Raw genomic sequence first — 57671 nt, 5'->3', positions numbered from 1 at the left:
CCATCCTTCCGACCCAAGGGCTTACCGTTATCCTCGGGAACTTCACTTTAGAGCCAGAAATGTCGAAATGGCACTGCTTGCTGAGTACCACTGGAAACCTGTTAAGTTAAATAACATCACCCGCCACTTCCTAAATTGGTATGTCTTTGCCGGGGTGGGTGCTACCACCAACACCCCAAAGGCCCAATTGGATGGAGAAGAATGGCATAACCTACGACCACTGGCACTGGAAAACAATGAATATTCCGCTGTGGCCATGGTCTTCCCCATGGGACTAGGCATGAAATACAAACTCAATGTCTATACCGACCTCTTTATTGAAGGAAATTACCGTTTCACCCTCACCGATTACCTGGACGACATCAGTGCATACAATATCCGGGATTCCTATTTAAGCCTCTTGGCCAGTTATGGCGAATACGGAGAAGGCCCCATGCCTGAGCGGCTTAGGCTTGCGGTAAAGAACCCACGCTACCTGGATGATAATGGCATGCCAGATGTAAAAAAAATCCGTGAAGCAGTCTACATTGACAAAAACGGTGAATTCCAACATAAAATTCGCCGTGGAAGTGGCCTAGAGCACCGTTACGATGGTTATTTTACCCTCAATATTGGAGTGGAGATATACTTCTCCCAAGATATTTGGGAAAACTGGCTTAGACGAGGCCGCACCAAGCAGCGTGGCTGGCGATTCTGGTAAGGGTTAATTAGTGGGGGTTGAGTCATGAGTATTGAGTATTGAGACTTGGAACGGGCCGTTTCTCCCCTTTTAGGGAAGGTTAGGCAGGGTATTTTGGAGTATAAGGTTGTGCGTGGACTTTGCCTCTGCACAATTTCTTTAATTCTTTGTTCTTTCCGCTGGGCGCTTTACGCTAATCTTGCTACCTGTTTTGTTTTGGCGCTTCCACTGATACTTCGCCAATCGATCGGCATATCCCATTTATTTTTTTATTTTTGCAACCAATCCTATACCAAGCAACAATTTTGTTAAAAAATGGCTGATTACAATTTTCAAGAGATCGAAAAGAAATGGCAGGAAAGATGGGAAACCTCCCAAGTCTTTAACGCCAAAATAGACCCACAACGACCTAAGTTTTACAGTTTGGACATGTTCCCCTACCCTTCTGGCGCGGGACTGCACGTGGGACACCCACTGGGGTACATTGCTTCGGACATTGTCACGCGCTTCAAGCGACTGCAGGGCTACAATGTCCTACACCCCATGGGCTACGATTCCTTTGGGTTGCCAGCGGAGCAATATGCCATCCAGACTGGTCAGCACCCAGCCATCACTACCGAACAAAACATCGCGCGCTATACCGAACAGTTGAAAAATATCGGCTTTGCGTTTGACTGGGACAAGGAGGTCAGGACTTCTGACCCTTCTTACTACAAATGGACCCAGTGGATATTTATGCAGCTGTTTGACAGCTATTATGATAAGAACGAAGACAAGGCCAAGGACATCAAAGACCTGATCCGCATCTTCGAACAAGAGGGCAATGCCAATGTGAATGCCGTTTGCGATGAGGACACCAAAACCTTTACCGCCAACGAATGGAAAGCCTTTTCCGAAAAGGAGCAGCAGCAGACCCTGTTACAATATCGCCTGACCTACTTGGCCGAAACCACCGTCAACTGGTGTGCTGCGCTGGGCACGGTTCTTTCCAATGACGAAGTGAAGGACGGCTTCTCCGAAAGAGGCGGCCATCCCGTAGAGCGGAAAAAAATGATGCAATGGAGCATGCGCATCACCGCCTATGCTGAAAGGCTCCTGAACGACCTGGAAAAAGTCGATTGGCCGGAGCCCATTAAGGAAATGCAACGTAACTGGATCGGAAGGTCCGTCGGTGCCGAAATGATCTTCCAAGTCAAAGATCGGCCTCAGCAAATTAAGGTATTCACCACCCGAATCGACACCATTTACGGGGTCACCTATTTAGCGCTAGCTCCCGAAAGCGATTTGGCTGCTGAGTTGATCACCGATGACCAGCGTGAAGAAGCGGAAGCCTATATCCAAGTAGCTAAAAACCGCTCAGAGCGCGACCGTATGAGCGATGTCAAAACCATCTCAGGAGCCTTTACCGGCAGCTACGCCATCAATCCTTTCAATGGCGAGGAAATCCCCGTATGGATAGCCGATTACGTTTTGGCAGGATATGGAACAGGTGCCGTCATGGCTGTCCCTGCCCATGATGAGCGGGATTATAACTTCGCCAATCATTTTGGACTGGAAGTCCGACAAGTACTGGAGGGCAGCATGGAAAACGGTTCTTTCCCAGGCCGGGACGGGATTGCCATGAACTCAGGCTTCCTTGACGGTTTGGTCATGAAAGATGCCATGGAAAAGGCCATTGCCTTTTTGGAGGAGAAAAATATTGGCAAAGGAAAAATCCAATACAGAATGCGCGACGCCATCTTTACCCGTCAGCGGTATTGGGGAGAGCCTCTTCCGGTATACTTTGACGATGGCATTCCATACTTGGTGGATGAAAAGGACCTTCCCATAGTGCTTCCTGAGGTAGACAAATACCTTCCTACGGAAGATGGAGAACCGCCATTGGGCCGTGCCACGGACTGGACCTATCAAGTGAACGGCAAAGATTACCCGCTGGAGCTGAGCACCATGCCGGGCTGGGCAGGGTCATCTTGGTATTTCCTACGGTACATGGATCCGCAAAACAACACGGAACTTGTCAGCAAGGATGCCCAGCAATACTGGGAAGCCGTGGACCTCTATATTGGCGGAGCAGAACATGCTACTGGCCACCTGCTCTACAGCCGTTTCTGGACCAAGTTCCTTTACGATAAAGGGCTGATCAATATCGTAGAACCCTTCAAAAAAATGATCAACCAAGGCATGATCCAAGGGCGATCCAATTTTGTGTACAGAATCAAGGGTACCAATACATTTGTAAGCCATGGACTTCGCAAAGACCATGATACAGCTGCCATGCATGTGGATGTAAATATTGTCCACAATGACCAGCTTGATCTTGATAAATTCAAGGCTTGGCGGCCTGATTTAGCAGATGCGGAGTTTATCCTGGAGGATGGAAAGTACCTGTGTGGTGCCGAAGTCGAAAAAATGTCCAAGTCCAAATACAATGTGGTCAATCCCGATGACATCATCGAACGCTATGGAGCGGACACCCTTCGGCTATATGAAATGTTCTTGGGACCGTTGGAGCAATTTAAACCTTGGAACACCAATGGAATCGACGGGGTTTCCAAATTCCTCAAAAAGCTCTGGAGGCTATTCCATGACAAGAATGGCAACTTCTCCATTTCGAATGCCAACCCCACAAAAGAGGAGCTAAAAACACTCCATAAAACCATCAAAAAGGCGGAAGAGGACATGAACAATTACTCTTTCAACACCTCCGTCTCGAGCTTTATGATCTGTGTGAATGAGCTTTCTGCACTGAAGTGCAATAAGCGTGACATCCTGGAGCCATTGACCATCATCATTTCTCCATATGCGCCGCACATCGCTGAAGAACTGTGGTCGCTGTTGGGCCATGACCGCTCTGTCTTGGAAGCCCGCTTCCCGCAGTTCAACGAAGAATTCCTGACCGAGGACGCACATGAATACCCCATCTCCATCAACGGCAAGATGCGGGTAAAACTTCCGATTTCGCTCAGCCTGAGCAAAGAGGAAATTGAAAAAACGGCCCTTGCAGATGCCAATGTACAAAAATGGCTCGACGGCAAGACTCCTAAAAAGATCATTGTCGTACCAGGGAAGATCGTCAACATTGTGGTTTAAATTTATGACACCAAAAGGGTTGTTTTCAAGTGAAAACAACCCTTTTTAGTTGATATGCCTCCGTCCTTTTGGAGGCCAATATTAAGCGACTATCTTTGTAAAAAAAGTTAACACACACGTATGGAAATATCCAACAATACCGTAGTAGGCCTTACCTATGAATTAAAAGTGAGCAGCGTGGACGAAGAATCCGCTCCTTTCAGTGTAGAGGTAAGGGATAATGAAGATCCTTTTTATTTTATTTTTGGCGGCAGTGATTTGCCCGAGAAATTCGAATCCTACCTGGCCAACAAAAAGCAAGGCGACAGCTTTAACTTCACGCTGGAAGTGGACGAAGCTTACGGACAGGCAGATGACGAACTGATTGTGGATATTCCAAAGGATCAACTCACCGAAGAGAGGGGATTTAGGCCTGAAATGCTCCAGGAAGGCAATTTCCTTCCTCTTGTGGACGAAGAAGGCTACCCCATGCAAGCAAAAGTCTTAAAAGACCTTGGCGACCAGCTACTTTTGGACTTCAACCATCCCTTGGTGAACTTCAGGCTTCATTTTGATGGAGAAGTAAAGGAAGTTCGTGAAGCCACAGCGGAAGAGCTTAGCCATGGTCATGTACATGGCCTAAACGGCCACCAGCATTGAGAAAACATTGCCCGTTAAGGGATGAGGCACGATAGAACAAAGGTGTAAGAAATGTTTACCGCCATTGTGATGGTCGGCGGGAATGAGCCTGTCTACAGCAAGCAGGCAATCTTATGTAGTAAAAATGAGATTGCTTCGCCGTTCCTCCTCGCAATGACGTTAGAGATTCCATTATGGAAAAAGGGGGATGCATTTAAAATTGCTTTGCTCGGTAAGCCACTTGTTGCAAACGAGGGCTTGCTGAATGGACCTCTATAGCATGCTATGACATGTGCTGAGAGGATTTTAGCGTCCACAGAAAGATGGCTTGCCCCAAGAATATTTGCCCTGTAGGAACAATCCTCTCCCAAATACCTGTACACCTATTTGGGGCCTTTTTAAAACCTAGTTCTCATTCCCCATCTGAGCCAATACATCCTTAAAATTGGATAAGCTGTTCTTTTTGATAGTCCAAAAAAACTTCGTCTCCAACGTTTACGGATCTACTGGGATCGTCGACCTTCCAGAAAAGTTCAGAGTCCTCCAACTTAACGGTAAGGAGATTATAATGAATCAGAAATTGCTGTTTGACCACCTCCGCTTTAATGCTGGTTTTGGAGGTTATTTTCACCTCTGATGGACGCACATAAGCCTCTTCTGCTCCCGGGATCAAGTTCAAATAGCCAAACAACCGTGCCACATACGCACTCGCCGGCTTTCTAAACACTTCCCGCACATTTCCCTGCTGCAGCAATTTCCCTTTTTGGATGATCAAGAGCTCCTCGCTCATCAACAATGCATCGTCGACATCATGGGTCACAAAAATCACAGTCACTTCCAACGCATCAAAAATTTCCTTTAACTCCTCGATCAGGTCCCGCTTTTGGATGGCATCAAGGCTACTGAATGGCTCATCCAATAACAGCACCTCGGGCTCGATACTCAACGCCCTTCCTATAGCCACCTTCTGCTGCTGCCCACCGGAAAGTTGTCGCGGCTTTTTATCCTTAAAGGCTCGCAGTGAAAGCAACTCCAAAATTTCAGCTGTGCGCTCCTTTTGATAGGCCTTATCATACAGCAGTAACGGCCGGGCAATGTTTTCCTCCACGGTAGAATTGGGGTATAACTTGTATTCCTGATGGATGAGTTGGATTTCATCATACCCTGGCACCAGCTTTTGGGCGGGATTGAGGATCTTTTGGTCTCCCAAGTGAACTACCCCTGCACTCTGCACTTCCAAGCCCGCAATGATGCGTAACAGCGAGCTTTTTCCAGAACCACTTTCCCCTACCATGGACACCACCCCTCCACGCTTTACCTGAAGGCTAAAGTCCTCCAATGCCAAGCTACCAGCATCGTAGCGCTTGCTTACCTCACTCACTTTTAGATAACTCATCCTATTATGTCGTTTTGCTGCTTCTTGGGCAAACTGTTGAACACCAGTTCATAGGAATGGTCTACCAGCTCCAAGATCAATGGATCCTGGACAGCTCCGCCAAAGGAAACGGTATTCCAGTGCTTCTTGTTCATATGATAACCGGGGACAATGCCTTCATACTGTTCCCGCAGCTCCACCGCTCGCTCTGGATCACACTTTAAATTGACACTTTCAAATTTCTCAATATCGATCAAGGCAAACAATTTTCCGCCCACCTTAAAAACAAGGGTGTCCGGACCAAAGGGCGTATCCTCAGCCACTCCGGGCTTTTGGAGGCAATAATCTCGGAAAAATACGATATCCATGGTTGACGTTTTGAGATATGAGTATTGAGATATTAGTCTTGTGTAGTGAGTATTGAGTCAGCTTCCTTGGAATCAGGCTAATGGATCATATCCGCTAGAGTCGCAGGCTTCGGGATGAGGAATCGGAAACACACATCCTACATCAACCTGCGCACGATCCAGATGATCAGGGCAGCCAGAAACACCAGGATCGATATCTTGTTGATCCCGTGCATCATGCGAAGGTTGAAATTGGACTTTTGGTTTGGATCAGGTTTTTTGAAAACCCTAATGAAATAGTTGCCTACTTCACCCAACTGAAAGAACTCTTTGAATTTATTATCCGCCATGTTTTTTTGTTTATCGTAATGAGTCGTGAGTACTGAGTTATGGGCAAGGAATCTTGGCGTTTCCGCTCCCATATCCAAGTGCTTGATCCCTGCTACTTGATACTACATACTTGCTTCTTGCTACCAACAACTACTCCACCGCTTCCGGTTCAATCCACTGGCCATCCTCACGGATAATATTGATCAGCTCATCGACGGCCTGTTCTGATGGAACGGCCCTTTTAACCACTTCTTTCCCTTTGTACAGGGTGATTTTTCCCTTTCCTGAGCCCACATAACCATAATCGGCATCCGCCATTTCACCGGGGCCATTCACAATGCAGCCCATGATCCCGATCTTCACCCCTTTCAGGTGATCGGTTCTTTTACGGATCATAGCTGTGGTTTCCTGTAAATCAAAAAGGGTTCGTCCACATGAAGGGCAAGAAATATACTCCGTCTTGGACATCCGCGTCCTGGCCGCTTGCAAAACCCCAAAGCTCACAGAATTGTGCAGTTTAATGGTTTCCATAAGGGCATCACGGTCAGGGGCTGCTTTTTCTTCCAGGCCAAGCATCACCCCATCACCAAGGCCATCAATTAACAAACCTCCTAGATCAGTGGCCGCATATAGCATGGTCTGGTCCGCATCTTGCTCCTTATAGCCTGCCTCAGTCACGACGGGAAGCCGAATTTCCGCATTGATCAGGGCGATATAAGCCCTCCTCAAGGCCGGCATATTGTGCTTATTGTCACTATGCAGGATGATGACCACATCATTACGCCCTTTTAATACCGGAATGGCCTTTTCTACCTCCGTATCCTTCAATTTCAGGAAATTCAAGGCTTGGTGCAGATCCTCGGCCGCTTCCAATTCGGCCAACGTAAAGGCGGGGAATTTATGATGATGGTCTTCCAGGGCAGTCCATTGGGCGACATCAATGATTTCTTTCAGGCCGTTCGGCAACATAAAGGAAATGGGATGTTTCCCCGAATACACAAAATCACAACCCACATCATTCATTTTCCACTTGTCCAGTTCGGGCAAATAGAAATGGCCAACATTTTTCAGTTCTTTTTCGGTAATATTTTCCACACGTGAGATATCGGTAATCACCCGCGGAACATTGGTCCCACCGACGTTATACACCTCCATGCTCTCCCGTTTTTCGTATTCGTAGGGATTTAGCGGATAATCGGAAATCGGAGAAATGGCCTCATGACCCGGACGCAATGCATACCGATCGATCAACGCTTTGGCAACCGGTGCTTCAAACTCCGGATCTTCCGTCAAAGACACCCTCACGGTATCTCCCAAGCCATCTTCCAGCAAGGTCCCGATACCTACCGCAGATTTCACCCGGCCATCTTCACCATCACCGGCCTCGGTCACGCCAAGGTGCAGCGGGTATGGCTGAAAACCACCTTCATCCAGTTTCTGCACCAGCAAACGGTAAGCTTGCACCATTACCTGCGTATTGGAGGATTTCATGGATATGACAATATCATGGTAATGCTCTTCCTCACAAATCCTCAAAAACTCCAAGGCAGATTCAACCATGCCCAAGGGGGTATCCCCGTAGCGGCTCATGATCCGGTCGGACAGCGAACCGTGGTTGGTACCGATCCGCATGGCTGTGCCATGTTCTTTACAGATTTTCACCAGTGGCAAAAACCGCTCACGAATCCGCTCCAATTCTGCCTGATAGCTCTCATCGGTATATTCGATTTCCTCAAATTTCTTTTTGTCCGCATAATTTCCCGGGTTGATCCGGACTTTCTCCACGATCCTCGCCGCGATCTCTGCTGCATTTGGTGTGAAGTGGATGTCTGCCACCAACGGCACATGATATCCTCTCTCGGCCAGTCCCGCTTTGATATGGCGGAGGTTTTCGGCCTCCTTGATGCTTGGCGCGGTGATGCGGATAAGCTCACAGCCACTCTTGATCATCCGGATGCATTCTTCGATGGAACCTTCCGTGTCCATGGTATCCTTGGTGGTCATGGACTGCACGACGATGGGATTGTCCCCGCCGATGACCACATCACCGATCTGTACGGGGATGGTCTTCCGTCGGGAATAGCGGGTCAAGCTATCGCAATATTTGGTCTTGGCAATGGTTTCCTTGATATCCATTTTTACTTATTTTTTACAAGTCTCCCAGCTGGGGCCTGATGACTATCTCTTCAACTACGGATTGGGGTGAAAGGTTATATGCAGACCACACCGACTCTGCTACATCCACGGCCTTCATAAAGCGCTCCTCTGGAATGTCCACTCCTTCCCAACTGGCCGTGAAGGTGGCTCCTGGCATCACAGAGGTCACCTTGATCTGATGGGGCAAAAGCTCTTGGCGCAGGCATTGGGTCATTCCCCGCATGGCCCACTTGGAAATGGCATAACTGCCGCCATTCGCATAAGCCGTCAAACCGGCGATGGATCCCATCGAAAAGATGTGTCCCGACTTGCGGGCGATCATCTCCTGCACAAACTCCCGTACCAGGTAATAGGCACTGTAAAGATTGGTCTGCATCATCTGCTCAAAGTTCCCCTCTGGCTCATCATGGATGGCTCCTGGCAAAAACACCCCGGTATTATTGACCAAGACATCAGGGACAAACTCCTCTTTCACCGCTTCGGCCAATGCCTTGACTTCCTCCTTCAGGGACAAATCCGCCACTTTGTAGCCGAATGACACCATAGGGAAATCCTGTGTCATCTCCTGTTTCAATTGCTCAAGGTCAGCCTGGCTCCTTGCACAGGTAAACACCGCAAAACCTTCTGATGCAAAACGCCGGACGATGGCCTTGCCGATTCCTTTCGTTCCTCCTGTCACTAATATACTTTTTGGCATATGGGTAGTTTTAGGTTCTCCATCCATGAATTGTCATATCCCCACCACCGCACCTTGGCGGCTTACAGGGCTAATTAACAAGCAATTACTCCGTGTTAATTAATTAGTACAACAACTAATTTCTCATCCACAAAGTTATCATTTTTTAGGGGAAACGCTATTAACCTCAGCGTGAATTAGAAATTGTCCCAAGGTGATCACACCAATCATTTCCTACACTAAACAACCAAATAGGTTGTAAACTATAAAAACAACTTTTTTGGTTGTTTTGAAGTACGGTTGTTTGGCCGACTTTATCGTAGGACTACAGAAGTGGAATCTGATTCTGCTATTAACTTATTTGCGTCAGAGACGTAGCGCTACCAAGTGCGGAGAATGAGCCCCCAGGGTTCCATATAGCCAAAAAAAACACCTCACTTTTCATTTACCCATGAAAAAAGGCTAACTTCATGATGCCTATGCTTTTTAAACTATCAAAAACTTTATTTTATGAACTACCTTATTCACTTGGTTTTGGCCGCCGTAATGGTGACCGGTACCGGGCTAGCCCAAGACAATGCTGAACTCCAAAAAATGGCGAACGATGATCAGCAGGCACGATTTTCTCCAAACATCGACTGGAATGAACTGAACAAGCAAGACAGCATCCGCATGGAACGGGTGCGCACCCTCCTAGACCAAGGACAAGTCAAAACCGCCCAAGATCACTTCAATGCCGGCATCATTTTTCAACATGGAGAGGACTCCATCACCTCCAACTTAGCGGTCAAATGCTTTGGAAAAGCCATTTTGATGGACTCCACACTGAACAAACGGAGGTTTGCAGCTGCTGTGGACCGTGACCTGATGCGAAAGGGCAAACCGCAAGTCTATGGCACCCAGTTTATCCAAGATGCCGGCACTGGAAAATTCAAACGCTATATCATCGACACCGCAAAAGTGTCGGACGCGGAACGACTGCATTATGGCGTGGAAACACTCGCCCAGCAGCAGGAAAAAGAACGGCTCATGAACCTAAAATCCATCAGTGCATACTATGCCAAAACCAACTCCACCGAGGAGGCCATCGTACTCACCCGAGCTCAGTCTGAGAAAGGCAAAGGTGCTGATGATGACATCTATGAGAACAAGCTGATCAATATTGGGATCCAATTAAAAAATGCTTCTAAAAACCAAGAAGCATTAGCCATCTTCGACCTCATCATCCGTCTTTATCCAGATTCATATAGGGGATATACGCTGTACACTTCCACGCTAAAAAAATCAGGAAAAATGGATAAAGAGTACAAAACCTATATTAAAAACGCCTCCGATAAAGCAAAAAAAGCAGCCATGTCCGTAGCTGGCATAGATGCAGTAAGAGGCGAAAATTTGATATATTTTATTGATAACCTGAGTTCGATTTTAAAACAGGGCTATTTGGTTAGTTTGGACTGTTTGGTATTTGATTGCGGGCTTTTTAGGGAAAAATGAGTAGGCAATGAGTCCTGAAATCATGTTGGTGATGAAATTTCCAAAAGAGCGGTGCCTGGAATGTTCGATCTGACACATGTTTTTCAATTCATCATTTACCGTTTCAATAACAGATCGTTTTCTGAGCATGATTTTGTCCTTCATTTCCATAAGGACATTCTTCATATTATTCCTAATATTGGCAATTAGGTGAAGCCCGTCTGAAAACAACAATTCGGTCAAATCCTTTGAAACATAGCCTTTGTCCGCATATAATTTCCCCTTTAGGTTATTTACGAAACTTTTGTTCCTAAGCGGCTCCCTGTCATCAACATTGGCCTGGGTGACCACAAAGTTTAACAGCTCCCCTTTGTCATTGATGACCAGGTGGAGCTTGAAGCCGAAGAAATATCCCATGGTGGATTTGCCCACCTGGGCAATATCTTTGAAAACCTTGTTCCTTTTTATCCTTTTGTTTTTGCATACCCTGATCGGAGTTGAGTCGATAAACGCAATACCTGTCCCCTCTCCTAAACAACAGGTTTTCAGGAATATAGTCATCGGAAGGGTGGCGGATTGCATCAGTTCAACAAACCTGTTGTAGGAAACGGTCTGGGGGAAAAGGTGTTTTTTATGGACTTTGATAAAATAGAGATAAAAGTGTTTCATGTTTCGGAATCCCCCGGTATGGAACATCACCATAATGGTAATGACTTCGCTCAGGCTCATTCTGGGCCTTCTCTTGGGCCTGTTTCCAAGAATATGTTTTTCAGTGGATTTTTCAAATTGGATGCAGAATTCATCGATAAGATAGAAAATTTCGGTAATTTTGGAGTCAGTTAAGGTCATGTTTTAGTAGTTAATGTATTGAACTTCAACACTTTAATATAACGAAAAAACATGGCTTTTTCTATGTTTCTAATTATAGTTTTTAATTAAATACATAGAAAATATTATCTATATATGTGAATTTTTTTATAAAATAAATTTTAACATTAATTTTTGTGTTATTCTTGCTTGAACGTTTCTTGGCGGACAATTTATGGGGAATTATTAATCGAACTCAGGTTGATAGATAAATTAGAAAAATGAGACTGATCGTTATTCTATTAATAATTATTTGCTTTTCTTGTCATACAAGCATTGAAGACAGGAAGCCTACATTAGGATTCCATTCGAAAAGTGACATTGGTGAAGCACAGCTCTGGGTCATCACCACGAGTTATGCTTCCACGACTGATTCGACAACTTTCTACTTATCGGAAGACGGTTCTGCCGGCAGCTTCAAGTGGAAACCAAGCTTCAAGGGGAGTAATGGAGAAGGATTTCTCGTGGCAGGGGTAGTAGGCAAAGAGAATTTGACCGACACCATAAACCATTATTATATCTCCTATCCAAGTGGTGTACTGATAGACCCCGAATACTGGATCACAGTCACCGCTGACAGCTTGAATTTTGAAAAATTTTAGCAGACCCACTTCCTTTTTGAATTACAACTTAGCTGACCATCCCGCTGTCCGGCCGATGTTCTCGTAAAATCACAGAAGTGGAGCCCGACACTGCTATTGACTTACTTGAGTCAGAGACTCAAAGCTAACAAAGGCCGGGGCGGAGACCCGGCATATCCAACCCATTTGAACAACAATTTGGCTGACCATCCCGCTCTCCTTCCGACATTGTCGTGGGATCACAGAAGTGGAGTCGCACCGCCATTGACTTACTTGAGCCAGAGACTCAAAGCTACCAAATTCCGGGGCGGAAACCCGGCATAACCAACGGTAGGACTTGGAGGCAGGTGGTGGTCGAAGTCACCGTTACGCTAGAGACTTCGACCACCATAGAGACTTCGACCAGTTTACTTTCTTTGCTCTTGGCCCTTGACTCTTAAATATCTTACTCTGATAATCAATAAATTGCCTTCTCAAGCTCCACCCAATGCTCTTCCGTCATTCTTCCGGGGGTAAAAAGACAAATTCCCGTGGCGCCGTTATCCATGGATTCGCGAATTGCGGCACCCAGCTCGCTAGGCAATAGGCCATGGCCCTCTGGATCTTCGATTTCCGCTTTCTTCTCTGGATTGGGACAGATAAATAAACCGCTAAAAATCGGACGCTCGCCATTGACGCTCGTCACTTCTTCATGGACCACTTCTCCGATCCAGTCGGTACCTTCCAGGTAAAAATCGTTATAGTTCATGGGAAACACTGCATCCAAGTCCCACTTGTTCCATTCCTGTCGCACCAGTTTCATAGCAGTAGAAGGACCTGGGAAGACCGCTGCATTAATTTTTTTGCCATGTTCGTGCACCTTCTCTGAGAGCCTGTTAACGATACTTGTAATTAAGTCATACCGGAATTGCTTCCACTCCTGCACTTGCGTGGGGTCTTCTGCAGCCTTGATATCAATGCCTGTCTTTTCTTTGAAATCTCCCGTACATTGGTCACAGTAACAATAATCAAACTGTGGATGTTCTTTGTCCATGGTCAACCCGTATTTGTCCCATAGTCCTCTCGCCAAGATCACATCAGGAAAACGGATATAATCCAGGTGAATGGCATCGACTTCTTCTACATCGGCCACATTGGTATACATGTTTTCCAGAAACTGATATGTCCCTTCCTTGCTTGGACATAGGAAAGTATAATGTGGCACATAAGCAGGTTTTTCCAAGGCAGATTCACCATTGCGGTTGACGGCATACCACTCCGCCTTCAGCTCATCGGTCTTGTGCTGAACCATCGTCGGAATCCAAGCGTGAAAACCCAGTCCGAGCTCCTTCGCAATCTTTCCTACTTTCTTGTAATCCGCTGGATTATGACCGCCATTGTACATCAAGGCATCGATTCCATGTCCTTTAAACTTGGTAAAGGCCTCTCTGATTTCATCCTCAGTCTTGTCGTTATAGCCGCCCAGCCAAGCATGGACTGGAATTTTCTGCTGGGCCACTTTTTGGGTTTCATTTTCTTGCTGCTGCTTGTTGCCTGAACAACTCACCAACATGCTGACAGCAATCAATAGGGTAAGCATTTTATTCATAATGTTCAAAGTAAAGGGTTATATACAATCATTTGCTTTACAACGCCCCTCCTCACACAAGGAGAAAAAGCACTTGTTAAAATTAAAAAATTTAATCATCAATAGCCATCTTTATGTATTTTTTTAATTATCAGAAAGAAGACTGCTCACTCATTCCTTTCTCTACAATCCAAAGATAATCAAGGATCCTCTGAGCCAACGTCAGTAAACAATGGAAAATGCTACCCGTTTTGCAACACTTGCCTTTAGGAGCATTGACCGAGCAAGGCGAATGAGTATATTTGTGATAATCATTATTATAGTGGTTTTATGCCTTAAAATAAAGATCAATTGAACAATTCCAGCAGCTCTTCGCGAAGACTACTTTTAGCATGCCTAATGGCCATTTGCCTGTTGATGTCACACGGATTTCCGACCGTGATGGGACAGACAGGTAAATGGATGAGCAAAACAATACAGGATTCTATCCGCTATTCCATCCAACAGCCTTCCGTTCTCTTAACAGATCAAGAGGGGCATTTCTTGACGATCGCTTACTTGGTCAATCCAGGCTTTGAAAAAACAGGTCTCAACACCACCAAAGAGGATGTAGATTGGCTGCTAAATCAAGGTTATCGAGTGGTCATATTGGACTATAATCATCATTCCAAGGCCATCAGTCCCCACATCAATCAAGACATCATCGCCCTCAACGACGCGATTGCTTCAGGGGAATTTTGTAGCTTAAAAGACTGCTCTATACTCCAATCTTATGTGCTCTTTGACGGTTATCGGATCAAACGAAATATCCCGTACGTTAAAGACGACCCCACCGTTTACAATTGTCCTGACCAATACACGGTAGGAGATAGTTTACGCATGGACATCATTTATCCTGCCAATCCCAAAACTCCTGTCCCTGTGGTCCTGTCCTTTTCATACAGCAACAGCTACGCCACGTACGATGAAGAAAAAGGCATGCTTACCGCTGCCAACCAAAACAAGCGTACTTTTCTCCCCTACACCTTTGCGGGTTTTGACGACAGTCTACTGGAAGGTGCACCTGCTGCCGGTATGGCCTGGGCCATTGCAGACCATCCCAAATATTGCCCTTGGGGCAGTGGAAAACCATTGGCAGGCAAGAACGACACCTATAAATCCTACCAAACCAATCCCGATGCAGCCAAAAAAGTGAAAGCTGCCATTCGCACTTTAAGAGCCAAGGGGGCCGATTTAGGGCTTTCGGAAAAAATAGGCATTTACGGATTCTCCCGCGGATCCACTGCCGGCGCACTGGCCATAGGTGACCGTCATGTTCCAGCCTTCGAAAATGCAGGGTGGTATCGGGAAATCTCTGATGCGGTACAGGCCGCGGTACTCGGACCGGGTGTTTTTGACTATACCCAAATTTACGGGCATCAAAATGATGGTGACGAGAACCTTGAAAGCCGCTGTCCTTGGGCATGGGGAAATTTGGCAGATAACCGAGAACAATGGGAAACCATGGGGGCTACCTATTTGATAAAATCTTCTGCTACTCCTCCTGTTTTCCTTTTTTACAACACCAGTGATGCCCCCTACTATGCAGATCAAATCACCGTACTAACGCAAAAACTGGACAGTCTACACATCCCACATTTTGTACTGAAAGACTACGGATCCGGACACTCTGTACCCAAAAGAACGCAAGACCTGGGCCTAATATATCGATTCTTAGAAGAAAACCTTAAATGACCTGCAGGTGACTTCAGGTAATAGCCCCTGGTATTTCTGGCCATTTAAAACAAAGCAGAAACCTGCATCCTTCCGGTATGGACCATACGCTCCAATCCTTCAGAATCCCTGCCTTCATAGGACAAGTTCAGTTGGAGCCCTTCTCCTATTTTCTGGATCCAATTGATACTCCAGGAAATGTTGCGGCCCACTGTGAGCGCCTCTAGCATTTCATAGCCCACTGGTGAATTCACCTGTCCATTATAATCGATCTGAGTGTACTTTACCAATGCATTGACGGTGGTCTTGATCGCCTTGGCATAGCGGATTTCCGTGGCCAGCTCATGTAGAGAGGCTATTTCCTGGAATTCATCATTATCGGCATTTTCCTTATGGGTGAATTTATAATGAAAAGTCGTTCTAAAGATGGAGGATGGCTGCCAAGTAAGCTCGGGGCCTGTGGCCAAATGATCCACATGGTAATTTCGGTTATCCAAATAATCTGAAAGCGCCACGGTTTGGCCCATATTGGCTTTCAGCCGAAAATTGATCAACCGGTTAATGTTCATCCTAAAATTTATCCGCCAATCTTCTTGTTGGTTTTCCTCGAAACCGCCTGTCAGCAATTGCTTATTGCTGCTCTTGAAAATGCCTAAATCGGCTCCATAAGAGGAAGAGGTCCGGTTAAAAAACAAAGTGGACCGAAATACCTCTCTAAAAGACACCAAGTCTTTCGGGGCTACGGCATTGGCAAAGGGACTTACCCGCATCCAAAAGTCTCCAGCAGTGATTTTCTTTTCCACATTCCAGCTGGTCGTATTGGAGAACTTGCTCAGCATTTTTTTTATTCCCGCTTCCTTCCGCCACTGATCGGGAAACTGGGCATTCAACCGATAATTGAAGAGGGTGGTGTACGCCTGGATGTAATCGTCTGTCGGGGTAAACATCCTGATGTAATTTTTCTCCTCTGGATTGATCGCCAAGTAAAACTCTTCCAGCTGCTGTATGCCGTCCTCATTATCGTCCCGCCACGTGTGCGTTCCTTCGCCTGTCGGCACCGGTAGATAGACAAACTCCCGCCTTAATTCTTGCCCATTGCCAATGGCATAGCTCAGTTCATTCCGGAGATTATTGTCCAATAAAGCACTGACATAATCCAGCCGGCCCATCACCGTACTTTCCCGCGATTCACTGCCTCTTAGCTGGTATAACCGCCGATAGGTCAGGGTACCCATTACATCATGTGCTCCAAACCGCTTCTGCAACCCATAATTTGTGGTAAAGGCTTTGGTGTCGGGAACCATGCTGCCCTCCACCGGAAAGCGGTCTTCCCGCCAGCTGACATCTGCAAAAAAACTGAATGGCAAGGTGTCATTGGACCGAATGAAAAATTTATGCGACAGGAAATTCATGGCACTGCTGACCACCGAATCCTGCTCAATGTCTCTATTCTGGTTACGGTCCACCTTAAATTCGTATCCCGGCACGAAAATCTTTGACCGGTAGAGGACCTCCGCATCATAGCGTAGCCATGTTGAGGTCATGGAAGGCATGTCACTTTGGAGGAGAAAAAGATCCTGACGGGCAAACCACCTTCTTCCAAACTGCTGATACCACTTGGCCCGTTGCTGGGTGCCCTCCAGTTGGTCACCGCGCTTCCGGTAATTCATCTGATATGACAGCTCATTGGCGGCATCTTTCCGCACTCCTGCTTTGGCCATGATCAGCTTTTCACTGGCAGGGGCTTCCATGGCCTCACGGGAGAGTCCCCAATCACGATCAAATTCAATGTACCGCTGTCGGTCAATAAACCGAAAATTCACCGAATTATATTCAACCTCCGTCGCCGCCTCCAAAGCATAACCTTTTAGCCAACCAATTGGTCTTCCCTCAGAGACCAGCCCCCCTTTGAGCCCATATCCCTTATTGTCTTCATTGCCCCTGGCAGCAAAAAGGTTAACGTCTTGATCAGACAACGCTGCTTCCCCATAAATTTTCTCGTAGGGGCTCAACTTCACCTCCCCACCTGCAGTGATCATTTGCTTCTTATTGGGAGCCGGAAGAATGGCATAAAGGGTATAATTCCCCTGCAGTTCTCCATTGACGGGAGGGACATACTCATAAACGAAACCATTGGCCAGCTGTTCCTGCCTGCGGTAGTTCCCATTTCCATTCCCCACCTCTGTAAAGGTAACGTCAAAATGCGCGGCCGAGGGATCAATAGAATATTCATAATAATGGCTGATATCTTCTTGGGGATTGGGCAGCGCTACCTTTCGGTATAAAATCCGCTGCGGATCAAACGCCACACTGTCTACACGGGGTACAGCTGCAGCATTGATATCATCGCCCACGGCCGCCAAAAGCAGTTTATCTTCTTCCGTATATTCGTCAAATAGAGGCCGGTTTCGGTTGTCCTGCTCCTTGTAATAATTCACGTAGAAGGTTGCCTTTTCATGCTCCTGAATATGATTGGCCGTCAGAATAGACCTCGAAAAATTCCGCTCTGAATATTCATAATCGATCCTTACACGAGAATATTGGGTAATCAGCACATTGGTCGTAAAAGTGACCTGGCCTTGGTTATAATCTATGATATAATCATGGTTAAAGCCACGCTTCAGAAGCTTACCGTCCAGGAAAACCCGTTCTGAATTTGCCATTACGATAATGTACCGCTCATTATCGGGCCCCGGTATCCGGTATGGTCCCAGCACCCCTTCCTTCACATCCAGCTGGACGGAATTAAATTTCCCTTTGGCTATAGACGCCCCCACTTGGGTAGAGGCTTTCCATTTATCCCCCATGTTATAATCAGTGGTCATTTGGAGCCCTTGGACGTTTTTATAATACCTCAAAAAAGTGGAGTTCCGTTCTCTAAACACCACATCACCTGCCTTAAGGCTAAAGTCATCATTGTAAAGTTCTACCAAGACATTGTCAAAATCCTGTACCTGCTGGGTATTGCCTTGGGGTTGGAAAGGAACATTTTGGTCAGTGATACTGGCACGGATGAAGAGATCATCCGTGAGCTGACCGTCCATCTGCAGGTTTAGGGCTGAATTCACAAAAACGTTTTGAGTATTCCCAAAGGAAACCCCACGGGTCAAGCTCCCTGACTTATTCAGTTTACCTGATGGAAATATCTCCTCCCGGAAATCATAGACTTCTCCTTCCACGGCTTTGACCTTCTTAAAATAGGCCATGGAATCGTAATCTGATGCCAACGTCCGATGGGCATAAGTCTTGCTCAATTCATAAGGAAAACGGCGATAACAAACCTGTAAGGAATCTGAAAAAGTCCCTTCACCACGGTATACGGTAAGCATACCGGAGTTGGAATTATAATGCCACTGATAGGCCTCTTTCCCAGAAATGGATATGGAATTTTCCAGTGCGGTCAGGGAGTCTAATTTGACATAAATGGAATCTGCGGAAGCGGCTGTCTCAAACCATTTACAAAGCGGTTGCTGGCCCATTACAGGCACACTCCACATCAATCCTGTCAAGCTTACCAGAAACTTGCAGACTATTGATAAAAAAGCTCTCCAACTCCCCCTCATACCATTTCCTCCTTATGAAGCACCTGGCTTGGCCATCTTCACCAATGGAAAAGTCAAATAGAAAGAAGTACCTTCCCCCACGACCGTTTCAAACCAAATATTCCCTCCGGCCGTCTCCACTCCCCTTTTGGCAATGGCAAGTCCTAGGCCAGAACCTTCACTTTTGGTGCTAAAGTTCGGAATGAAAATTTTATCGCGGAACTCCTCGGGAATACCGGCACCATTGTCTTTCACCTCTAACCGGGTCCACTCCTTTTGAGTGGTCAACGTAACGGTCACCGTGGGCACCCTGTCCTCCGGCACCGACTGGAGGCCGTTAATGATCAGGTTAGAAATCACCCTGCCAAATAGTTTATCGTCCCCCATGACAGGCAGCCGTTCTTGTACTTGATCATAAAAAACCACCTTTCCCCGTTCATTGTTTTTGAATAGCTCCACTGCATTTATCACAACTTGTTCAAAGTCCATCAGCTCATTCTTGGGCAGCGGCATTTTGGCAAAAGTAGAAAAAGAGGTGGCTATATCGCTGAGGGTATCCACCTGATTGATCATATTATGGATGGGCTTTTTAAGTTTTTCGGGATCGTCGATCCGCCCTTCCGCCTGCAAGCGAAGCAAGTGCTGAAGGGTGAGCTTCATTGGTGTAAGCGGATTTTTGATTTCATGTGCCACCTGTTTTGCCATTTCTCGCCAAGCAGATTCTTTTTCAGTCAATGAAAGTGTCTTCCTACTGGCTTCAAGTTTATACAGCATATTATTATATTCTTTTACCAATAGGCCTATTTCATCATTCGTAGGCCAGTACATCGGTTCATTGTCCTCCAGATTAGTCACTTTTAGCTTTTGCGTCAGCAATTTAAAAGGATCCGTCAGCTGTTTGGAAACAAAGTAGGACACAATCAAAAACACGATAAAAATGGCTACGAATATATTGATAATGGTACTGAACACATCCACAATCAGTACATTGAGTTCTTCCTCTGATTCGAAAAATGGAATGGAGATGATGCCAAGGGTATGCTGTCGCTTCATCTCACGAAGGCTGATGTATACGGTCTTATATTTCAAGCTTCCCACTTGTTCATCCAAGATCACCTGGTTGTTTTGGGCTTCTATGATTTCGGCATAGGCCTCTGGATTTAGGTAGCGGGTAAGCACTTTCTTTTCGATGATATTAGGTTGGCTGGTGGCCATCAGCTTTCCATCCGAGGAAAACACATTGATGTCTGTCGCGGTGGTATTAGCCAAACGGTAGACCTCTGCCAAAAACTCATCCCTGTCCATCACTCCTTTGGTCTCTTGTTCCAGGTATTGAAATAAATTGTCCCGGATGATATTGGCCTTTTCAAAATATTGGCGATGCAGGTCTTCCAAATAGGATTTACTCAATAAGCCAATGGAAATGGCACTGATCACCAGCATAGGAACAAAAAACGCAAAATTAAGGTGAAACTGAAGTCTCGTCGCGTAATTAAACTGGACTTTATTCAGGCCATTGAGCAGGGCGTAAATAATAATAAAAAACAGTGTACATGCAATGTAGCTGATAAAGAAGAAAGAAACATCCGCCAAGATATAATTATACGGATAAATGGGACTGGATACGATCAAGGTACTCGAACCGTTTCGCACCCCAAAATGATGATACCCATCACGGTTCATGCCACTTTTATAAAGGTTATTGTTTTCTAGCAGTTCTATCACATCAGGGTTTCGGTAATTGTAAACCCCTATGCTATACTGTAACACACTATCCCTGAAAAGGGCATAATCAAGGTTGCTATCGTAAATGTCATCAATATATTTCTTATCGAGCAGAAGCTTAGGAAAAACACTGGTGGACTTTATACGCTGCTGTACCAATTCCATGACAATGGTTCCGATGAAATCCCCATCTTTTACCATGGGCATAAATGCATAAAACTTATTTCCTTCTACCCCTTCTCCCGATTTGACAAAATAAAGATTTCTGACACTGGTAGCGTAATCACTATTCATATAACGATACCTAAGATCATCCAAAGATTGCTCATTGCTTCGATCCAGAACATCTTCTCCACTGGGCGAAAAAATCATGATATTCAATTCATATTGATCAAAGTAATTGGAGATATATATCTTACGGATTTTTTGTTCTACTGGGTCTTTGGAAAGGGACGGGTTGGTCATGCGATTTTTAATGAATAAATCTTCCTTCACCCGTTGCATCACATCACTCAACAGAAACTCGGCCATGACATCCTTTTCCCTCAAAATCTGATTGGCCAACCGTTCCTTCTCATGAATTTCCCGTTTCCCATAATCCTGGTAGGATGCTGCTCCAGTCACTACCGCCCCTACCAAGCAACCGAAGAAAAACGTGAGGAAAGTATTAAGCTGTAACTTTAAGACATTGTCATAAAGCTCAAAGGAAATGATGGCTACCAACAGGATGATGTGTGAGATATAAACTACAAGATAGATGAAATCAAACCAAGCAGTCACCAACAGAATTGGGAGTGAAAGCCCCATCAGAACCTTTAATGCATAAGCTTTCTTAGCCCTTGCCTTATAAAACACTAAATTTAGTGACATCAGGGTAAACATCAAGTAACCTGCGCCACCCACAAACAAAATCAAGATACTGATGGCCTTGAAATAATCGAATGTAGGTATGTCCAAGATGTTCAAGTTCCATTGGGAATTATTGGAAATATTCGTAAACAACTTGAAAAACAGAAAAAGAAAGAACCCCGAAAGCAGATAGGCAATCAAATAAAACACCCATTGGTAATAGCGCTTTCTAATTTTGGCGAATGCTACGATTACTTCCCGTCTGCCCAGCATACTGATCAACATGGCCAAAACAATGGCTGAAAAAATCACGTTCAACAACAAATCCCCTAAACTGGGGTTCAATATGGAGGAGGCATAGTAGGTAGCATCAAACAGTGGTACTTCAAAATAATCTTGGGGAAAGTGAAATACGAGCATGATCGCCCTGATACTGACCAAAATCGAAATCGTATATAGCAATGCCAGCTTTCGCCTTCCATGACTCCAAAGGCGGACCACAAAATCTCCTCCCAGAATGAAAACTAATCCCGTCAGGGAAAAGAAAAACAGCAACAGCGCAGTGCTGGATTTATGTCCGACCGGCACGTATCCCATCCTGAGGGAAACAGAAAAGAAGTATTCGCCTCTATTGCCGGTTACTTTATCATACTCTCCACGAGGCTCTGCCGATAAAATAAAGCGATCATTCCCGAAGACATCATTATTGTAACCCGCATGTAAATACTCATTATCGATTTCCACCTTATCGTACAGAGAATACACCTGTACCATCCAATATTGCTGGTTATTCCTGTTGATACTTCGTACCCTTGAAAAATAGGTTCCCTTAGAATTATCAATTAATTGATAGGGCTTAAAAGACGCTCCGGTATCAACATCCTTAAAATCCGGAATCATTGAAACACTGGACCAATATAACAATTGACCATCCGATGTATAGAGGTAAAAAGGATGCTTGGAGTCAAAGTTTAACGTAGAAAAGGACATTTGCTTTTCAGGCCTGTAATTCATTAACAGCTGAATAAAATCCTCATCGAATTCCTCTGCTACTTTTCTGGTAGTCGTCTCAATCTGCTCTAATCCTGCTTTTGACTCGTCAGGACTTCCAGAGAAAAAGTTAATGGCCAGGACAATCGCCATTAAAATGATCCCAAAAACAATAATTAGCCTTCTCTTCTTAAGCATATTTCACCTGACAGTAGCATTAAAAGTAAAAAAGCAAAGTCTAATTTCAAACTTTGCTTTCTTATTTACACGTTTAAGTCGTACTGACGAGTTTTTTTCGCTTGGAATTACGATACCATAAAAAACCAATAACAGCTGCCAATAGATAAGGGGCAACAAAAAGGTAAAGAATGCCCATGTTTAGGCTGGCACCGACAGTGGTTTCACCATTGGAAACGTTATTTTCTACGGAGGCCCTACACATCGCACACTGGGCTACAGCCATGACCTTCGGCAAGACCACAAATGCCACAACCAACATGATGTTAATCCAGAACTTCTTCATACTTTCTAATACGTCGATGATTACTAATGGGTTTTAATGGCTGTAATAAGAACTGATCATCCAATACACCACCACTCCTGACACGGTCACATACAGCCAAATAGGATATGCATACCGCACGATTTTACGGTGCTTTTCCACCATGCCTTTTTGGCCGTAATAATAGGCCAATAATATCGGGAACAACGCCACTGCTGCTAAAATAATATGACTGATCAAAATGATAAAATACACCGTTCGAATCATCCCCTCACCGCCAAAGCTAGTGCTTTCAGCGGATGCATGATAGACCACATAAGAAACCAAAAATATCGCTCCTAAGCCAAAAGCTATAGTCATCGCGGCACGGTGATAACTGATCTTTTTGTTCTTTATAAATACCAATCCCGCAATCAAGGCCAAACTTGCAGTGAAATTAATCACGGCATTTAAATGAGGGAGGAAGTACACCCAATCGCTTGCCAAATCAAGTTTAGCGGGCATAAATAACAGGATGGCCACCACAACGGGGACCAGGATAGAAACAACCGTTATAAGCCTGTAAATTCCTTTATTGGCTTTTGGTTCTGAAAACTCAGTCTTTTCCATGTAATAATATTTTTGTCTCCAATATCAGCAGGTCTACATCCTCACGATTGGTACCGCTATAATATCCTCTGATCCTCCCTTCAGTATCAATGAGGGCGAGTTTATCACTATGGATAAAATCTTCAGGAACCCCTTTTCCGTCAATGGTGGGAAGGACAAAACCACATCTTGCCAGCTCATAGACCTCCGCTTTGGGACCATTGAGAAAATGCCACTTCTCTGGATTCGCTTGATGGAGGGTAGCATAATCCTTTAGCCTTTCTGGAGTATCATAATCAGGATCGATGCTGATGGAATACAACTGCACGGTTTCTTCATTCCTAAAGGCATCCTGCACACGCTCCAATTCCAAGGACATCACTGGACATATACTGGGACAACTCGTAAAAAAGAAATCCACAATCGTGACTTTTCCCTTCATCTCATCCCTGCCGACAATTGCACTGTCTTGATTGACAAAACTGAAATCAGGAATGTAATGTTGTCCTTCGTTTTGATAATTACAATCTCCAAAGGGATCCTCTACCCCATTTTCATACAGAATGGGGATCTCATAGGTATTTTCTCCAAAGTTACGAAGAAAGAGAATAATCAACACGGGCACCATCAGGATACATACCAACACTAAGCCCTGTAATACTCTAATCATTTTCATATTACCAATACAAACAAAAAAGTAGGTTGAAAGCATTCCTTCCAACCTACTTTTTTTAATTTTTATATGGATGGGATTACCATCTGTAGATAAAGATCTCTGCTCCTTCTTTGAATAGGGCAATCAACAGCCAAACCAAAAATATCAGGGGAAGCATGATCGACCAAAACAACGTTTTGGACTCATCTTTCAAGTGCATGAATTCCATCATGATATAGGCCGCTTTTACCAGCGTAAGCCCAATAAAGATGGCGAAAAGAAGCATACCGCGCTCCATGGTAAAGGCAAGAAGAAATTCCACCGCCGTGATAGCGAGAAGGATCCCTGCCGTTTTCCAAATTTTTCTGATTTTTTCCTTATTCCGAGGTAGTACTTCCAAAGTACTGTTATTTCCGTGTGCTGACATAGCTAATAATATTTTTAAGTGAATCTAGACCAGGTAATAGAAGGTAAATACAAATACCCAAACCAAATCTACAAAGTGCCAATATAGCCCAATCTTTTCAACCATCTCATAGTGTCCTCTTCTCTCGTATACACCCACGGCAGCTTGGTAAAAGGCCAAGAACAATAACACGACACCAATGGTTACGTGAAAGCCATGGAATCCGGTGATAAAGAAAAACAGCTGTGCAAAAGGTGCTGGTCCGTATTCATTCACATGGAGATTGGCACCATAAACTACCTCTTTCACCGTTTCGCCGAACGTATTGACGAAAGTCATCATAGTCCCTTCATCACTGCCATGAATAAAGTGGCTCCACTCCCATGCCTGACAGCTAAGGAAGGTAATCCCGCCCAACATGGTCCATAGCATCCATTTTACAACGTCTTTCTTATCATTTCGATGACCAGCTTCCACCGCAAGTACCATGGTAACCGAACTCATGATCAAAATAAAGGTCATTAACCCTACGAACACCAATGGCAAATGAACCCCATGAAAGAATGGAAATGCATTAAAGATCATTTCTGGAATAGGCCAATGTTCATTGGATTTTACAAATTCCGAAACGTGCCCCTCAAAAGCCGGGTAACTAACCCTAATGGAGCCATAAGTAATCAAGAAAGCGGCAAAAGTAAAGATGTCGGAAAGTAGGAAAAACCACATCATAAGTTTTCCGTAACTAGCCTTTAGGGGCTCATTTCCACCACCCCAAATTCCTCTCTTGGAGTTGATTTCAATTGCAGTCGATGACATATATTCTAGGTTTTAACTTAATATTTTCAATGATTCAATAACAAAAACACAAAAAGGTAGATCCACAATCCACCGAGAAAATGCCAATAGGTGGCACACATTTCCAAGGTATTCATCTCTTTGGAATGAATCTGATACCTAAAGGACGAAATTAACACAATAATCAGAAATATCACACCACTGATCAAATGCGCTGCGTGCAAACCTGTAAGGACATACATAAATGAACCAGCAGGATTGCCCACAAAATACACGTCACGCTCCACCAATGCCACCCAACTAAACCACTGCCCCACTAGAAATACCAACCCTAAAGCGGTCGTGATGGTCAAGGCAATTTTTAAATGATTTATCCGGTCATTTTTTGCCGACAAATAAGCCCAATGCATACTTGCGCTGCTCAGCAAAATGATCCCAGACGTATACCATAATATAGAAGGAAGGTCATAATCCAACCAATTTCCTTCGCCTTGGCGCACGATAAAGGCACTGGTCATTGCGGCGAAAATCATCACGACACTGACGATGAATAACCACAATGCAAATTTCTTAGGATGCATTGCAATGGGCTGCTCAGCTCCCTCTGTATAAGCTAACCTCTCTTCCATTACGCCACTTTATCTAATAAATAAGCTATCTGCACAATCGGCAAATACAGAAACGAACCAAACATGATCTTCAAAGCGGACTTTCGAGAGCAATCTCGCATCAACGAAAAGGTCTGTGCCAAGAACAGCACGCCACATACCGTAGCTACAATGCCCGAATTAAGCCCTGTCAAGCCAAAATAACTGGGCAACAAGCCCAATGGCAGCAAGAACAAGGTATAAATCATGATTTGTATCGCCGTATTAAAGTCCTTTCTACCTCCGCAAGGAAGTAATTTAAACCCCGCTTTTTTATAATCTTCATCACTTACCCAGGCAATCGCCCAAAAATGGGGAAACTGCCAAATAAACTGAATACCGAAAATAATCAGTGCTTCATAAGAGATGGCACCTGTTGCAGCTGTCCACCCCAATAATGGCGGCATCGCACCGGGGATGGCGCCTACAAACACCGCTACGGGGCCTACACGCTTAAGCGGGGTGTACACAAAAACATATAACAACATGCTCAGTATACCCAGCCCTGTCGTCAGTGGATTGGTGAAAAACCATAAAATGGATACACCTACCAACGCCACCAACACGGTAAACCAATAGGCTTCGTTAACTGAAATTATATTGAGTGGAAGAGGCCTGTTTTGGGTCCTCTTCATCAGCTTATCATAATCTCTTTCCAATATTTCATTGGCTGCACCTGATGCCCCACTGATCAGAAAACCTCCGATCATCAAGGCAAAACAAGTCCCCCAAGAAAATATCGCTCCACTGTCTCCCAAAACAAATCCGAAAACAGCAGAAAACGTCACCAAAGCAGAAAGCCTGAACTTGATCAGTTCATAATAGGCCTTTGCCCTAATGCTAATGCTGTCAATAAAGGACGCTTCTGATAAATTAACTGTCCTCATGAATTGGATGTATTTAACACTATACTTTTTTGATCACTTAACTGTAATAAGATCACAAATTGCACCCCTATAATCAGCGACCCTACCAAAAGGTGTACGGGCTGCAAAAAGGCTGGAATACCAAAGTATGCCATGCTAGCACCCGTGATAATCTCTATGAATATCAGTACTAGCAGCACTTGTGACCATTTAAATATACTTGAGCTCCGATAGGAGAACATGTACACTTTATAAACAAACCATAGGTGAAGGAATAACAACACCAATGAGAATGACCTATGAATCATGAAATTCACACCTAAATGTGAAATCCACTCGGAACGAAAGAGGCTTCCAAATTGCAAAGCTATAAGATCAATTTCTTCCCTTACTTGTGTTCCCCAAACCACTTGGATAATCATCAGCAGGAATCCCACTACTAATACCCCATAGAGATAATTGGGCCTTTCGGTTTTTGGCTGAATGGTATGATTCAGTTTAAATGCTCTATAATGAACATAAAGCAACAAACATACAATCAACAGCGCCAGCACCATGTGAACGGTAATCATCCAATGAAGTAAATTGGTAGATACCACAATCGATCCAATCCACCCTTGGAATATCACCAGCAGTAGATTGGCGAAGGACAAAATGGCCAACATTCGATCTTCTTTGCGTAATCTAAAAGCATACACAAAAGTGGCGATGACCAATAGTCCAATGATCGCTCCTGTCAGCCTGTTGAGATATTCAATCCAGGTTTTGGTGGCATTAAACTCTTCCTCTACAAGTATGGCCTTGCTATGCTTGATTTCTTCCGCTTTCTGGTGAAATCCAAGGCCATGAAGCATCTTAACAAACCTTTCGTTCTTCTCTAACCTTTTGTTGAGATAGATTTCTTGATAATTATCAGGAAGCTGCTCCACAGCTGTGGGAGGTATCCAGCTTCCAAAACATTTTGGCCAATCGGGACAGCCCATTCCCGCTCCCGTACTGCGGACAATGCCGCCAACCAAGATTAAGAAATACACAGCAATCGCAGTGACCAAGCTGATCCTGCGAAAGCTGCGAATATTTTTATGATTCTTTTGATTCATTTGCTACCAAAACATCTCCTCCTTCTTCTGCCATGATTTCTCGCTCAAGCTTCACTTGCTCTGCTTCATGCGGAAGGTTGGATTCTGGAGTAGAAGACAACGGTACCGTCTGAGGGATAAAGTCTTCTTTTGCCCCAGGCTTGGAGTAATCGTAAGGCCATCTGTAAACCGCTGGGATTTCACCTGGCCAGTTACCGTGTCCTGGATGCAATGGAGTAGTCCACTCCAAAGTATTGGATCTCCATGGATTCAACGGTGCTTTTCTTCCTCTAAACATGCTGTTGAAGAAGTTAAACAAGAAGATAAACTGCGCACCAAACGTCACTATTGCGGCAACAGACACAAACATGTTCAAGTCAGTGTACATATCAGCAAAGTTAAAGTTGGTCCAGCTATAATATCGTCTAGGGAATCCAGCGATACCGATATAGTGCATAGGGAAGAACACCATGTACACGCCCACAAACGTCAACCAAAAGTGGATATAGCCTAATTTTGCATCCATCATTTTGCCAAACATCTTAGGGAACCAATGGTATACACCCGCCATCAATCCAAAGAAAGAAGCAGATCCCATTACCAAGTGGAAGTGAGCCACTACGAAATAGGTATCATGCAATTGGATATCCACAGCGGAGTTACCCAGGAAGATCCCTGTCAAACCACCGGAAATAAAGAACGAAACCAAACCGATGGAGAAGAGCATCGCAGGTGTAAACACCAAGTTACCTCTCCAAAGTGTCGTCAAGTAGTTAAATACTTTTACGGCAGAAGGCACTGCAATGATCAAAGTCAAGAACATGAATATAGATCCTAGGAAAGGATTCATTCCTGACACAAACATGTGGTGTGCCCAAACAACGAAAGACAACACGGTAATGCCAAGCATGGATAAGATCATGGCTTTGTAACCGAAAATTGGCTTTCTGGAATTGGTGGCAATTACTTCTGAAGTAATCCCTAACGCTGGAAGTAATACGATGTATACTTCTGGGTGTCCCAAGAACCAGAAAAGGTGTTGGAAAAGAACTGCGCTACCGCCAGTATTTGGCAATGCTTCACCACCAATATAAATATCAGACAAGTAGAATGAAGTACCGAAACTTCTATCAAATACCAACAACAAGGCAGCTGAAAAAAGCACAGGGAAAGATAACAACCCAATTACGGCAGTCAGGAAGAATGACCAAATGGTCAAAGGCAACCTGCTGAATGACATTCCCCTGGTACGAAGGTTAATGACAGTAGTGATATAATTGATACCGCCCATTAGCTGGGACGCAATAAAGAACACCATGGATACCAACCAAAGCGTCATGCCCAGTCCAGATCCTGGAATGGCTTGTTCTAGCGCAGAAAGGGGCGGATAAATCACCCATCCACCACCAGCTGGACCGGTCTCGATAAACAAGGAAATAAACATGATCACACCGGCAATAAAGAACAACCAGTAAGAAAGCATGTTCATAAAACCAGAGGCCATATCCCTTGCTCCAATCTGAAGTGGAATCAAGTAATTGGAAAAAGTACCACTCAGACCAGCTGTCAGTACAAAGAACACCATGATGGTTCCGTGCATGGTCACCAAAGCAAGGTAGAAATTGGTATCCAAAGATCCTGACTCATCAATCCATCCCCCAAGAATAGGCTTCAAGAAGGTCATGTCCATATCAGGAAACCCTAACTGCAACCTAAAAAGAATGGATAGGAAACCACCAATAAGTGCCCATACAATACCGGTAACCAAAAATTGCTTACCGATCATTTTATGGTCGGTACTAAAGATATATTTCGTGATAAAATTATCACTATGCTCATGATGATCATCATGATGATCATGCGCCGTAGTACCGTGTGTTGATATGTTAGCTACTGCCATAATTATTTTATTATATCAATTAATATCTTATTCTCCACTTTGTATCTGAGCCAATTCCTGGATTTCTGCAGGTGCATCGGCCACCAACGATGGATCCATCTCAATAAAAGTCTGCTGCTCAGCAAACCACTTTTGATACTCCTCTGGCTCAACCACTTCAATTTCCCTTCTCATGGAGAAGTGACCGCCACCACACACTTCTGTACAAGCGATTTCGTAAACAAATTCTTCATCTCCCAGTTCTGCTCTCATCTCAGCAGTCGTCTTGGTGGGAACAAACCAGAATCTGGTAGGCATTCCCGGTACGGCATCCATTTTCAACCGCATATGAGGGGCAAAAACAGAGTGTAATACGTCCCTAGAACGAATTTTGAACAACACAGGCTCACCTTTTGGGATCACTACCTTTTGGGCAGGAAAATCGTCCAAGGCATTCTTATCGGTAAAATCAATTCCTCTGGAGTTAGATGGATTAATCAATCGATAATCATATTTTCCCAATTGCTGGTCTTTGCCGGGATATCTAAACTCCCATGCAAACTGGTACCCCATCACTTCCACTACATGTGCATTTTCAGGTGCAGGAGCAGTAATGTCGGACCATGATTTCCAACCATATACAATCAATACGGTAAGCACCAAAGCCGGTACCGCGGTCCATATAACCTCCAATTTATTGTTTTCAGGAAAATAAGAAGCTTTCGCATTTTCCTTATACTGATACCGGTAACTAAACCAGAACAATAGAATATGGGTAATGATAAACACCACACCGGTGATGGCCATGGTTACCCAGAAAAGGTTATCGGTCACCACCCCATGCTCAGAAGCTATAGGCAAATGATAATTGTGGAACTCTTTAAAAGAATACCAAAAGAACAAGCCTCCAGCACCCAACAAAAAGAGTATAAACAAAGCGGCATTCACTTTATTGCTTCCTGTAGCTACTTTTTTATCAGAACCTTTGACTACAGAAACCAATGTTTGTATCCTATAAACCATCCAAATGATGGATACTAATACTAAAACACCTAGTGCTATAAGAAATCCGTACATAATTCTATCTTTTTCGGATACGTATTAAATATGATGATGATAAGTCTCCTCCAGCATTGGATGATGCTTAGCGATAAGGTTTTTCTTGGAAAGTCCAGTCAATACCACAAAGATCACTACTGATGCATAGCATAGGAACATTCCTATTTCCATAAGTCCAATGCCGCCATTGTGGCCCAATGTTCCAGGCTGAACCATAAGAGAGAAATCAAGCCAGTGTCCAATGATAATGATGGTACAAACCACTTTCAAGAATATGAAATGTCGCTTGGAATCCCTGGTCATCAATACCAAGAACGGTATGACAAAGTTAAGGATCAGGTTGGCAAAGAAGAAACCACTGTATTTATCACTGGTAAGCCTTTCGATATAGTAAACGGACTCCTCAGGAATATTGGCATAATAGATCAACAGGAACTGAGAGAACCACAGGTAAGTCCAGAAAATGGAGAACCCAAAAATAAACTTACCAAGATCGTGAAGGTGGTTTTCGTTGAACATCTCCAAGTATCCTCTTTCTTTAAGCATAATGGTCACCAAACAGATGGCTGACAATCCCGCTACAAACCATGAGGAAAACACATACCAACCAAACAGGGTAGAAAACCAGTGCGTGTCAATGGACATCACCCAATCCCATGCACTGATAGAGGAAGAAACAGCAAAGATCACCAAGAAAATGGCAGAGAACTTCCTCATTTTGTACCAGTAGCTATCACCACCGTTAATATCTTCCTGAAGAGAAAGGTTTTTCAATTTATTGAAAAAGAATATCCACAATCCAAAGAACGCTACCATCCTGATCAACCAGAAGATAGGGAAGCTTCCCTTGGCCAGTGGCCAATAGAAGAAACCACCTTTTCCATCAATGATTTTATCGTAATGTGAACTTTCAGGATCAAACAAATCACTGTGTGTCCAATGGAATAAGTCATGACCTGCTATAAAATAGGTAGCAATCATCGCAATAGCCGCGAATGGCAACCAGTTACCGAAGGAGATCATCACCCTCAAAATGGCCGTAGCCCAACCTGCCTGAGCAGCATATTGAATGGCAAAGAAGAACACTCCAATAATAGCTAGACCTGCGAAGTAAACATTGTTCACCCATAGGTTAGCAAAAAAACGCTTAAATGTGGCGCCACTTCCATGCCCACCTTCTTCGTGTCCAGCTTCAGCTGCATGCTCTTCATGCTCACCATGTCCTGCTGCTGCTTCCGCATGATGGTCATCTCCATGCCCAGTAGCTTCTACATGTTCAGTTTGATGGCCGGAAGATTCGTGACCATGATCACCACTGCCGTTTGTGAAAATCCCTATGACTAACAACAACAACCCAATACCTCCCATGATAAAGATGGTCTTTTTCAGGGCTGCCGTGAAGTCAAATTTCTGATCCAGGTTAAAATTTGTAACGTGCGCCATTATTGTTGTTTCTGAATTTCTTGTTTAACATAGTGAACAATCTTCCACCTTCTCTCAGGAGAAATCTGAGAACCGTGAGCTCCCATTCTTCCTTTTCCGTGTGTGATCACATGGAAAATGTGTCCTTCTGTAAGGTTAATGTATGCACCACCTTTAAGGTTGGCCACACCACCAATCACTTCACCTACCTTACCATCTCCTTCACCTCCAGCACCGTGACAAGGCAAGCAATACTGCATGAACAATTGTTCTCCTGCAGCCAAAACCTGATCATTCAATTCCACTGGGTTTTTCACACTGTCTGAAGCGGTAAGGTCAGCGACATCCAGTCGATAGGGAAGCATGTCATATTGATTTCTAGGAACCGTATTGGGTACAGGTTCCCTCATATTCATCTTGTGCGGATTGTAAATATTACTGTTGTAAAATTCACCTTTGCCATCCTCTCTATTGGACAACCAGCTTCCTGACTCTTCATTTTGAATTTGGGTAAGCGGTTCGTAAGCTACGGAGTGATACATCTGAGGAGCGTACTCCAACCCCTGATCATCTCCAGAAGCTCCGCAAGATACTACTCCTAATGAAGCAGCGGAAAGCGCAACAAAATATATGGATTTTAAAATTTTCATATCTTCTTCGTTACCTACTATTCAAAACTTTTATTATTCACTTCTGAAGCACCTGATGCCTGCAACAGCTCTTTAATTTTCGCTTCTTCCACGCCAGCATTTACAGCGATATCGATCGCCATCACATGTTTGTCATCTGTACTTCTTTTATCAAAGATTCTAGGCTGTGCCCATGGCTTAAGGTCACTACTGATCATAAACACCCCGACCATACCAAACGAGGCCAACAGTACCGTCAGCTCAAAGGTTACAGGGATAAAGTCAGGAATTGCTGCGTGGTCTTTACCACCAATGATCATTGGCCAGTCCACCGCCATCATCAACAGCTGCATGGTCAAAGCCAAACAAGTACCGCACAATCCAAACAAGAAGGCAGCAATTGGCAATCGGCTTCTTCTATACCCAAGCACATCTTCCAGACCGTGTACAGGATAAGGAGTGAACACCTCATGGATCTTTACGCCACTCTCCCGTACTTTGGTAACAGCTTCTTTCAAAACATCCTCATCATCATAAATACCGAGGACAAAATTCGTATCTCTTTCCATTATTTATTTACTTTTTCAGATGAAGACTTCAATACAGATTTCACCTCTGCCATGTTGATCACTGGGAAAAACTTAGCAAACAACAGGAAGAGTGTAAAGAACAAACCAAAAGTGAACAGGTAAACTCCTACGTCTGCCCAAGTAGGGTAGAACATCGCCCATGAAGAAGGCAAGAAGTCTCTGTGGAGTGAGGTTACAATAATCACAAATCGTTCGAACCACATCCCAATGTTTACCACAATCGAAAGTGCAAAGGTAAACACGATGGAAGTCCGGATTTTCTTGAACCAGAATAACTGTGGTGAAATCACGTTACAAGTCATCATAGACCAATATGCCCACCAATAAGGCCCAAAGGCTCGGTTGATGAATGCATATTGCTCTGCAGCTACTCCAGAATACCACGCGATAAAGAACTCAGTAATATAAGCGATACCCACGATGGATCCTGTGATGATGATAACGATGTTCATCAATTCGATGTGCACCATGGTGATATAATCTTCCAGCTTGAAAAGCTTCCTGGTAATCAACATCAAGGTCAGTACCATGGCAAATCCAGAGAAAATCGCCCCTGCCACAAAGTACGGAGGGAAAATCGTCGTATGCCAACCAGGAATTACGGAGGTGGCAAAGTCAAAGGATACAATGGTGTGTACAGAAAGTACCAGCGGTGTGGCCAAACCTGCAAGAATCAACGATACGGCTTCATACCTCATCCATATCTTAGCAGCTCCAGTCCATCCAAAGCTCAATGCACCGTAAACAACTTTTCTTAAACCGGTGGCCCTGTCACGGATAGTGGCAAAATCTGGAATCAACCCGATATACCAGAACACCAATGATACCGAGAAGTAAGTAGAAATCGCAAACACGTCCCAAAGCAAGGGGGAGTTAAAGTTTACCCAAAGGGATCCAAAAACGTTTGGTAGCGGAAGCGCCCAGTATGCTCCTAGCCATGGTCTCCCCATGTGAAGTACTGGAAACATTGCCGCACAAATAACGGCAAAAATCGTCATCGCTTCAGCAGCCCTGTTAATGGATGTTCTCCATTTTTGTCTGAAAAGTAACAAAACTGCTGAAATCAAGGTACCGGCGTGACCAATACCTACCCACCATACGAAGTTGGTGATATCCCATGCCCAGCCTACAGTCTTGTTCAGTCCCCACATACCAATACCTTCCCAGACCGTAGCACCCACGGCTATACCACCTAATAACAGCACCCCAATGGATACTGCCAGTCCAAGCATCCAGCCAATCGTTGGCTTTCCTTCCACTTGTCTAGAAACGTCATGGGTAACGTCTTTGTATGTTTTACCGCCCGTAACTAACGGCTCGCGTACGGATGAAGTAACCTGCATATCTTATAAAATTATTATTTACGCTTCGTTTTTGTCCTTATTTCTAATCTTGGTGAAGTACCAAATGTTAGGGCTTACGTTGATTTCCTCTAACACATGGTAAGCTCTTTCCTCATTGACCTCTTTCACTGCAGAAGTAGTATTTTCTTCTATCTTCAGCATCTGAGAAACCTTACTCTTAGGATCGTTCAAATCACCAAATACCAAGGCATCCGTAGAACAAGCTACTGCACAGGCTACGTTGATTTCTCCATCCTTCACCTTGCGGTTTTCACGCTTAGCGGCAAGCTTACCAGCTTGGATACGCTGCACACACATGCTGCATTTCTCCATCACACCCCTTGCACGAACGGTTACATCTGGGTTCAGCACCATCTTGCCAAGATCATCATTTTGGGCCACATTGACCTTTGAGAAGTCTTTGTTATCATGGTATTTGAACCAGTTGAATCGCCTTACTTTATAAGGACAGTTGTTGGCACAATAACGCGTACCAATACATCTATTGTAAGTCATTTGGTTAAGGCCTTCAGAACTGTGCGTAGTGGCAGCCACTGGACATACCGTCTCACAAGGAGCGTTGTTACAGTGCTGACACATCATCGGCTGGAAGGTAACTTCAGGATTATCGGAAGCTTTTTCAAGGCCTTCCAAATCTCCGGCTTCAGCATCGGAACTGTAATAACGGTCGATTCGGATCCAAGCCATCTCCCTTCTGTTCAGCACCTCTTCTTTTCCGACTACCGCTACGTTATTTTCTACCTGACAGGCCACGGTACACGCACCACAACCCACACAAGAGTTCATGTCGATCGCTAGCCCCCAGTGATGCTGGCTATACTTATGTCCATTCCAAAGCGATATTTTGGAAGGTTTTACAAATTCGCCATCCTTGTAGATCTTTGGCATCTCTCTACCAGCAGAAGCATCTTCTTTGTACTCTGGCAAAGTAGCTTCCTGGATCACGTTACCACGATCCATGTAAGTCTGGTGTGTCTGCGTTTGGGCGATTCTATAGGTATCTCCGGTAAGTTCAATGCTTACTCCGGAGGTAATTTCATTATTAACAAAGCCTTTGGAGTTGTCGAGCAACTGATAAGCGTTTACCCCAACGCCGTTGGCCACTCTACCGGCTTTGGTCCTACCATATCCCAAGGCCAAACCAATGGTTCCGTCCGCTTGGCCTGGTTGGATCAATACGGGAACAATTAGCGATTTACCATTAGCGGTAATTTTAGCTTTTTTGGTCTCGCCTTCTACCATCTTCAAGCCATTTTCGTTGGCCCATTTCTGGGAAACGGTTAGGTAGTTATCCCAAGTGGCTTTGGAAATCGGATCGGACATTTCTTGCAGCCAAGGGTTATTGGCAAAAGTACCGTCTCCGATGCCTATTTTTTGGTAGATGATCAATTCAGCACCATTGCTGGATGCTGAATAGGACTTGTTTACTGCTGCGGCTGCGCTGCTAACATCTCCTACAGGCGTCAATTCAGCCGTTTCGCTGGCAAGAGGTGTAGAATAGTAACCATTGTATAAGGCCCTATCCCAAAACTCCTGGAACGTGGTGATTTCTGACTGTCCGGCATAAAGCTCCTTCCAGTTATCCTGTAGGAAATCATAGTAATTGGTAGGAACACCTGCCCAGGTAAGGAAAGATTCCTGAGCCTGACGCGTATCAAACAGTGGAGAAATGGCCGGTTGCGATAAGCTATACTCGCCTGCCTTTGGATGGAAGTCATTCCAAGACTCCAAATAGTGGTGATCCGGAGCCACATACTGTACCAAGGAAGCTGTTTCGTCCATGGTGCCGTTCGTAGCGACAGATACTTTGGCTTTTGCTATCGCTTGCCCCAATGCCTCTCCCTGAGGAGTATCGTATACTGGGTTACAATTATAAAACAAGACGCCACCTACTCTTCCTGATGCCAACTCCTTAGTGAAACGGGCAATGGCCGCATCATCACCTTGTCTGAAGTTTACAGCCTTGGTATAGCTGATAGTATTGTTATTATTGCCAAGCAATTCATTGATCGCATTGATCACGACTTGCACATTTGGATCATTGGAACCTGACACGACAAGGGACTTGCCTCTATTGGCCCAAAGTTCATTGGCAGCTTTGGAAAGGTGCGCTACTTCGACCCCTGCGGCTTTCACGGAAGGGGCTCCAGCTTTCTTGGCAAGCAAGTTATAAAGTGCCAAAACGGCCAAGCCACTTTGGGATGCCTTAATCGGCGTCCTGTAGTCAGCATTGGCACCGGTCAAAGACAGGTTAGATTCAAATTGGAAGTGACGGGACATCTCTGGATGTTCCTTGCTGATCTTTCTTCCTTGGGCATATTGCTTGGAATACTCAATGGGAGCGATCCAAGTCCCCAAGAAATCAGCACCAAAGCTGACGATCACATCAGCCTTGTCAAAGCTATAGTTAGGCAAAACAGCAGTGCCATAATAGGTTTGGTTCGCTTTTACAATCCCATATGCAGAAGAAGCATCATAGGTAATCACTTCCGCACCACCAATAGCATCTGTAAGTGCCTTCAGTGCTTTCTCAGAAGAAGGAGACATGATGGTGTTTGTCACCACTTTCACATTTCCTGCAGCTTTTAATTTTGCCGCTACTTCTTTATCGATTGTTGCCCAATCGGATTTCTCACCGTTTTTATAAGGGCTTGTTAACCTTTCTTTGTCGTATAGGGACAGTACGGAAGCTTCTACAATAGCGCTGGTACCGCCTTTGGTCACTGGAGAAAGCTTGTTACCATCTACCTTGATGGGCCTACCTTCTCTGGTTTTTACCACTACCGATGCATACTCACCTCCACCGAAGAAAGTAGATGCATAATAATTTGGAATAGATGGATTTACATCCACCGGCTTGTTCACATATGGAATAGCCTTTCTGACAGGAGCTTCACAAGCAGCCAATGAAGCTGCGGCTAAGCTGAATCCCATCAATTTAAGGAAATCTCTTCTGGATGCGCCTCCTTCTTGTTGTCCGCCGATTGGAAGGTACTCAGGAAATTCCCGATCTGCATTCTTCACAAATTCCGGATCGTTTGTCAACTGTTCTAATCCCTTCCAGTATTTCTTTTTATTTTCTTTCATTTTATATTAAAGAAAAGAATGTTCTTAAAAGATTTTTTAATTAATAGTGGCACTTAGCACACTCCAGACCGCCAATGTCTTTTACTTTAAGCGCATCTTTGGATTCTGAATGAAGCTGTACCAACTTGTCGTAGTATTCGTTACCAGCTGTTTTGATGTCTGTCTTTCTGTGACAGTCAATACACCACCCCATGGTTAGGGCACTGTGCTGGCGCACTACTTCCATCTCCTCAATAGGACCATGACAAGTCTGACACTCAATACCTCCCACTTTCACGTGCTGAGAGTGGTTGAAGTATGCCAGATCAGGTAGGTTATGTACCCGTACCCATTCTATAGGCTGATTATTGTCTACTGCATCGTAAATTTTCTGAATCTCTGGAGACACTCCTTCTTTACCGGCTACGTTCTGCACGTGCATGTGGCAGTTCATACAGATGTTAGGTGAAGGGATGTTGGCAGATCTTCCGATCTCCACTCCAGTGTGACAGTATTGACAAGGGATTTCCTTGTCGCCGGCATGCAATTTGTGAGAGAAGGCAATCGGCTGTGTGGGTTGATAGCCTTGCTGCACACCTACTGTATATAAACCATCGATAGCCGTCTTGGCGACCAAAGCCACCACAATCGCCGTAACGATGATGATAAAGGCATCACTTTTCAGGACTTTCTTGAAATCCGTCTTTTGATTTATAAACTCCTTATCTTCCTCTTCCAGGGGCTGTTTGTTCAGGTATTTGGTCAATACCGATACGATCAATCCCAGAACAATAAGGATCAACAACAACACCACTACCAAAACCGCTAAGATAATAGTGAGGTATTCGCTTGGCACACCGCTGCTTGTGGCTCCTGATGCAGCACCTTCCGCTCCACCTTCAGCTGGAGCAGCTTCCTCCTGACCACCATACTCAATGTAGGAAAGTAAGTTCATTACATCTTCATCACTCAGGAATGGATGTGCTGGCATCACCGTGTTGTTAAACTCCGCAAAAAGCGCCGTAGCATCAGCGTCTCCACTTTGGATCACTTTTTGTGAATTCTTTATAAACGCCTGGATCCATGCTATGTCTCTTCGGTCACTAACCCCTCGAAGCGCTGGGCCGGTAAATTTCTGATCTAGCTTGTGACAGGTCTTACAGTTGGCGTTAAATAGTGACTCACCAGCCTTGATGGCATCTTCACTATCAGAAACTTCAGGGTCAGCAGCAAAAGCATTAATTCCTAATAACAAAAAGGAAAAAATCAACGCCATGTTGCAAAATCTGAAGGGAACACTTAATAACGAGCGTTTGATTGACATATTTATAACTCTTTAATCAGTTTATTTCACGGTTTTTAAAACTCCTCACAAATGTACTACCCAACTTCTATTTTTCAAACCCGTACAGTAACACACAATAACCTTTAGCATTTCCATACAACCCACACAATTTATTTATAATCAGTGCTTTACAAAACAAAAACCCCGTTCAATTTCTATTTAGAACCTTTATAAATAACCCCGGTTCTAAAATAATTTTCAAAAAGCCTCATCTTAGGCAATTGTTTTGCGTTAAATCGGCAATATCCAAGCGTTATCAGTTCAAAAAAAATAAAAAAATCACTAAAAATTTAAGAATTGAATTTTGGATAAAATCATATTATCAATACATTTGCATCTCGATAAAGATGGTCGAGTGGCCGAGTGGCTAGGCAGAGGTCTGCAAAACCTTGTACAGCGGTTCGAATCCGCTCTCGACCTCCATCAAAAAGCATCCGCCTAGGTGGATGCTTTTTTTATTTTTTGCTATTCTCAAGGCTCCACAATTTCCGGTTCAAGCAATGTTTTTTTGGGGATAAGTTTCTTTTTTTATCGGAACAATGATACGCCACCAAGACTCCAAGGCACAACGCAATTATAAATTCCTTCCAACGCATTTACAGCATCCACTTCGTGTCCAAAAAGTCTAACACAAGCCCTCATTTGCAACGAATGGCTTACAGGGCAAGACATTTGTAAGGTTCAAACAATATTTCTGGGGGGATGATTTTCGACATGTTCTTATGAAAGAAAATTTTACACCGCTAAAACGATGGTTTTCCTCCATCCGCTCGAATGGGTTTTAGCGGGAAGTTGTGGAGAATAGGGCGGTCAATGCGGCTAAAACGGAAAACGTTGAATGGATTAATTTACCATGGGCTTCACCCATGGCTATGAATGTGTCGAGGCTGTCTCATAAATAAATAATCCGTCATCACGAACGGAGTGAAGTGATCTCGATGTGCTTGCATTGCACGTATGACGAGATTGCTTCTTCCGATATCCATCGGAATCGCAATGACGAGGACTTATGAGACAACCTCTTTTGGCCTTTTTATTAAAATCATTTTAAGCCACCGATAAAAAATTTGAACACGGATTTGCCATTTCTTAAGCACCCTATCTGTGTTTTTCAGCGTTCATCCCTAGCCAAATAGCAACCAAAGGTGGCGAAGAACATATTTACCCATCGAAATAGGCTACCCCACATCTTTTCTGCTTGATCCATTTATAATGCACCTGAACGTTTAGCTCGAGCATCATCCTGAGCGCTTGCCTGTCCGGTAGGCAATAAATCAAAGGATATCGTAGAACCTCGACTCCCTGACCTCAATAGACGAGCGCTCGGCCTGACATCCATCACATCACTTACATAGAGCATTTGTAAAGGCCCCTCCTTTTTCCATCATCTTTACGGCACTAACTCCCCTTCCCTGCAAACAGGTCAATGTTCATCTCTCCAGCGATATGGTTTGATCCCAAAACTTTTCACGGCCACTTCCGTTTCAAATTTTCACATTAATAATTAACTTATACTTTTATCTCATCTTTAAAAACAGAGCCATGAAATTTGGAAGCGTAGAAGATCCCTCATCGATCGATTTCACCTTACCTCCTGACCATCCTGAAACAAAGGATACCCTTCAAAAGTACAAGTCTGACGATCCGTTTGAAGTCTATGTCGGCTGTGCCAAATGGAACAGGGCTGATCTCAAGGGGTTTTACCCCAGAGGCACCAAAGACGAGCTCACCTATTATGCCACACAATTTAACTCCATCGAGCTAAATGCTACCTTTTACAGTTCTCCCAGCATTGACCAGGTCAAGACTTGGGCCCATAAAACGCCTAAGGACTTCAGGTTTTTCCCCAAGATCCCAAACACGGTCAGTCATTTTAAGCGGCTTATCAATGTCGAGGAACCCGTCATGGCTTTTGCGGATGCCGTTGCGAATTTTGAGGACCGACTGGGGATGGCATTTTTACAGATGCACAATAACTTCAAGCCAAAGGATTTTGACAGAGTGGAAAAGTTTATAGAAGCATTCCCTCCAGAAATACCGCTGGCACTCGAGTTAAGAAACGAGGACTGGTTTGCTGATGAAGCGGTGCTGGACAACTACTGCAAACTGCTAGTCGACAACCAACGCACCAACATCATTGTGGACACCGCTGGCCGAAGGGACATGCTGCACATGAGGCTGACCAGTGATGCGGCCTTTATCCGTTATGTGGGCGCCAATGCCGACAGTGACTACTCCCGGCTGGATGACTGGCTAGCGCGCATCGTTCAATGGCGAAAGCAAGGGCTCAAAAAACTCTACTTCTTCGTTCATCAGAATGTGGAAAAGGAATCACCTCTTCTGTCGGCCTATTTCATCAAAAAACTCAACAAGCAATTTGGACTTAGCTTAAAAATTCCAAACGAATAAAAAAAAGCATCCGCCGTGGCGGATGCTTTTCTATTTTCACTAAGTGGATGGATCAAAAATTACTTCTTGTCCCCACCTTCCATTTTCTCTTTCAAAGCAGAAAGGGCATCCAAATCACCTAAAGTAGATTTTTCTTGCGGATCTCCACCTGCTGGCTTCTTCTTGGCTGTAGAAGGAGCTTTCTTAGCTGGCTGCTTAGAAGGCATCGCATCTTCTCTGAAGGTAGCCGTGTGAGAAAGTACAATTCGCTTGTCATCTTTAGAGAATTCAGTTACCACGAAATCAACCGCGTCACCTACTTCTACCTGCGAACCGTCTTCTTTTTCAAGGTTCTTGATGGTAGCGAATCCTTCAAGCCCGTAAGGAAGCTCAAGGACAGCACCTTTATCGTTTTTGGAAACGACAGTACACTTATGAGAAGAACCTACTGGGAAGACACCTTCAAAAGTATCCCAAGGATTCTCTTCAAGCTGCTTATGGCCTAGGGCCAATCTTCTGTTGTCCACATCAAGCTCCAACACGACAACTTCCAATTCGTCGTTTACCTTCACGTACTCAGAAGGGTGCTTGATTTTCTTGGTCCAAGAAAGATCAGAAACGTGAACCAGACCGTCGATACCTTCTTCAAGCTCTAGGAACAATCCAAAGTTGGTCAAGTTTCTCACGACACCTTGGTGCTTCGTACCCACAGCATACTTCGTCACCATGTCCTGCTTAGTCCATGGATCTTCAGTAAGTTGTTTGATACCAAGCGACATCTTACGCTCTTCTTTATCCAATGTCAAGACTACCGCTTCGATCTCATCTCCTACTTTCACGAAGTCCGCAGGATTTCTCAGGTGCTGAGACCAAGACATTTCAGATACGTGGATAAGCCCTTCTACACCAGGAGCAAGCTCAAGGAATGCACCGTAGTCCGCTACGTTTACAATCTTACCTTTCACTTTAGAACCTACTTCAAGCTCAGCAGAAAGAGAGTCCCAAGGATGAGCAGTAAGCTGCTTCATACCCAAAGAGATACGCTTCTTATCATCATCAAAATCAAGCACTACTACCTGAACTTTGTCGTCAAGGTTAAGCACTTCTTCTGGATGATTGATACGTCCCCAAGAAATGTCTGTAATGTGAAGTAGACCATCCACACCACCAAGGTCGATGAATACACCGAAATTGGTCATGTTCTTGATCACACCTTCCAATACCTGACCTTTTTCCAGGTTGTTCAGGATCTCTGCTTTTTGCTTCTCCAGATCTTTCTCGATCAATACTTTGTGAGAAACTACTACGTTATCGTTAGCGTGGTTGATCTTAACCACTTTCACTTCCATTTTCTTGCCTACATAGACATCAAAGTCACGGATAGGCTTCACGTCAATCTGAGAACCTGGCAAGAAAGCCTCCACACCGTAGATATCTACGATCAGACCACCTTTGGTTCTTCTCTTCACAAGACCTTCGATCACATTGTCGTACTCAAGCGCATCTTCGATGTCCTGCCATGCACGTACCATTTTGGCTTTCTTTCTGGAAAGCACCAATTGACCCAAAGCATTTTCTTGCTCTTCAATGAAAAGTTCTACCTCATCACCGATTTTCAGGTCTGGAAGGTCACGGAACTCAGTTCTTGGCACTAGACCGTCAGACTTGAACCCGATATTGATGATCACATCCTTATCATTGATACCTACTACAGTACCTTTGATGACTTCCTTCTCACTGATTTCGGTCAACGTTTCGTCATACAGCTTTTCCATTTCTGCTCGCTCCGCAGAAGTGTAGCCTTCGCCAAAACCTTTAGTTTCGAACTTGTCCCAGTTAAAATCTTCGTTATTAGACATATTAGTAAAGTGGCACTGACTTTCAACAGCCCTAGTACCTTCAGGCTGAGGTTTTTAGTTATCGATATCCCCAGCGACGTATTTCATCACAGGGAACCGTCCAACCGAACGGACTGCAAAAGTACTGATTTTTTATCACTTAAAACAATTTCATTAAAAAAATTAAACATGAATTTCCGGATTGACCATCAGGCATTTACCCTTCAAAACAGGAAATAAAAAATACCAAACGCCTATACTGCCATTACCTGCATCACCCCCAGACATTTCGCAAAAACCTCAGCCAATTCCCATGCATGACCTTTTCCACCTCGCTTTCCTTATATCCTCTCTTCCGCAATAAATCGGGGACACTGGTCAAATCAGCAATGGTTTCCAAATCATACGGGCATTGCTCCTTGCCAAAAGCCCCGTCCAAATCTGACCCGATACCGATATGATCTGCATTTCCGGCCAACTGGCAGATATGGTCCAGGTGATCAATCATTTTTTCCAAATTACAGCCCATACCTTCTGGAGTAGACTCACCTCTCACCCACCCCGGTACCATCATCCAAGCATCCAGCGCGCCACCAATCACTGCATCACGGGCAATCAATTCCTTTAGCTGCTCGTCACTAAACTGGCGGTTATGGTCCACCAAGGCCCGGCAATTGTTATGGCTGGCCCAAACTGCCCCTTCAAAATGATCCATCGCTTCCCAAAAGCTATCGTCACACAAATGGGTGGCATCCAAAATTATGTTCAGCCGCTCCATTTCCTTCAGCAAGTCTTGCCCCCTTCTTCCCATAAAGCCTGTTGCATCGGTCCCTTGGGCATACCTCCCTGGGCCATAATGCGCAGGCCCCAGTGCCCTTAACCCATATGCGTACGCCTTTTCCAGATAGCCCAAATCCACCATGGAATCCGCTCCTTCCAAGGAAAGAATATATCCAATGGGCAACTTATCCCCTCCCCAATGCCAGTCATCCAAATGTTTTTCCAAACTGTCCAAATCCGTAATCTGAACCATCTCACCCGCGTCTTCCATCGCCTTGTACCAAGCCAGCTGCCCTTGTGTTTGCGCCCAAGCCTGCGCTGGGGAATGCCAGCCGGGCAAGGAATTGTCAGGAGCCACATACCGGGCAATCTGCGTCGCCACCACCAGTCCAATATTTCCCGCCCGAAGAGCCGGCAATGAAACGGTGGCCTTTCCTCGATCCGGTTTGTCTGTCATGCCCTTTTCCCTGGCATTGATTCCTGTAACAGGTTGAGTCAGGTCTCTGTTCCACTCCAGTGCATTCATGCTGAGGTCCAAATGGGCGTCGATTGTAAACATATTTTTAGGTTTTGAAAGTTTAATTGTATTATGGTGAGAAGACAATAGCTTAAAACAAAACACTCATCAAACGGCGTTGGCAGTATCCATCTACACGGAGGCAAAACGCTACTTCTGGCACTTCCTTGGTCGCAGTTGACGGAATTAATTATTGGGTTTTACTTGGAAGAAAGGGTCCTACAGATTTCGTTTTACATTTACCTCACCATTCAGAGCACTTTTTGCTCATTTACTAAATATTAATCCTTCTCTTCCTTGCCAAGGTTTTCCACTCACCAGAAAGTTTATGGTTATCTACCGTCAGCACGCGATCATACATGGCCACTGTAGGACAAATATGGTAGGGGATTGCATACACCACTTCTCCAACGGGAGGTCTATCATCCTTAGGTACCTCTACCACCAAATGCTCCTCACTGTGTCCCACAGGATTCCAGATGGGATGGTCGGGAAACCATACGCGCCTATCCAACGCCCCTTCGGAGGCGACGGACTTATACCCTAGATCCAAGCAAATCAATTTCTCTCCGGGCCTGGAGATCACCCTTCCCATCAGTACGGCTGCAAATTCGAAGGACTGCTCAGACAATCCTTCTTGGTAGCCCTTGTCCCAATAGGCAAATGTACCGGGACTGCAAGTCACTCCGGGTCGCTGGGCGTGAATCGGAAAGGTGGGCGAACCACCGGCAATTACCTTTAATCCCCCATCATACTTTTTCTTCAATTGTTCCGCCAATGCCTCCACTGGCGCAAACGCAGTGTCGCACGCTTCTTTTCTTAACGCCAAATCCTTATGCCTGATATGGCCATCATAAATGTGCAGCCCCATCGTAATCAAGTGGCTGGTCTCTTTGCAATAATCATACAGATCCATGGCTTCTTCCAAGGGTCTTACACCTGTTCTGTCAGTGCCTACATTCAGGTCCAAAAACACCCTGAGGTAAACATCCGCTTGATAGGTGTGGGCCGAAAGGTGCCGGGCCTGCTCTGGACAGTCCACCAAGCATGAAAATTCCGTATCCTGGTACACCAGCATGAGCTTGATCATCCTGTCCACTTTAGGCCCCACCATAGGGTAGGCGATCAATACCTCCTTTGCACCTGCCATCCCCAGCATTTCCGCTTCGGCGATGGTAGCACACTTAAATTTATCAATCCCAGCATCCATCAGCATTTTCACCACTTCCATGCATTTTACGGTCTTGATGTGCGGCTGCAGCCGGGACACCTCTTTCACCATGGACTTTAGCTTTCCAATATTTGACTTTACACGCTTGGGATAAACCGCAAGCGCTGGGGAATCAATGGCCTCCACTTCCTTAATCTCGTACCAATCCATTTATCTTTCTTTTTTACATTAATGCAATTCAAACATCGCTTCCACCTCAACAGGGATATTATCTGGCAGTGAACCGAACCCTACTGCACTGCGTACGCCCACGCCATTCTCTATCCCCCACACCTCAGCGAAAAGTTCACTACAGCCGTTAATGATATAGGGATGTCGTTCAAAATCGGGGACGCAATTGACCATACCAAGGATTTTAATGACTCTTTTGACTTTGTTGAGGCTGCCCAAATTGGCCCTGATCGTAGCCAGCATGGCCAAACCAACCTGACGGGCCGCCAATTTCCCTGCTTCATCATCGAGGGCATCTCCAATCCTTCCCATGATCAATGAACCATCATCCTGCACGGTGCCATGTCCCGATAGGTACAAGTATTTCCCGTCGATAAGACAAGGCTTGTACACTCCCTTTGGCGCTGGAGCTGGTGGTAGGGTCAATCCTAATTTCTTGAAATTTTCTTCTGCTGACATGCTTTTTTATTTGATCGTTAAATCGTTGAAATATTTTATGGTTAGCGGAGATACCGCCCCATCCGCCCTTTAATCCCTTTGCAATTTGGAAGACCTTTCCTCAGCAATGCCGAAGGGAGCCGCTATCCCACGACCCAGTCCAGCACCATTACCCCTGCCAACCCCACTACTGCCACGATGGTCTCCATCACAGACCATGACCTGATGGTATCCTTAATGCTGACATTGAAAAACTCCTTATACATCCAAAAACCGGCATCATTAAAGTGGGAAAACATCAAGCTCCCCGCTCCAATGGCCAAAACCACCAAATTGGGATCCACGCCCGAACCTTCTATCAAAGGCGCAATAATCCCGGCTGTGGTCAGTCCTGCTACGGTGGCAGACCCCACGCAAACCCTAATGACAGCCGTAATTGTCCAAGCCAACACCAGCGGATGTACGTTCCACCCTTCCAATCCATCCGCAATCACTTGACTCACCCCACTATCCAACAGTACTTGCTTTAAAGCCCCCGCACCTGCCACGATCAGGATGATCATGGCCACGTCCTTCACCGAATCCACATAAATATCCATTAAGTGATCCATCTTCATGCCTTGGTGAAGCCCTAAGGTAAATGTAGCCACCAAGAGGGAGAAAAGCATCACCATCCCTGGATCTGCTATAAATTTCACATAACCATATAATGCGCTCTGTTCATCTGTCTGCATTAACAGTACCGGTGTCCCCACCAGTAGCACCACGGGAAGCAGCGCAGACAAGAAACTATTGATGGTTCCTGGCAATTCCTCCTCAGGCTTGCTGCTGGCACGGAAACTTTTCAGTGGACTGGCCGGAATATGCTTGAGGAACCGCGCAAAAAAAGGACCTGCAACCAAGATCGTAGGTATGGCGACCATCATTCCATAAAGCAGCGTCACGCCCATATTGGCATCAAACTGTGCCACCAGTGCCGCTGGAGAGGGATGAGGAGGCAAAAATCCGTGGGTCACGGACAAAGCCGCCAGCAAGGGAATCCCCACATACACGGCAGATAGCTTGTACTGATGAGCCACGGTAAATACCAGAGGCACCAGCAATACAAAACCAACGTTATAAAACAACGGAATTCCGACCACCAAGCCAGTCACCATCATGGCCCAGTGGATATATTTCTTTCCAAAAACCCGCATAAGAAAATCGGCGATCCGCTGTGCGGCACCGCTTTCAGCCACGAGCTTTCCCAACATCGCACCCATCGTAATGATAATCACCAAATCTCCCAGGAGGCTCCCCATCCCTTGCTGTACGGACACCGCTACTTGCTCTGGTGGAATGCCCAAAAGCAACCCTGCTACGATAGAAGTGATCAAAAAAGCTATAAAGGGGTTGAGCTTGGCCCATACGATTAGTAGTACTAATAATAAAATACTTAGGAGCACAAAGAGTATTGTCACTGGCAGTCTGGGTTTTGGTTAAAAGAACCAATATAAAAATTTTCAAGGAAAAGCACCCATCCAAGCTAAGCTCATTTAAAAAATATCCCATTAGCATTTATGCCAGTGGTTTAAATAGACCTTCTCGTCGTATGGAATGACATAAGTTTTTAGGTAACCTCCTGTACCTGCCGTTCACCCCGGCTGCACCGCCTTGGCGCTGAGAAAGGGAATCCATTCTTCGGCATTTCTTTCCGCATATTCTGCCAAAAAATAGGCCAGTGTAGGCTTAAAGGGTTTTTTACGCATCAGCATCCCTACTTCCTCGGGAGTTTTATCTCCTTTGAGGACATTGCAGCGATGGCAAGCGGTGATCAGATTGGTCCAGCTGCTTTTTCCGCCTTTGGAGCGTGGAATGACATGGTCTACCGTCAGGTGTTTGGGTGAGCCGCAATACTGGCACTCGTTATCATCCCGCTTAAAAAGGTTACTTCTGGTCAGCAACACTCCCCGGTAAGGGACATTTTTGTATTCATCAAGCCTTACCACAGCTGGATAGCTAAATTCTCGGTCAATCGTACGAATGCTCAGAAAAGGATAATCCGCCAACACGCTCACCTTTTCCAAAAGGGTGAGGACCATCGCTTTTTGCACATTGACCACGGCGATGGGCGTATGATCCAGATTGAGCACAAGTACTTTTTTTTCCATTCTTATAACAAGCTCCTGATATCCAAAACCCTATACAAAGGTGAATTGTTTCTGGTCATGATCCGTCCATCCAGCTTTACCGGATCTATCCGCACTCGTCCCCACACATGAATCACCTGATTTTCACCCACATATATTCCTGCATGATGAGGAATATCTTTGTTATTTCCAAATATTACGATATCCCCGACCTGAATTTTCTTTTCTTTCACGCTTTTTCCTGCCTCTACCAGTTTAGAGATAAACTTAGGGACACTATAACCGGCCATTTTATAGGAAAGCTGAATAAAACTTCCAGCCCCAATACCAAAAAAGCCCCTTCCGCCAGACAGAAAGGGCACATGCATAAATCGCTTGGCTAATGAAATCAACTCTTCGCGGCTTGCCTTATCTTTGATGTGACGTCCAGCTCCTTTAAACTCCATCACACCTCCCATGTCAAACAGTTCAGTGGATCCTATATGAAGATGGCTGCCTGCTAAAATATGGAGTTGCTCCCCCTGGTATTTAATCGTGGCCACCGGAGAGGTGACCACCTGATAATCTTCGTAATTATAATAACGGTAATCTTCTTCATTGATTTGGTGGTGCTGAGCCCTAAGCATCCAGCCTGTTGCCCCTTCCTCCGTGGTCTTGATCCTTATCCATTTTTCATCTCCGGTAATCCCCAGCACGGTGTAGGTTTCTCCAAAAAGCAGTTGCGTAAGCAAGCCTACGCCAGGGCTTGGCTCCAGGTAAACGCTTACCAAGCTCATTCTGCAGATTCCAAATTGATGTTCAATAGGCCATTCGGTCAAGTTCTCGTTTTGCATCTTTCTTTTTAATATCCTGACGTTTGTCGTGAAGCTTTTTACCTCTACCAAGGGCAATTTCCACTTTTGCCAAGCCCCTGTCATTGATAAATATACGAACAGGAATGATGGCAAGTCCTTTTTCGGTCAATTTACTTTCTAATTTATCAAGCTCTTTTCGATTTAACAACAGTTTACGCTCACGAACAGCGTCGTGGTTAAAGTGTGCGGCCTGCGTGTAGGGAGAAATGTGCATTTGCTTGATAAACAACTCCCCCCTTTTGAAATAGCAAAATGCCTCCTTCAGGGATACCTTTCCTTCTCGAATGGACTTGATCTCTGTTCCCTTCAGGGAAATTCCCGCCACATACTTATCCAAAAACTCGTATTCAAAACTTGCTTTACGGTTTTTGATATTGACAATTTTGCTGAATCTATTTTCCTTTTTCATGTGATCTTACAATTATTGGAGCGTTCATGCTTCACATTCTAAAGCTTCATTTTGGCTACTGGACTCACATCCAATCCACAAAACGCTCCCTTCAAATACTTATAATGCGCCGCCATGGCAATCATGGCAGCATTATCGGTGCAATACTCAAACTTGGGCACATAAACATTCCAGCCTAACTCTCCCGCTAAACGGTTCAGTTCGGCCCTAAGTCCAGAATTGGCCGACACCCCTCCCGCTATGGCGATTTCCTTCACCTTATGCTCTCTCGCCGCTCTTTTCAGCTTTTGCATCAGCATCTTGATCAGCGTAAACTGAACCGAAGCACAGATGTCTGCCATATTTTCGGTGATAAAATCCGCATCTTCCTTTAAACGGTCACGCAGGAAGTACAACACTGCAGTTTTTATGCCACTAAAAGAATAATTCAGTCCAGGCATCTCCGAGAGTGGAAACTGAAACGCTTGGGGATTTCCTTCTTTGGCATATTTGTCCACCAGCGGCCCTCCTGGATAGGGAAGCCCCAAAAGCTTGGCGGTCTTGTCAAAAGCCTCTCCCACGGCATCATCCAGTGTTTCACCGATGACTTCCATTTCCAAATAATCCTTCACCAAAACCAATTGTGTATGGCCTCCACTGACGGTCAAGCAAATAAACGGAAATGCCGGCTTGGGATCATCGATAAAATGCGCCAAGATATGCGCCTGCATATGATTAACATCTATCAATGGAATGTCCAAGGCATAGGCAAAAGACTTTGCGAAAGACACGCCCACCATTAGGGAACCCATTAAGCCCGGACCACGCGTAAATGCCACCGCAGACAGCTCTTCATGTGCGATACCGGCTTCCGTGATCGCTTCATGGATCACCGGAATGAGGTGCTGCTGATGTGCCCGGGATGCTAACTCCGGCACTACCCCACCATATTTTTCATGTACGGATTGCGTGGCGACAATATTATTAAGTATTTTGCCATTAGATATAATGGAGGCGGAGGTCTCGTCGCAAGAGGACTCTATAGCGAGTATATTAATATTCTTCATAATCCTTTGGAAAAGAAATCGAAAGTTACGGAATTTTTGCAGAAAGCATGGGGGGGAGCATCACGCATCTTATCCGTTCCCTATGTTTTCTTTAATATATTCCTGAAGAAAACCATCAAAAGGATCTTAAAAGTTCTCCTTTACCTGCTGATCCTGTTTTTGCTCGTTGCCGGTTCCTTGCACATTCCTTTTATCCAAACCATCGCTTCCCAGTTTCTGGCAAGTCAGCTTAGTGAGCGAACAGGCTTCGAAACCACCATCCAAAATGTCCATGTCCGTTGGTGGGATGCCCTGAGCGTACAAGGATTGGTGGTCAGAGACCCACAGGATAGTCTTATGGCCAACTTGGAAAGTGTTTATGTGGATTTTTCACCTTCTACTATTCTGGATCCAAACCAACCCGGCATCGACGAAATCCAGCTAAAAGGAGGTGAGCTCCGCTTTCTGACCCATGAGGGCAATCGGCTCCCCAATATTTCCCATTTCATCAATGAGCTAAATGGCATTTTTGCCCCGAAGAAGAACAAAACAAGGGAAAGCACCAGCCAGTTTTCCATCAGTAGGATGTCTTTCGAAAAAGTATCCTTGGACATCATGGATTTCAGAAAGGATCCTATCATTAACGGCTTTGATTACACGCGTCTTCGTTTCCGAAACCTGGTAGGAGGCGCCAGGAACTTCCTATCAAAGGACGGCGAAATTTCGCTGGACATACGCTACCTAAGAGGATTGGAAGCCAACTCCGGGGTAGAAATACAGCAGCTTCTGACCCATTTTTCCTACTCCAAAACGGCCATGGAGTTTGATGATCTCTTTTTTAAATCCAATGAGACGGTCATCAAGAATTACCTCAAATTCAGCTATGACAGCGTGGGTTCCTTAAGTGACTTTAACCGCCAAGTAACCATCGATGCCAGTTTAGACGAATCGGTACTGGACATCAAAGACCTTAAATATTTTACAGATAAGATCCCTGATTTTGACGACAGGATTTACCTGAGTGGTGATGTTTCCGGAAAAGTCAGCGACTTGCACTCTGATGAGCTCCTGATCAGGTTTGGAAGAAGAAGTGCCCTGTTTGGCCAGTTTCATATTGACGGGCTTCCTGCCATTGACAGTACGTTCTTCCAGCTTTCCCTGGTAAATTCCATGGTCACCAGCGAGGACCTCTCGCCTTACCTGGACGAGCAAACGCGGCAAGAAATTTCCAAGTTTAAAGACATCCATTTCGATTCAGATTTTTCCGGTTACCTTTCGCGATTCAGGACCACCGGTGAATTCCGCACCGCCATAGGCAATGTTTCCGGTAGGTTGGATTACCTGCTCGAAGAAGAAAGTCCCAGATATTATGGGCAGTTATCTGCCAAAAACCTAGACCTCGGCATTCTGCTGAATGATCCCCAAACCTATCAAAAAGTAACCTTGCGGGGCAATCTAAGGGGAAGCGGTACCAGCCTAGAAACCATCCTGGTAAACCTGGATGCACGCATCAGTAATATTGGAATCAATCGGTACAATTACAAAGGCATTACCACCAATGCTACTTTTGGCAAGGACCTGTTTAAGGGCCAATTGGCCATCAATGATCCCAATTTAAAAATGAAGGTCGACGGAACCTTGGACCTGCGAAATGCCATAGACTCCGCAAGGCTGAACATGAAAGTGGACACCGCCTTTCTTCACCAGCTAAACCTTACTAAAGAAGCCTATTTCGTCAGTGGTGGAGTGGAACTGGACACCAAAGGCACCGACTTGGACAAAGTGGAAGGCATCGCTCGGTTCAAAGACCTATTGATCAGCCATCAAGGCAGGAATTTCACCATAGACAATTTCTTCTTCCAATCGGTTTTTGCGGATGAAACCCGAATGATCTCCCTTAACTCAGACCTTCTGGTCGCCAATATATCGGGAAATTTCCACGCCAAAGAAGTGGCCAATGACATCCAGCATTTGCTACGGGACTACTCCGATATTCTGACCAATTCCGAGTTGGATAAAACCAATGGCAACAAGGATGATCTCAATGAATATAACATTGACATCAACATGAGCTTGCACGATATCAATCCCATTCTGCAGCTCTTCGAACCGTCCCTTTACATCTCCAAAAACACTACCGTGGAAGGTGCTTTTTACCAAACGGCAGAAAACACCATCTTTAATTTCTATGCTGGAATCGATACCATTCAGTATGATTCGAAACTGTTTCTGGAAAACGACTTGGACTTCAATACCGCTAAGATCAAAAACTCCCGGGAAGTATTGGCCGCCTGCTATATCAACTCCAAAGAGCAGCAATTGGCCCCAGGTGTGGTGTTTAATAACCTCAGCATGGAAGCCATTTGGGATGAGTCAGCCATCGACTTCAATGTGGGGATTGACCAGTTAAACACCAACAGCTATGCCCAGATCAAAAGTAAAATCGAACTTTCAAAGGATCAAACCTCCATTGTTTTTGCTCCTTCGGACATCAAGATTCTGGACAATTACTGGGAATTTGACCCTGAAAATTCCATTATCATTTCCCCGGACAGAATTGATGTAGACAACCTCAAGCTGGCTAACAACGGTCAATTCCTCGCTTTAAATGGACGAATAAACGAAAATCCGGAAGAAATCCTGAGTTTTGAGATCCACGACGTCAACCTTGACTTTATCAATACCTTTGCGATCAGGAAATATAGTGGCACGGCGAATGGGATATTTGCCTTTAACAATTTCTTACAGCGGACAGGAGCCTATGGAAGCCTAGTACTGGACAGTCTGTCGGTCAATAATTTCCTGATCGGAAACATGGAGGCGGCTACCTACTTCGAAAATGACAAAATCAACCTCAGCCTGACCAACACAAGAGAAGCAAAAAAAAATATAGAGGTCACCGGTTTTATTAGTACCGAAAATGATCAATTATCCCTGAAAGGAAATTTTAGCGAGACGAAGCTTGATGTTTTGGAGCCGTTTTTGTCGGATTATCTGACAGAATTTGGCGGCACGGTGTCTGGGGACATTGATGTCTCTGGAACAGTAGATCAACCAATCGTACAAGGAATCGGCACCCTCACTGGCGGAACGGTTCGTGTCAACTACCTGAACACTCACTACACTGTGGATGGCAACATCCTTTTCACACCCAATGAAATCAGCTTCAAAGGGCTTAACATTGCTGACCCCCAAGGAAATACTGCTCGAATGTCCGGAGGCATTGCCCATGATGGCTTTAGTGACTTTATCTTGGACATTTCTTCTAACCTCACCAACTTCCAAGTACTAAACACCTCCTTGGAAGACAACAGTCTTTTCTATGGGACGGCCTTTGCCAGTGGCACCTTGGACATTTTTGGTGCAGCCCAAAACCTGGACATCACCGCCAAGGCTACCACCCAGCCAAAAACAGAAATTTACATCCCATTGGGATCCACCGAAAACCAAGCACAAGAAGAGTTTATAAACATCATCAACGTCCGCGACACCACTCGTGAGATCAGTATTGAAGAAGCGGTCGAAAAACTGGAAATCAAAAATGTCCGAATGAATTTTGTACTTGACGTCACTCCTGACGCCTATACTGAAATCCAAATTGACCCTAGAACAGGTGAAAACATCCAGGGCAGGGGACGAGGAAACCTTAGCCTGAACATCGATACACAGGGAAATTTTAACATGACGGGAAACTATGAAATCGTCGATGCCAAGTACAATTTCTCGCTCTACAACATTATCAACAGGCAATTCAACATCCAACCGGGGGGAAGGATCTCTTGGTTTGGAGATCCTTATGAGGGCATCATGGACATCACCGCCACTTACAAGGAAAATGTTTCCCTCACCAGTCTCCAGAACAGCCAAACTTCTTCGGAATTTGAGGACGCCCAGCTGTACAGAAGGTACCCTGTACAGGTCATCATGGACTTGGACGGGCCATTGATGTCTCCAGAAATCAACTTTGACTTTGACTTCTCTGAATTCCCGGACGGAGAAGCCCAAACTACCATTTCAGCATTTAAAAACCGTATCGCCAATGATGAGCAAGAAAAAAACCGTCAGGTATTTTCCCTTATCATGCTCAGACGCTTTTCGCCTGAAGGCCAATTTAACAGTGCCGGAATCGGCTTCTCAAACCTCAGCCAGCTGGTCTCTTCCCAGTTAAATGCACTGATCTCCCAAGTGGACCAAAACCTGGAAATCAACATTGACCTCGCCTCGCTGGATGAAACGGCCCTGGAGACCTTCCAGCTAAGTGTGGCCTATACCTTTTTGGATGGCAGGCTGCGGGTCAGCAGAGACGGCAGCTTTACCGACCCCCAAGGAAATGCCGACCTGGGAAGTATCGCCGGGGACTGGCAGGCCGAATACCTCATTACCGATGATGGCCGCTATCGCATTCGTGTCTATAACAGAAACAATTTTAACACTTTCACTTCGCTCCAGCTTGCCGAACGGGTAAACACCTATGGCGTATCCTTGTCCCAAACACTTCTCTTCAGTTCATTCAAGAAGCTTTTTCAGAATTTAGGGAAAAAGAAGAAAAAAGAGCACCTGCTCATCAACGATTCCGATGATTACCTCAGGGACAACTATCAAGAAGGGAATAACCTCCCCGATCCTGGCACGCCAGGCACTCCTACAGACTCCTTGAAAATCAACATCATCGAAACCAAGCCAGAAGAACAAAACCTGGATGAAACATCAAACAATTAAGTGCCAGGCAGGTTATTGGAGAATAAAGGAAAGTTGAATCCATGCACTGTTCAGCTTCCCGATCAGATGATTAAACCTAAAAGATCAATGAAAAAAATCACGCTTTTTTGGATGCGAAGAGACTTGCGGCTGGAAGACAATACGGCTTTGTTCTATGCGTGCCAACAAGAAAACAATGTGCTGCCATTGTTTATTTTCGACACCACTATCCTAGAAGAACTGGATGACAAGAAGGATGCCCGAGTGGCTTTTATTCACCAAAGACTCCAACAACTCAAGGAGGCCCTGGAAGCCAAGGGCTTTTCGATATGGGTAAAGACAGGTAAGCCACTGGAGATTTTCAAGCAATTGGTCGACGAAAATGACATCGCCGCGGTGTATTGCAACAGGGACTATGAGCCGTACGCCATCTCAAGAGATAAAGCCGTCAATGCATTTCTCAAAGAAAAGGGGATTGACTTTTTGGATTTCAAAGACCAAGTCATCTTTGAAAAAGATGAAATCCTCAATGAAAGCGGTGATTTTTATAAAGTATACACCCCTTATAAAAATGCGTGGCTTAAAAAGTTCAAGGCAGCTCCTCCTACTCCCTTGACTCCGGACCTAAAACGGCTACACCAATCCTCGCCTGCTGACTTCCCTTCGCTCAGGAACCTGGGCTTCGACGAAACCAACATTTCCTTTCCGCCCTTGGACATCGACAAACCACTCATCAGGCAATACGACAACATGCGGGATTTCCCTGCGGAGGATAAAACATCACATTTGGGCATTCACCTGCGCTTCGGAACCTTAAGCATCAGAAAGCTGGCCCTTGAGGCCGAAAAACTGAATGCTACTTTCTTAAGTGAACTGGTTTGGCGTGAGTTTTTTATGATGATACTCTATCATCATCCACAGGTAGTTACGGAATCTTTCAAAAAAAAGTACGACAATATCCCATGGCGCAATAATGAGGAGGAATTTAACAAATGGTGCGCGGGGAAAACCGGATATCCCATCGTCGATGCTGGCATGCGAGAACTCAATACGACCGGCTATATGCACAATAGAGTCAGGATGATTACAGCAAGTTTCTTAACAAAGCATCTTTTAATTGACTGGCGTTGGGGAGAAGCGTATTTTGCGAAAAAATTACTGGATTACGAACTGGCATCCAATAACGGTAACTGGCAATGGGCGGCAGGAACCGGTACGGATGCCCAGCCATATTTCAGGATATTCAATCCTGCATCACAGGTGAAGAAGTTTGACAAGGACCTCGCCTACATCAAAAAATGGGTGCCCGAATATGGTACTGACCAATATCCAGCCCCCATGATAGATCACAAATTGGCCCGAGAAAGGGCGCTAGAAACTTATAAATCAGCATTGGACAAATGAACATTGGAGATAAGGTGCGGCTGCTGCACGGTAATGAAGAAGGCACGATTACCAAAATATCCGGAAGCGGAAGAATTGAAATCGAAATAGAGGATGGGTTTAAAATCCCTGCTATGAAAAATGAGGTGGTGGTCATCCACCAAACCGAGAAGGAGTACTTTGGTGATGAAAAGGCTCCTGCCCCATCCGAGGCTACGACGCTCTCCTCCTCCAAAAGCCAAGCCCCAGAGCCGGGGCTGTTCCTCAGCTATGTCCCCCTCAATGACAAAGACCTTAGTGTCCACCTGATCAATAACACAGAAAAGGATTATCTTTTCA

Annotated in this window: 45 protein-coding genes and 1 tRNA gene (2 of these 46 only partly in view); 12 read left to right on the top strand and 34 right to left on the bottom strand. The window is 44.9% G+C overall.

The window, feature by feature from the left end; all coding sequences use genetic code 11:
* The 4 genes from ECHVI_RS10405 to ECHVI_RS10390 form a co-directional block, all read left to right on the top strand.
* A protein-coding gene (locus ECHVI_RS10405; protein WP_015265937.1) for a hypothetical protein crosses the window boundary here: on the top strand, positions 1–700 show its 3' portion. The gene continues 266 nt to the left of window position 1, outside the view; the window shows 700 of its 966 coding nt (coding positions 267–966); the start codon falls outside the window, past its left edge; it ends in the stop codon at positions 698–700.
* 294 nt (positions 701–994) lie between these two features.
* A complete protein-coding gene (gene leuS / locus ECHVI_RS10400) occupies positions 995–3769 on the top strand; it encodes a leucine--tRNA ligase (protein WP_015265936.1) in 2775 nt (924 codons plus the stop codon).
* Between the two features lie 120 nt (positions 3770–3889).
* Positions 3890–4408, top strand: coding sequence for an FKBP-type peptidyl-prolyl cis-trans isomerase (locus ECHVI_RS10395; protein ID WP_015265935.1), 519 nt, complete (start codon positions 3890–3892; stop codon positions 4406–4408).
* A gap of 51 nt (positions 4409–4459) precedes the next feature.
* Positions 4460–4666 carry a hypothetical protein gene (locus tag ECHVI_RS10390; protein ID WP_015265934.1) on the top strand — a complete coding sequence of 69 codons (207 nt, stop codon included), beginning with the start codon at positions 4460–4462 and terminating at the stop codon, positions 4664–4666.
* A 160-nt stretch (positions 4667–4826) separates the two neighbouring features.
* Here ECHVI_RS10390 and ECHVI_RS10385 read toward each other — a convergent pair whose 3' ends face one another.
* From ECHVI_RS10385 to ECHVI_RS10365, 5 genes are all read right to left on the bottom strand, one after another.
* The gene (locus tag ECHVI_RS10385; protein WP_015265933.1) at positions 4827–5783 is read right to left on the bottom strand and encodes an ABC transporter ATP-binding protein; all 957 of its coding nucleotides are present in this window, start codon (positions 5781–5783) and stop codon (positions 4827–4829) included.
* On the bottom strand, positions 5780–6130 hold the full coding sequence (locus tag ECHVI_RS10380) for an MmcQ/YjbR family DNA-binding protein (protein WP_015265932.1): 351 nt from the start codon (positions 6128–6130) through the stop codon (positions 5780–5782). The genes ECHVI_RS10385 and ECHVI_RS10380 overlap by 4 nt, the downstream gene beginning before the upstream one ends.
* A 137-nt stretch (positions 6131–6267) precedes the next feature.
* A complete protein-coding gene (locus ECHVI_RS10375) occupies positions 6268–6459 on the bottom strand; it encodes a DUF6728 family protein (RefSeq protein WP_015265931.1) in 192 nt (63 codons plus the stop codon).
* A gap of 130 nt (positions 6460–6589) precedes the next feature.
* Entirely contained in the window at positions 6590–8575 is a 1986-nt protein-coding gene (gene ispG, locus ECHVI_RS10370) for a (E)-4-hydroxy-3-methylbut-2-enyl-diphosphate synthase (RefSeq protein ID WP_015265930.1), read from the bottom strand.
* Positions 8576–8588: 13 nt separating this feature from the next.
* Positions 8589–9293 carry an SDR family oxidoreductase gene (locus tag ECHVI_RS10365; protein WP_015265929.1) on the bottom strand — a complete coding sequence of 235 codons (705 nt, stop codon included), beginning with the start codon at positions 9291–9293 and terminating at the stop codon, positions 8589–8591.
* A gap of 489 nt (positions 9294–9782) precedes the next feature.
* Here ECHVI_RS10365 and ECHVI_RS10360 point away from each other — a divergent pair, with 489 nt between their 5' ends.
* Positions 9783–10766, top strand: a complete 984-nt coding sequence (locus ECHVI_RS10360) for a hypothetical protein (RefSeq protein ID WP_015265928.1) — start codon at positions 9783–9785, stop codon at positions 10764–10766.
* Here the strand turns inward: ECHVI_RS10360 and ECHVI_RS10355 are convergent.
* Complete coding sequence (locus ECHVI_RS10355; RefSeq protein ID WP_015264071.1) at positions 10698–11594, bottom strand: IS982 family transposase; 897 nt, start codon at positions 11592–11594, stop codon at positions 10698–10700. The two genes, ECHVI_RS10360 and ECHVI_RS10355, sit on opposite strands and share 69 nt — an antisense overlap.
* Positions 11595–11833: 239 nt before the next feature.
* Between ECHVI_RS10355 and ECHVI_RS10350 the strand changes: the two genes are divergently transcribed.
* Positions 11834–12214, top strand: a complete 381-nt coding sequence (locus ECHVI_RS10350) for a hypothetical protein (RefSeq protein ID WP_015265927.1) — start codon at positions 11834–11836, stop codon at positions 12212–12214.
* 436 nt (positions 12215–12650) lie between these two features.
* Here ECHVI_RS10350 and ECHVI_RS10345 read toward each other — a convergent pair whose 3' ends face one another.
* Entirely contained in the window at positions 12651–13781 is a 1131-nt protein-coding gene (locus ECHVI_RS10345) for a glycoside hydrolase family protein (protein WP_015265926.1), read from the bottom strand.
* A gap of 441 nt (positions 13782–14222) precedes the next feature.
* Between ECHVI_RS10345 and ECHVI_RS10340 the strand changes: the two genes are divergently transcribed.
* Entirely contained in the window at positions 14223–15494 is a 1272-nt protein-coding gene (locus ECHVI_RS10340) for an alpha/beta hydrolase (RefSeq protein WP_157501330.1), read from the top strand.
* Between the two features lie 44 nt (positions 15495–15538).
* Here ECHVI_RS10340 and ECHVI_RS10335 read toward each other — a convergent pair whose 3' ends face one another.
* From ECHVI_RS10335 to ECHVI_RS10250, 18 genes are all read right to left on the bottom strand, one after another.
* Positions 15539–19036 (bottom strand): hypothetical protein, encoded by a 3498-nt coding sequence (locus ECHVI_RS10335; RefSeq protein ID WP_015265924.1) that lies wholly within the window; start codon positions 19034–19036, stop codon positions 15539–15541.
* Positions 19037–19048: 12 nt separating this feature from the next.
* On the bottom strand, positions 19049–22777 hold the full coding sequence (locus ECHVI_RS10330) for a sensor histidine kinase (protein ID WP_015265923.1): 3729 nt from the start codon (positions 22775–22777) through the stop codon (positions 19049–19051).
* Positions 22778–22850: 73 nt separating this feature from the next.
* On the bottom strand, positions 22851–23078 hold the full coding sequence (locus ECHVI_RS10325) for a hypothetical protein (protein WP_015265922.1): 228 nt from the start codon (positions 23076–23078) through the stop codon (positions 22851–22853).
* Positions 23079–23135: 57 nt separating this feature from the next.
* Entirely contained in the window at positions 23136–23690 is a 555-nt protein-coding gene (locus tag ECHVI_RS10320; protein WP_015265921.1) for a DUF420 domain-containing protein, read from the bottom strand.
* Positions 23677–24345, bottom strand: a complete 669-nt coding sequence (locus ECHVI_RS10315; protein ID WP_041738538.1) for an SCO family protein — start codon at positions 24343–24345, stop codon at positions 23677–23679. The genes ECHVI_RS10320 and ECHVI_RS10315 overlap by 14 nt, the downstream gene beginning before the upstream one ends.
* A 76-nt stretch (positions 24346–24421) precedes the next feature.
* Positions 24422–24751, bottom strand: coding sequence for a cytochrome C oxidase subunit IV family protein (locus ECHVI_RS10310; protein WP_015265919.1), 330 nt, complete (start codon positions 24749–24751; stop codon positions 24422–24424).
* A gap of 24 nt (positions 24752–24775) precedes the next feature.
* Positions 24776–25546, bottom strand: coding sequence for a cytochrome c oxidase subunit 3 (locus ECHVI_RS10305; protein WP_015265918.1), 771 nt, complete (start codon positions 25544–25546; stop codon positions 24776–24778).
* Between the two features lie 26 nt (positions 25547–25572).
* Positions 25573–26154, bottom strand: coding sequence for a cytochrome c oxidase subunit 3 (locus tag ECHVI_RS10300; RefSeq protein ID WP_015265917.1), 582 nt, complete (start codon positions 26152–26154; stop codon positions 25573–25575).
* The gene (cyoE, locus tag ECHVI_RS10295) at positions 26154–27059 is read right to left on the bottom strand and encodes a heme o synthase (RefSeq protein WP_015265916.1); all 906 of its coding nucleotides are present in this window, start codon (positions 27057–27059) and stop codon (positions 26154–26156) included. Before cyoE ends, ECHVI_RS10300 begins: the two co-directional genes overlap by 1 nt.
* Positions 27056–28138: a COX15/CtaA family protein gene (locus ECHVI_RS10290; RefSeq protein WP_015265915.1), complete on the bottom strand. Its 1083-nt coding sequence runs from the start codon at positions 28136–28138 to the stop codon at positions 27056–27058. The genes cyoE and ECHVI_RS10290 overlap by 4 nt, the downstream gene beginning before the upstream one ends.
* Positions 28119–30017, bottom strand: coding sequence for a cytochrome c oxidase subunit I (locus tag ECHVI_RS10285; RefSeq protein WP_015265914.1), 1899 nt, complete (start codon positions 30015–30017; stop codon positions 28119–28121). Before ECHVI_RS10285 ends, ECHVI_RS10290 begins: the two co-directional genes overlap by 20 nt.
* A 27-nt stretch (positions 30018–30044) precedes the next feature.
* Positions 30045–31073 (bottom strand): cytochrome c oxidase subunit II, encoded by a 1029-nt coding sequence (locus tag ECHVI_RS10280; protein WP_015265913.1) that lies wholly within the window; start codon positions 31071–31073, stop codon positions 30045–30047.
* 24 nt (positions 31074–31097) lie between these two features.
* Positions 31098–32498, bottom strand: coding sequence for a hypothetical protein (locus ECHVI_RS10275; protein WP_015265912.1), 1401 nt, complete (start codon positions 32496–32498; stop codon positions 31098–31100).
* The gene (locus ECHVI_RS10270) at positions 32498–33127 is read right to left on the bottom strand and encodes a c-type cytochrome (RefSeq protein WP_015265911.1); all 630 of its coding nucleotides are present in this window, start codon (positions 33125–33127) and stop codon (positions 32498–32500) included. The genes ECHVI_RS10275 and ECHVI_RS10270 overlap by 1 nt, the downstream gene beginning before the upstream one ends.
* A 17-nt stretch (positions 33128–33144) precedes the next feature.
* Complete coding sequence (locus tag ECHVI_RS10265; protein WP_015265910.1) at positions 33145–33675, bottom strand: DUF3341 domain-containing protein; 531 nt, start codon at positions 33673–33675, stop codon at positions 33145–33147.
* Positions 33675–35039 carry an NrfD/PsrC family molybdoenzyme membrane anchor subunit gene (gene nrfD, locus ECHVI_RS10260; protein WP_015265909.1) on the bottom strand — a complete coding sequence of 455 codons (1365 nt, stop codon included), beginning with the start codon at positions 35037–35039 and terminating at the stop codon, positions 33675–33677. The genes ECHVI_RS10265 and nrfD overlap by 1 nt, the downstream gene beginning before the upstream one ends.
* 18 nt (positions 35040–35057) lie before the next feature.
* Positions 35058–38147: a TAT-variant-translocated molybdopterin oxidoreductase gene (locus tag ECHVI_RS10255; protein ID WP_015265908.1), complete on the bottom strand. Its 3090-nt coding sequence runs from the start codon at positions 38145–38147 to the stop codon at positions 35058–35060.
* 40 nt (positions 38148–38187) lie between these two features.
* Entirely contained in the window at positions 38188–39450 is a 1263-nt protein-coding gene (locus ECHVI_RS10250; protein ID WP_015265907.1) for a c-type cytochrome, read from the bottom strand.
* Positions 39451–39820: 370 nt separating this feature from the next.
* Here ECHVI_RS10250 and ECHVI_RS10245 point away from each other — a divergent pair.
* Positions 39821–39894 (top strand) — tRNA-Cys (locus ECHVI_RS10245).
* Positions 39895–41013: 1119 nt separating this feature from the next.
* The gene (locus ECHVI_RS10240; protein WP_015265906.1) at positions 41014–41880 is read left to right on the top strand and encodes a DUF72 domain-containing protein; all 867 of its coding nucleotides are present in this window, start codon (positions 41014–41016) and stop codon (positions 41878–41880) included.
* A gap of 59 nt (positions 41881–41939) precedes the next feature.
* Here the strand turns inward: ECHVI_RS10240 and rpsA are convergent, their stop codons facing one another.
* The 9 genes from rpsA to tsaD all read right to left on the bottom strand — a co-directional run bounded on the left by rpsA (position 41940) and on the right by tsaD (position 51272).
* Positions 41940–43718 (bottom strand): 30S ribosomal protein S1, encoded by a 1779-nt coding sequence (rpsA, locus tag ECHVI_RS10235; RefSeq protein ID WP_015265905.1) that lies wholly within the window; start codon positions 43716–43718, stop codon positions 41940–41942.
* Positions 43719–43971: 253 nt separating this feature from the next.
* Positions 43972–45036 (bottom strand): dipeptidase, encoded by a 1065-nt coding sequence (locus ECHVI_RS10230; RefSeq protein ID WP_015265904.1) that lies wholly within the window; start codon positions 45034–45036, stop codon positions 43972–43974.
* A 232-nt stretch (positions 45037–45268) separates the two neighbouring features.
* Positions 45269–46375, bottom strand: coding sequence for a D-TA family PLP-dependent enzyme (locus ECHVI_RS10225; RefSeq protein ID WP_015265903.1), 1107 nt, complete (start codon positions 46373–46375; stop codon positions 45269–45271).
* Between the two features lie 18 nt (positions 46376–46393).
* Positions 46394–46855: a RidA family protein gene (locus ECHVI_RS10220; RefSeq protein ID WP_015265902.1), complete on the bottom strand. Its 462-nt coding sequence runs from the start codon at positions 46853–46855 to the stop codon at positions 46394–46396.
* Positions 46856–46977: 122 nt separating this feature from the next.
* Positions 46978–48294 (bottom strand): gluconate:H+ symporter, encoded by a 1317-nt coding sequence (locus ECHVI_RS10215; protein ID WP_015265901.1) that lies wholly within the window; start codon positions 48292–48294, stop codon positions 46978–46980.
* Between the two features lie 174 nt (positions 48295–48468).
* Positions 48469–48984: an HNH endonuclease gene (locus ECHVI_RS10210; RefSeq protein WP_015265900.1), complete on the bottom strand. Its 516-nt coding sequence runs from the start codon at positions 48982–48984 to the stop codon at positions 48469–48471.
* 2 nt (positions 48985–48986) lie between these two features.
* Positions 48987–49796: a C40 family peptidase gene (locus ECHVI_RS10205; RefSeq protein ID WP_015265899.1), complete on the bottom strand. Its 810-nt coding sequence runs from the start codon at positions 49794–49796 to the stop codon at positions 48987–48989.
* Entirely contained in the window at positions 49762–50226 is a 465-nt protein-coding gene (smpB, locus tag ECHVI_RS10200; protein ID WP_015265898.1) for an SsrA-binding protein SmpB, read from the bottom strand. Before smpB ends, ECHVI_RS10205 begins: the two co-directional genes overlap by 35 nt.
* A 38-nt stretch (positions 50227–50264) precedes the next feature.
* Positions 50265–51272, bottom strand: coding sequence for a tRNA (adenosine(37)-N6)-threonylcarbamoyltransferase complex transferase subunit TsaD (tsaD, locus tag ECHVI_RS10195; RefSeq protein WP_015265897.1), 1008 nt, complete (start codon positions 51270–51272; stop codon positions 50265–50267).
* Between the two features lie 6 nt (positions 51273–51278).
* Here tsaD and ECHVI_RS10190 point away from each other — a divergent pair, with 6 nt between their 5' ends.
* The 3 genes from ECHVI_RS10190 to ECHVI_RS10180 form a co-directional block, all read left to right on the top strand.
* Positions 51279–55970: a translocation/assembly module TamB domain-containing protein gene (locus tag ECHVI_RS10190; protein WP_015265896.1), complete on the top strand. Its 4692-nt coding sequence runs from the start codon at positions 51279–51281 to the stop codon at positions 55968–55970.
* A gap of 87 nt (positions 55971–56057) precedes the next feature.
* The gene (locus ECHVI_RS10185) at positions 56058–57353 is read left to right on the top strand and encodes a cryptochrome/photolyase family protein (protein WP_015265895.1); all 1296 of its coding nucleotides are present in this window, start codon (positions 56058–56060) and stop codon (positions 57351–57353) included.
* Positions 57350–57671, top strand: the beginning of a protein-coding gene (locus ECHVI_RS10180; protein ID WP_015265894.1) for a Smr/MutS family protein. The gene runs 638 nt beyond the window's last position; only the first 322 of its 960 coding nucleotides appear in the window; the start codon lies at positions 57350–57352; the stop codon falls past the right edge of the window. Before ECHVI_RS10185 ends, ECHVI_RS10180 begins: the two co-directional genes overlap by 4 nt.

This window comes from Echinicola vietnamensis DSM 17526, assembly GCF_000325705.1.
Classification (GTDB): Bacteria; Bacteroidota; Bacteroidia; order Cytophagales; family Cyclobacteriaceae; genus Echinicola; species Echinicola vietnamensis.
The sequence above is the reverse complement of the archived record's forward strand: the minus strand, read 5'-3'. Positions and strand labels throughout refer to the sequence as shown.

Bases quoted from the DNA above. Each gene is read 5' to 3' on its own strand.
- leuS (WP_015265936.1), top strand. From the start codon at position 995: ATGGCTGATTACAATTTTCAAGAGATCGAAAAGAAATGGCAGGAAAGA.
- ECHVI_RS10395 (WP_015265935.1), top strand. From the start codon at position 3,890: ATGGAAATATCCAACAATACCGTAGTAGGCCTTACCTATGAATTAAAA.
- ECHVI_RS10390 (WP_015265934.1), top strand. From the start codon at position 4,460: ATGTTTACCGCCATTGTGATGGTCGGCGGGAATGAGCCTGTCTACAGC.
- ECHVI_RS10385 (WP_015265933.1), bottom strand. From the start codon at position 5,783: ATGAGTTATCTAAAAGTGAGTGAGGTAAGCAAGCGCTACGATGCTGGT.
- ECHVI_RS10380 (WP_015265932.1), bottom strand. From the start codon at position 6,130: ATGGATATCGTATTTTTCCGAGATTATTGCCTCCAAAAGCCCGGAGTG.
- ECHVI_RS10375 (WP_015265931.1), bottom strand. From the start codon at position 6,459: ATGGCGGATAATAAATTCAAAGAGTTCTTTCAGTTGGGTGAAGTAGGC.
- ispG (WP_015265930.1), bottom strand. From the start codon at position 8,575: ATGGATATCAAGGAAACCATTGCCAAGACCAAATATTGCGATAGCTTG.
- ECHVI_RS10365 (WP_015265929.1), bottom strand. From the start codon at position 9,293: ATGCCAAAAAGTATATTAGTGACAGGAGGAACGAAAGGAATCGGCAAG.
- ECHVI_RS10360 (WP_015265928.1), top strand. From the start codon at position 9,783: ATGAACTACCTTATTCACTTGGTTTTGGCCGCCGTAATGGTGACCGGT.
- ECHVI_RS10355 (WP_015264071.1), bottom strand. From the start codon at position 11,594: ATGACCTTAACTGACTCCAAAATTACCGAAATTTTCTATCTTATCGAT.
- ECHVI_RS10350 (WP_015265927.1), top strand. From the start codon at position 11,834: ATGAGACTGATCGTTATTCTATTAATAATTATTTGCTTTTCTTGTCAT.
- ECHVI_RS10345 (WP_015265926.1), bottom strand. From the start codon at position 13,781: ATGAATAAAATGCTTACCCTATTGATTGCTGTCAGCATGTTGGTGAGT.
- ECHVI_RS10340 (WP_157501330.1), top strand. From the start codon at position 14,223: ATGAGCAAAACAATACAGGATTCTATCCGCTATTCCATCCAACAGCCT.
- ECHVI_RS10335 (WP_015265924.1), bottom strand. From the start codon at position 19,036: ATGAGGGGGAGTTGGAGAGCTTTTTTATCAATAGTCTGCAAGTTTCTG.
- ECHVI_RS10330 (WP_015265923.1), bottom strand. From the start codon at position 22,777: ATGCTTAAGAAGAGAAGGCTAATTATTGTTTTTGGGATCATTTTAATG.
- ECHVI_RS10325 (WP_015265922.1), bottom strand. From the start codon at position 23,078: ATGTTGGTTGTGGCATTTGTGGTCTTGCCGAAGGTCATGGCTGTAGCC.
- ECHVI_RS10320 (WP_015265921.1), bottom strand. From the start codon at position 23,690: ATGGAAAAGACTGAGTTTTCAGAACCAAAAGCCAATAAAGGAATTTAC.
- ECHVI_RS10315 (WP_041738538.1), bottom strand. From the start codon at position 24,345: ATGAAAATGATTAGAGTATTACAGGGCTTAGTGTTGGTATGTATCCTG.
- ECHVI_RS10310 (WP_015265919.1), bottom strand. From the start codon at position 24,751: ATGTCAGCACACGGAAATAACAGTACTTTGGAAGTACTACCTCGGAAT.
- ECHVI_RS10305 (WP_015265918.1), bottom strand. From the start codon at position 25,546: ATGTCATCGACTGCAATTGAAATCAACTCCAAGAGAGGAATTTGGGGT.
- ECHVI_RS10300 (WP_015265917.1), bottom strand. From the start codon at position 26,154: ATGGAAGAGAGGTTAGCTTATACAGAGGGAGCTGAGCAGCCCATTGCA.
- cyoE (WP_015265916.1), bottom strand. From the start codon at position 27,059: ATGAGGACAGTTAATTTATCAGAAGCGTCCTTTATTGACAGCATTAGC.
- ECHVI_RS10290 (WP_015265915.1), bottom strand. From the start codon at position 28,138: ATGAATCAAAAGAATCATAAAAATATTCGCAGCTTTCGCAGGATCAGC.
- ECHVI_RS10285 (WP_015265914.1), bottom strand. From the start codon at position 30,017: ATGGCAGTAGCTAACATATCAACACACGGTACTACGGCGCATGATCAT.
- ECHVI_RS10280 (WP_015265913.1), bottom strand. From the start codon at position 31,073: ATGTACGGATTTCTTATAGCACTAGGTGTTTTAGTATTAGTATCCATC.
- ECHVI_RS10275 (WP_015265912.1), bottom strand. From the start codon at position 32,498: ATGGCGCACGTTACAAATTTTAACCTGGATCAGAAATTTGACTTCACG.
- ECHVI_RS10270 (WP_015265911.1), bottom strand. From the start codon at position 33,127: ATGAAAATTTTAAAATCCATATATTTTGTTGCGCTTTCCGCTGCTTCA.
- ECHVI_RS10265 (WP_015265910.1), bottom strand. From the start codon at position 33,675: ATGGAAAGAGATACGAATTTTGTCCTCGGTATTTATGATGATGAGGAT.
- nrfD (WP_015265909.1), bottom strand. From the start codon at position 35,039: ATGCAGGTTACTTCATCCGTACGCGAGCCGTTAGTTACGGGCGGTAAA.
- ECHVI_RS10255 (WP_015265908.1), bottom strand. From the start codon at position 38,147: ATGAAAGAAAATAAAAAGAAATACTGGAAGGGATTAGAACAGTTGACA.
- ECHVI_RS10250 (WP_015265907.1), bottom strand. From the start codon at position 39,450: ATGTCAATCAAACGCTCGTTATTAAGTGTTCCCTTCAGATTTTGCAAC.
- ECHVI_RS10240 (WP_015265906.1), top strand. From the start codon at position 41,014: ATGAAATTTGGAAGCGTAGAAGATCCCTCATCGATCGATTTCACCTTA.
- rpsA (WP_015265905.1), bottom strand. From the start codon at position 43,718: ATGTCTAATAACGAAGATTTTAACTGGGACAAGTTCGAAACTAAAGGT.
- ECHVI_RS10230 (WP_015265904.1), bottom strand. From the start codon at position 45,036: ATGTTTACAATCGACGCCCATTTGGACCTCAGCATGAATGCACTGGAG.
- ECHVI_RS10225 (WP_015265903.1), bottom strand. From the start codon at position 46,375: ATGGATTGGTACGAGATTAAGGAAGTGGAGGCCATTGATTCCCCAGCG.
- ECHVI_RS10220 (WP_015265902.1), bottom strand. From the start codon at position 46,855: ATGTCAGCAGAAGAAAATTTCAAGAAATTAGGATTGACCCTACCACCA.
- ECHVI_RS10210 (WP_015265900.1), bottom strand. From the start codon at position 48,984: ATGGAAAAAAAAGTACTTGTGCTCAATCTGGATCATACGCCCATCGCC.
- ECHVI_RS10205 (WP_015265899.1), bottom strand. From the start codon at position 49,796: ATGCAAAACGAGAACTTGACCGAATGGCCTATTGAACATCAATTTGGA.
- smpB (WP_015265898.1), bottom strand. From the start codon at position 50,226: ATGAAAAAGGAAAATAGATTCAGCAAAATTGTCAATATCAAAAACCGT.
- tsaD (WP_015265897.1), bottom strand. From the start codon at position 51,272: ATGAAGAATATTAATATACTCGCTATAGAGTCCTCTTGCGACGAGACC.
- ECHVI_RS10185 (WP_015265895.1), top strand. From the start codon at position 56,058: ATGAAAAAAATCACGCTTTTTTGGATGCGAAGAGACTTGCGGCTGGAA.